Raw genomic sequence first — 56,758 nt, forward strand, 5'->3', positions numbered from 1 at the left:
GGGACGAACAGCAAGATTGCGTGCGCAACCTGATTGTCGGCGAACACACCACCCTGCACATTCTCGCAGACGGCATGGGCGGGCACCGCAACGGCAGTTTGGCTGCCGAAACCGCCGCCAAAGCGTTTTCCGACCATGTGGAAGCGCACGGCGCGTCCGCGCAGCCCGAAGCCCTGCTCAAACAGGCTTTGTACGCCGCCAACAACGCCATTGCACGCATCATCACCGTCCGTCCGGAAACGGAAGGCATGGGGACGACTTTGCTGGCGCTGCTGCTCAACCGCCAAAGCGGGGCGTACAGCTTTGTCAGCGTGGGCGACAGCCCTTTGTATGTGTTTGACGATGCAAGCGGATTGCGCCGTATCAATGCCAACCATGCGTTTGCCGCCGATTTGGAAAAGCTGGTGCGGGCGGGGCAAATCAGCCGCGAAGAAGCCGAGCAACATCCTTCGCGCCATGCCATTACCAGCGCGGTGATGGGGCGCGACATTCCGCGCATCGATTTGCAGTCGGGCATGCTGCTGCCCGATGCCCTGCTGCTGATGGCGAGCGACGGGCTGCAAACGCTGAACGATGCGCCCGAAGGCGAAATGGCGGCGTTGTTGGAGCGTTATGCTGCGGATTTGGACGATTGCGGCACGAAGCTGTTGGCGGCGGTGCGCGATAAGGACAAGCCCGGTCAGGACAATGCCAGCCTGATTCTGATTCGCCGTCCGCCGGCGGTGCGCACGGTTGCCAATCCGATTACCCGCAACAACAAAAAACGCGGCAGCACGGCGGCACGGGCGCAGCGTGCGGCGGCGGCACAGCCGGAAAAAAACGCGGTGTCTTGGGTGCCGGTGCTGGCGGGCATGGCTTTGGCGGCGGTGGTGGTGGCGGGGGTGTTGTTGTTTCTGTTTGCGGCGGAGAAGGGTGGGTCGGCGCAACCGAACGCGGCACCTCCCGCCGCCGCTTCCGCCGTATCCGCACCCCTGCCCGCATCTGCGCCGCCGCCTGCCCCGACTGCGTCTGCACCCGCTTCCGCCGCCGCCGTGCCGCTTGCGGGCAGTGAGGCGTCCGCCCCTGCCGCAGCTTCCGCCGTTTCCGCTTCGCAAACCGATTAGAAAACAACGTTATGAGTATCGACTACCGCCATGATGCCCTGCCGTCCGGGCATCTGCTTCACAACAACACCTACCACATCGAGCGCGTGCTGGGGGCGGGCGCGTTCGGCATTACCTATTTGGCGCGTCATGTGCTGCTGGGTTCGCATCATGTGATTAAGGAGTATTTTCCCGACACCGCCACCCGCGTGGACGGCATGGTAACGGCGCGGAGCAATCAGGAAGAAGCCCTGTTCCAATCGGGCTTGCAAAGCTTTTACAAAGAAGCGCAGTGGCTGCACCAATTGAGCCACCCGAACGTGGTCAAAGTCAGCGACATGTTTGAAAACCACGGCACGGCGTATTTTGTGATGCCGTATCTGGGCGACACCACGCTGCTGGATTGGATTAATGCCCACACCGTTCCCGACCGCGCCGATTTGGAACGGATTTTCATTCCCCTGCTGGAGGGCTTGAAATACATTCACGAGCAGGGCCTGCTGCACCGCGACATCAAGCCTGCCAATATTTTGTTGGCAAACGGGCATGTGCCGACTTTGATTGACTTCGGCTCGGCGCGGATTACCGTCAGCCGCAACAGCCGTCCGCTCGAGCAGATTCTCACGCCCGGTTTTGCGCCCATCGAGCAATACAGCAATCGCGGGCCCTACACCCCCGCTTTGGACGTGTACGGCTTGGCGGCGTGCCTGCATCAGGCAATCACGGGCGAGCTGCCGCCGGAAGCGCCCGACCGCGTGCAAAAACACGACCCCTACGAAGCGTTGGTGCGGCGCAATCCTTATGCGCGGCGTTATCCGCAGTATTGGCTCGCCCCCATCGACAAGGGCTTGAACGTGCATGCGTCCGACCGTTTTCAAAACGCGTTTGACATGCAAAACGCCCTGATGGGCAAGGCGGGGCAGGCGCAGGGCGGGTCGTGGCGGGAGCGGGTGAAAAAGTGGTTTTCTCCGGCAGCAGCACCGGCGGGCGGGGCGGACGGTCAAAACCTGCAGAAAGCACGTCCGCAGCCGCAACGCACCACGCCCAAGCCGTCCAAGCCGAAAAAATCGGGCGGCGGCTGTGCGGCATCGCTGTTGCGTTTGCTGCTGATTGGCGGGGCGGCGGGCATCGGCACCTACGGCTATTTTGCCGGCAAAAAAGGGCAAACGGACGGGCAGGGCGCGGCGGCGGTGCGCGAAGACGGCAAACCCTATCGCGGCGAATTGAGCCTGACGGTGGCGGGCAAAAAAGCCACCTTTAGCGGGCGCATCGAAAACGGCAAAGCAAACGATGCGGACGGCAAGCTGGTGTTTGCGGACGGCACGGTGTGCGAAGGCAGCATCGTCAACAACAAACGCGAAGGCACGGTGTCGTGTACCTATCCCAAAGGCAGCCGCTACACCGGCACATGGAAAAACGACCAAAAACACGGCGAAGGCGAATACATCATGGGCGCGAACTCCGCCGCCCAATCGTATCGCGGCGGCTATGTGCGCGGCAAATTGCAAGGCGAAGGCGTGATTGTGTACAAAAACGGCGCCTCCTACGAAGGCGCGTTTGCCAACGACCGCATCATGGGCAAAGGCACGATGACGGGCATGAAAGACGCTCCCGCGTGCAAGGGCGAGTTCAACCAGTTGAAAAACACCGCCGTGTGCAGCTACCGCGAAAACGGGCTGACCTTCCGCTACGAAGGCGGGTTTAAAAACGCGCTGTGGGAAGGCAAAGGCAGGCTGATTCGCTTGGACGGCGGCGAAGAAGTCGGGCGCAGCGAAGGCATATTCAAGCAGGGCGAGCTGGTGGAAGAAACCCGCCGTCCCGCCCCGCCCGTTGAGGGCGAGAAAATCGAAAACGATGAAGAATCTGCCAATTAACCAACAAACCAATCGATGAGAAAGGGTGTAGCGGTGAAAATCAAAACACGATATGTATGGCTGTTGTGGCTGTTGGCGGCGCTGCCCGTGCGCGCAGACGACTATCCCGACGTGCGGGCGGCGCAGCAGTCGGTGTACCGCGTGTGGCTGGGGCTGCCCCTGCCCAAGGAGTTTGCGCTGCAAAGCGGCACGTCCTACCGCCCCGCTTTGGACAACAAAGGCTTTGCGGTTGCGCCGTTTGACGGCCTGCACCTGCAAAGCAAATCTTCGGGCAAGCTGCGCGAAGCGGGCGGAAGCGGGCTGGTGTTCCAATACGGGGCGCAGCCTTATTTGCTGCTGACAACGGGCTCTGCCTATGTGGTGTCCAAGCAGGGGCATTTGCTGACGGCGGCTGCGGTGGCGGCAGATGTGGGCGGCACCGAAGTGTTTTACACCGACAAAGCGGGCATGCGCTACAACGGCGGCGACGGCAAAGTGCGGGCATTTGTGGTCACGGCGGTGTCGCCGAAGCTGGCATTGCTGCCTGCCGACACGGTGCTGGCAGACGGCAGGCGCGGCTTGGCGGTGCTGGCGGTAAAAGACCCGCGCATGCTCAAAGGCAAGCCGGTGGCACTGGCAGACGCGCAGTTTGCCGAACGCGGCACGCCCGTGTTTGCGGTGGGCATGGAGGGCGTGTCCGACCAATTGGCGGCGAAGCGGGGCGCGTTTGACGAAGCGGGCTATCTGAACGCCGTCAGCGTGCAGGGCATGCTCGAACGCCATGTGAAAAGCGGCGCGGCAGACGCATGGGAACACGGCGCACAAGTGCAGGGCAGCATGCGCGGCGGGCCCTTGCTCAACCGTTGCGGACAGGCGGTGGCAACGGTGCAAATCGGCAAAAACCAAACCGCCGTTGCCAACAGCGAAGCGGCTGCTTTGCTGCGCAAACAGCAAATACCGTTTACACAGATTACGGGGCGTTGCGGCGGGGCGGAAGCGGTGGCCGCCAACTGGCTGGACGCCATCATCCGTTTTGTGAAAACGGCGGCGGAAAAACCCTACACCTTCATTCCCCTGCTGATGATTGGCACATTGGTGCTGCTTGCCTGCGTGATTGCCTTCAAACTGCTGCTGTGGGTGTTGCGCCGCAAACGCGCCGTCAAGCAAAACCGCCGTGCCGCGCCGGAAGCGCCGTCTGCCGCGCCGCGCCCGCAGCCCGCGCCCGCCCCGAAAACCGAAATGCGCCATACCCGCCAAGCTGCCAACGCGCCGCACGGCACGCCCGCCGTATTGCACGCCCTTGCCGGTGCGGTGGCGCAACTGACCGTTTATCCGCAGCAACGGCTGCGTGTCGGGCGCGGCAGCGACTGCGACGTGGTGATTGCCCACCCGACCGTGTCCGCCCACCATTTGACCCTGTATTTTGACGGACACGGCGTGTATGTCGAAGACGCGGGCAGCACCAACGGCACATTTGTCAACGGGCATCCCGTGCGCGGGCAAACCCTGTTGCAGGACGGCGACGTGCTGCAACTGACGGCAGATGCCGGCATTGCCGCATTCCGCTTCGGCGCGGCGCGGACACAAGTTGCCCCTGTGGCGCGTTTGCAGGCGCAAACGGCGGATTGGCCCGACATCGCGCTGATGGCGGGGCAGCAATACCGCATCGGACGCGCCGCCGACAACGACGTCTGCTTCACGCACCCCGAAATTTCGGGCTACCATGCCCTTGTGCGGGTGGGTGCGGACGGCAGCGTGCATATTGACGACTGCCAATCCACCAACGGCACGCTGATTGACGGCAGTGCGGTGCAATCCGCCGCACTGGACATCGGTCAGACCGTGTGTTTCGGCACGTCCCAAGCCACCTACCGCCTTGTCCGCCACTAGGGCGTGTCATCAATTGACTGAAAAAACGCCGCGCCGTCATGCCCGCGCAGGCGGGAATCTAACAATAAGTTCAAGCAAACCTTGATAAAACATGGCTTGCCAAGTATTGCACAGTGGATACCCGCATGCGCGGGCATGACGGCATTTGTTATATTGCACTGATTTTCAGTAGAAAAATTTAAATGATGACACGCCTTGGGGCGCATTATCGATAAAACACCCGAACAAACAAGGAGAAAGCACAACATGCCTTTGCAACTTTGCCAAGCCGGCAAACACTATTACGACCACACGCTCGGGCAATGCCCCTATTGCGAAGCCGACGCCCGCGCCCGCACCGTTGCCGCCCCGCGCACCACGCGCCTGAACGAAAACCCCGTTCCGCGCCCCGCCGCGTCCGCACCGAAAACCACCACCGTCCGCACCGCCGTTGCCGCGCCCAAAACCGAGCTGCTCGGCGCGGCGGCGGGCGCGATGCTGCCCGTAACCGGCTGGCTGGTGCTGCTCACGAGCAAGGAGCGGGGGCGCGATTTCCGCCTGATTCAGGGCGAAAACCGCATCGGGCGCAACCGCGACATGGAGGTGTGCTTGGATTTCGGCGCAAACAGCGACCCGCACGTCAGCCGCGACACCCACGCCGCCGTGGTGTACGACCACCATGCGCGGGAGTTTTTTGTCGAGCGCGGACACTCCCGCAACCTGCCCCTGCTCAACGGCGCCACCGTGCGCGGCGAACCCGTGCTTCAGCCGTATGACGTGCTGCGGGTCGGGCAAACCGACCTGCTGTTTCTGCCCCTGTGCGGCAAAACCTTTGCTTGGCAGGATTGATTTTTGTTTGAACGGGAAAAAATAATGGAACACTTGCGTTTGTCGCAAACCGGATTGTGGATTGTCAAAATCGGCTCGAGCTTGGTTACGGCGGGGGGAAGCGGCATCGACCGTGCCGCATTGGACGGCTGGGCGGCGCAAATCGCCGCACTCAAACGCCGCAAAGTAAACGTGGTGCTGGTGTCGAGCGGCGCGATTGCCGAAGGCTTGTCGCGTTTGGGCTGGACGGAACGCCCCACCGCGCTCAACCAATTGCAGGCGGCGGCGGCGGTCGGGCAAATGGGCTTGGCACAGGCCTACGAACAAGCCTTCGCCCCGCACGGCATCACCACCGCGCAAATCCTGCTCACCCACGACGACCTGCGCCACCGCACCCGCTATCTGAACGCCCGCAGTACCCTGAACACCCTGCTGGCACACGGCATCGTCCCGATTATCAACGAAAACGACACCGTAACCACCGATGAAATCAAACTCGGCGACAACGACACGCTCGGCGCACTGGTTGCCAACCTGCTCGATGCCGACCTGCTGGCGATTCTCACCGACCAGCGCGGACTCTACGACAGCGACCCCCGCCGCAACCCCGATGCCCGCTTCATTCCGCGCATCGCCGCCGACCACCCCGATTTGGAAAACATGGCGGGCGGTGCGGGAACGGGGGTCGGCACGGGCGGCATGTACACCAAAGTTCTTGCCGCCAAACGCGCCGCCCAAAGCGGTGCCGCCACCGTAGTCGCATCGGGGCGGGAAACGGACGTGCTGCTGCGCCTGCACCGCGATGAAGCGGTCGGCACCCTGTTTGGCGGCAGCGTTTCCCGCGTCAATGCCCGCAAACAATGGCTGGCGGGGCAACTGCGCGTGTGCGGACACGTTACCGTTGATGCGGGCGCGGCAAGCGCCCTGTGCGAACAGCACCGCAGCCTGCTGCCCGTAGGCTGCACCGAAGTGCGCGGACAATTCCTGCGCGGCGACCTGATTGCCGTTTGCGATGACACGGGGCGCGAAATCGCGCGCGGCTTGAGCAACTACAGCAGCAGCGACACCGAAAAAATCCTGCGTACCGCCCCCCGCGACATCGCCGCCAAACTCGGCTACGCCCACGAAGACGAACTCATCCACCGCAACAACCTCGTCCTCTCCCCCGCCCGAAAGGAACACCCGTGAACACCCGTCTCGATTCGCTCCAACCCTATCCCTTCGCCCGCCTGCGCCAAGCCATGCAAGGCATAGCCCCGCCGCAAGGTTTGTCCGTGATTCCCCTGCACATCGGCGAACCGAAACACCCCGCCCCGCGCGTGGTTACCGATGCGCTCGTATCCGCGCTGGACGGCGTGTCGCAATATCCACTCACGCAAGGGTTGCCCGAACTGCGCCAAGCCTGCGCCGACTGGCTCGCCCGCCGTTACAACGGCTTGACGCTCGACCCCGAAACGCAAATCCTGCCCGTACTCGGCAGCCGCGAAGCCTTGTTTTCTTTCGCGCAAACGGTGTTGGACGGCGCGGAACGCCCCGTAGTCGTCTGTCCGAACCCGTTTTACCAAATCTATGAAGGCGCAACCTTGCTGGCGGGCGGCGAAACCGTGTTCGCCAACAGCACCGCGCCGCGTTTTCTGCCCGATTGGAACAGCGTGCCGGAAGCGGCGTGGCGGCGTTGCCGTTTGCTGTTCGTCTGCTCGCCCGACAATCCTTCAGGCAGCGTGTTCGGCTTGGACGACTGGCGCGAACTGTTTGCCCTGCAAGACCAATACGGTTTCGTGATTGCGGCAGACGAATGTTATTCGGAAATTTATTTTGACGGCCGCGCACCGACAGGCTGCCTGCAAGCGGCGGCGCAACTGGGACGCGGCACCGACAACATCGTAATGTTTACCAGCCTGTCCAAGCGTTCCAACGTGCCGGGGCTGCGTTCCGGTTTTGCGGCGGGCGATGCGCGTTTGCTGGAAAAGTTTTTGCTTTACCGCACTTATCACGGCAGCGCGATGGGTTTTCCCGTGCAGCACGCCAGCATTGCCGCGTGGCGCGATGAGGCGCACGTTGCCGAAAACCGTCGTCTGTATGCGGAAAAATTCGCCCGCGTGCTGCCCGTGTTGCAACAGCGTTTTGAAGCGCGGCTGCCTGAAGCCTCGTTTTATTTGTGGCTGCCCGTGCCGGACGGCGACGATTTGGCGTTCGCGCAAACGCTGTATCGCCAAGCCGCCGTGCAGGTGCTGCCCGGACGCTTTTTCGCCCGCGACACCGCGCAGGGCAATCCGGGACGCGGTTTCGTCCGCATCGCGCTGGTGGACGAAGTGCCGCGCTGCGTGGAAGCGGCGGAACGCATCGCAAACGTGTTTGCCGCCGCCCGATGACGCAAGAAGCTGGACAAGCCCCGAATATCGGTTTATCCTGCGCCGTCTGCCGAAATTGTGCTTGGCAAAAACCTTTTTGAACCCAATTGTTTGGATACCATGAGCGAATACCTGTTTACTTCCGAATCCGTTTCCGAAGGCCACCCCGACAAAGTGGCCGACCAAATTTCCGATGCCGTGCTGGACGCGATTTTCGCGCAAGACCCGCAAGCCCGCGTCGCCGCCGAAACGCTGGTCGCCACCGATTTGTGCGTGTTGGCGGGCGAAATCACCACCACCGCCCAAGTCAATTACGAACAAATCGCCCGCGACACCGTGCGCCGCATCGGTTACAACGACCCCGCGCTCGGTTTTGCCGCCGACACTTTCAAACTGGTGCTGAATTATGGTCAGCAGTCGCCCGACATCGCGCAAGGCGTGAACGAGGGCGAAGGTTTGGATTTGGAACAAGGCGCGGGCGACCAAGGTTTGATGTTCGGCTACGCCTGTGATGAAACCCCCGCGCTGATGCCCTTTCCGATTTATTACAGCCACCGCCTGATGCAGCGTCAGAGCGAAGTGCGCAAAAGCGGGCTGCTGCCGTGGCTGCGCCCCGATGCCAAAGCGCAACTCACCTGCGTGTACGACAGCGAAACCGGCAAAGTGAAACGCATTGATACCGTTGTGCTTTCCACCCAGCACGATGAAAGCATCGCCCACGAAGATTTGTGCGCGGCGGTGAAAGAACACATTATTTTCCCCGTTTTGCCGAAAGAAATGCTGACGGACGAAACCAAGTATCTGATTAACCCGACCGGAAATTTCGTTATCGGCGGGCCGCAGGGCGATTGCGGTTTGACCGGCCGCAAAATCATTGTGGACACTTACGGCGGCGCAGCTCCGCACGGCGGCGGCGCGTTTTCCGGCAAAGACCCGAGTAAAGTCGACCGTTCCGCCGCCTACGCCTGCCGTTATGTGGCGAAAAACATTGTCGCGGCGGGCTTGGCGAGCCAATGCCAAATCCAGATTTCCTACGCCATCGGCATCGCCGAGCCGACCTCCATCGCCATCGACACCTTCGGCACGGGCAAGCTCAACGAAGCGGAACTGATTGCGCTGGTGCGCGAACATTTTGATTTGCGTCCGAAAGGCATTGTGCAGATGCTGGATTTGTTGCGCCCGATTTATTCCAAGTCTGCCGCTTACGGGCATTTCGGGCGTGAAGAGCCTGAATTTACTTGGGAAAAAACCGATAAGGCTGATGCCCTGAAAGCGGCGGCGAAGCTGTAAAGCCTTATTTGCACATGCTTAATAAACAACGCATTGAATGCTTGCCGATGCGTTGTTTATTGTTTTTCTGGCAAGTGGTTAATCGGGCTTGGGCAAAAACAACACCGAAAGCACGGCGGCGGAAACCATGCCGCACACCGCAAACACCACGGCAAAAAATCCCGCCCACCCCCAATCATCACGATTCCAAAAGCCTGACGAATTCAGTGCCGAAAGAAAAACCATCAGCAAAACCGGATACGCCCCGCCGCACACCCCGCCCGCACACACGGTTTTCAGGCAGCCTGCGAGATTGCGCCGCCAGTTGCGCCGTTTCGCCCACAACGCCGTTGCCAATGCCGCCGGAACAGCCAATACTGAAAAATAAAAACCGCCAAGCAAATCAATCAAAACCGTAAACAAATTGTCAAAAGAAAGATTGGACAACGTGCTCCGCAAGGTCAGCAACCACATCGGCACCGCCCCGCCCAAACAGGCAAACGCCCACAAAGTTTTGGTATAACTGGCGGGATTGTCGCGCAATTCGTTTTCCATGTTTCGCTCCTGTCAAATAAACGCGATTATCGCACGGCTTATTGTTTCTCCGCACACAAACCGTTAATATCACGCATTTTCCCCAGTGAATCCGATGTACCACGCCTATTCCGCCCAGCTCGCCGACAAAACCGCCCGTTTGCAACACCTGCTCGCCCCGTTTGCCGCGCCCGCGCCCGAAGTGTTTGCTTCGCCGCCGCAGCATTACCGCATGCGTGCCGAGTTCCGCATTTGGCATGACGGCGATGAGATTTGTTACGCCATGTTTGAACGCGGGCAAAAAGCCAACCGCCATTCTTTAATCCGTCTGACCGAATTTCCCGCCGCCTGCGACAGCATCAACGCGATGATGCCGCGCCTGCTTGCCGCCGTCCGCGCCGATGAAGTGTTGCGCGAAAGGCTGTACCAATGCGAGTTTTTGGCGACTTTAAGCGGCGAAATGCTGATTACCCTGATTTACCACAAAAAATTGGACGATGCTTGGCAGGCAGCCGTGCAGCGTTTGCAAGACGGATTGGGCGTGTGGCTGATTGGGCGCAGTCGCGGGCAGAAAATCGTTTTGACGCAGGATTTTGTTACCGAAAGCCTGAACGTGTGCGGCGAAACGCTGCGCTACCGCCAGATTGAGGGCGGGTTCAGCCAGCCCAATGCTTTGATGTGTCAGGAAATGTTGTCGTGGTCGTGTGCTTGTGCCGAAAATGTCGGCGGCGATTTGCTGGAGCTGTATTGCGGCAACGGCAATTTTACCGTACCGCTTTCGCGCCGTTTCCGCCGCGTGTTGGCAACCGAGTTGTCCAAAACTTCGGTACGCGCCGCGCAATGGAATTTGTCCGCCAACGGTGCGGACAATGTGGACATTGCGCGTTTGTCGGCGGAGGAGTTGGCACAAGCGTTTTCAGGCAGCCGCGCGTTCCGCCGTTTGGCAGAGCAGAATATTGATTTGCACGATTTTGATTTTTCTACGGTATTGGTGGACCCGCCGCGTGCGGGCGTGGACGCGGATACGCTGCGGCTGTTGCGCGGTTTCCGCCATATTCTGTATATTTCCTGCAATCCGCACACGCTGGCGGACAATTTGGCGCAGTTGGGCGGCAGCCACCGCGTGCTGCGTTGCGCTTTGTTTGACCAGTTTCCGTTTACCGAACATATTGAATGCGGGGTGTTTTTGCAAAGCACTGCTTCCGCATAAGGAATACCGATGAGCGAAACCGCTTTACACACGCCCGCCGAAGCGCGTTATTTTGCCCTGTGCGACAGCCGTCCCGATGAAAAATTTGAGCTGTACAACGGCGAAATTTACGCGATGGGCAACACATCGTTTAATCATGATTTGCTGAAAAGCCAATTCGGACGAAAAATCGGCAACCATTTTGACGACAACCACATTCGTTGCCGGGAAATCATTGAGGGCAAACTGCATATCGGCAAAAATTACTTTATTCCCGATATTATGGTGGTGTATAAAAAACCTAAAGAAACAGCGTTTTCCGAGCCTGTGGTGATTGTGGAAATTTTGTCGGATTCCACCCGCGCCAAAGATTTCGGTTTTAAATTCCGCGAATATAGTTAAAATGCTTTATTTTCCATGCGGCGTTGGCTCGCCGCCGTGTATGAAAAATAAATCATTTCAGTTTGAAACCCGCCGTTTACGGCGGTAAAAGTAGTTTTTATTCGGGCGGAGGCACCTCGTCCGAATCAGGGCAACGCATAGGGCTGTGCTTTATGTTCAGCCCTGTGAGTTGAAACGTAATATTTTTGGAGAAACAATCATGTCTTCCGTTTCCAAACAGCGCAGCGCCTTGCTGGGCGCGGCGTTTTTGATGGCGACTTCCGCCATCGGGCCCGGTTTTCTCACCCAAACCGCCACTTTTACCGAAAAGCTGTTGGCGAGTTTCGGTTTTGTGATTTTGCTGTCCATTTTGCTGGACATCGGCGCACAGTTGAATATTTGGCGGATTGTGGCGGTGTCGGGCAAACGCGCCCAAGATATTGCCAACGAGGTGTTTCCGGGCGCGGGTTATTTTTTGGCGGCGCTGATTGTGATGGGCGGTTTGGCGTTCAATATCGGCAATGTCGGCGGGGCGGGCTTGGGCATCAATGTGCTGACGGGGCTGCCTGAAGCGGTGGGGGTGGTGTTGTCGGGCGCGGTGGCGTTGGCGGTGTTTTTGTTCCGCGAGGCGGGGCGGGTGATGGACCGTTTCGCGCAGGTGATGGGCTTTGTGATGATTGCGCTGACGCTGTATGTGATGTTCCGCGCCGACCCGCCCGTTGCGGCGGCGGCAGCCGGTACGTTTGCGCCGGACAAATTGGACGCGGTGGCGATTGTTACGCTGGTGGGCGGTACGGTGGGCGGTTACATCACCTTTGCGGGCGCACACCGTTTGTTGGACGCGGGGGTAACGGGACAAGCCGCGCTGCCTGAAGTGAACAAAAGTTCGGTATCGGCGATTTTGATTGCTTCGGTGATGCGGGTGGTACTGTTTTTGGCGGTGCTGGGGGTGGTGTCGCAGGGCGTGGCGCTTGACCCGAAAAATCCCGCGTCCACGCCGTTTGCGCATGTGGCGGGCAATGTGGGGCTGATGATTTTCGGGGTGGTGATTTGGGCGGCATCGATTACTTCGGTAATTGGCGCGGCCTACACTTCGGTGTCGTTTATTTCGGGCTTCCACCCTGCCTTGGAACGGCACAAAAACCGCGTGATTATCGCCTTTATCGTGATTTCCACGCTGGTGATGGCCACGGCGGGCAAACCGGCAAAAGTGCTGGTGTTGGTGGGAACGTTGAACGGCTTGATTTTGCCGGTGTCGCTGGGCTTGATTTTATGTGCGGCGCACAAGCGCAAAATTGTCGGCGATTACAAACACCCGCTTTGGCTGACGGTGGCGGGCGCGGTGGTGGTGGTGGCGATGGGCGTGTTGAGCGCGCAAACGCTGCTGAAGTATTTGGGCGGGTGAGGGCGTGATGCCCGACTTGTTCGCCAATCCGCCCGCCGCCCCGCTTGCCGAACGCCTGCGCCCGCACACTTTGGACGAAGTGGTCGGGCAAACGCATCTGCTCGGCACGGGCAAACCTTTGCGGGTGGCGCTGGCAAGCGGTGTGCCGCATTCCATGATTTTATGGGGCGCACCGGGCATCGGCAAAACCACGCTGGCGCGGATTGTGGCTCAGGGTTTCCATGCCCGTTTCGTGCCGCTTTCGGCGGTGTTTTCCGGTGTGAAAGACATTCGCGAAGCGGTGGCGCAGGCGCAGTCCGACCACGCGGCGGGGCGGCGCACGGTGTTGTTTGTTGATGAAATCCACCGTTTTAACAAGGCACAGCAGGACGCGTTTTTGCCGTATGTGGAAAACGGCGTGTTGGTGTTTGTCGGCGCGACCACGGAAAATCCGTCTTTTGAAGTAAATGCCGCGCTGCTCAGCCGCACGCAGGTTTACCGTTTGCAGCCGCTTGCGCCGGACGAGTTGCGCCGTTTGTGCGACAAGGCCTGCGCCTTGCCCGAATATGCGGACATCGTGTTGGAAGAGGGCGTGCGCGAAGGCTTAATCCGCATGGCGGACGGCGATGCGCGGCGTTTGTTCAACGGTTTGGAACGGCTGTTTTCAAGCAGCCCGAAACGCATCGGCGCGGACGAAGCCGCCGCTTTGCTGGGCGATGCGCCCTTGCGTTTTGACAAGGGCGGCGATGCTTTTTACGACCAGATTTCCGCCCTGCACAAATCGGTGCGCGGTTCGCACCCGAATGCCGCGCTGTATTGGTTTTGCCGAATGTTGGAAGCGGGCGCCGACCCGCGCTATTTGGGGCGGCGGCTGGTGCGGATTGCGTGGGAAGACATCGGTTTGGCCGACCCGCGCGCCGCCGCCCTTGCCAACGATGCGCTTGCCGCGTATGAACGGCTGGGTTCGCCCGAAGGCGAGTTGGCATTGGCGCAGGCGGTTTTGTATTTGGCGGCGGCGGCAAAATCCGATGCGGGCTACAGCGCGTTCAAACAAATACGCGAGTTTGCGCGGCAACACGGTTCCGCGCCCGTGCCGCCGCATTTGTGCAACGCGCCCACCGCGCTGATGAAAGCGCAGGGCTGCGGACAAGGCTACCGCCACGCCCACGATGAGCCGCACGCCTACGCCGCCGGTGAAAACTATATGCCCGCCGGCATCGCCGAACCGGATTGCTACCGCCCCACCGAGCGCGGCTTGGAAGCGAAAATTGCGGAAAAACTGGCGTGGCTGAAAAGTTTGGACGAAGCGGCTTTGGCAAAGAAAACATTTGAATAATCGTCCGTCTGCGTTACAATCCGCACCGCAAACCACCCTTATCCCGACAAAACATGTTCATGACCCGATTGTCGCAACGGCTCGACCGTTTTTTTCAGAAGCCTGTGGTGTATTTTGCGCTTCTGACCGCCTTTGCCGCCGCCACCCCGTTGGCGTTTGCCCCCTATTACCGCTTCTGGCTGATGCCCCTGCTGTTTGGCGGGCTGATTGCGCTCACCGAGCTCAAACCGCAGCGCCGCGTCTCCTCCGCCTACTGGTTCGGACTGATTGCCTACACCTGCCAATTTTGGTGGATACACACCGCCCTGCACGATGTGTCCGGATTGCCCAATCTGTACGCCGTTCCGCTTACCTTTCTGCTGCCTGCCTTTTTGGCACTGTTTCCCGCCATCGCCTTTTGGCTCTACGGCAAACACAGGCTGCCGCGCTCCTTGGCGGTGGGGTTTTTGCTGCCGATGCTGTGGACGCTGACCGAGTTTGCCCGCGAGCGCGTGTTTACCGGCTTCGGCTGGGGCGCCTTGGGCTACAGCCAAATCGCCGACTACAGCCCCTTGGCGGCGCTTGCCCCGATTGGCGGGATTCATCTGGTTACCCTGTTTACCGCGCTGATGTCGGCGTGGCTGGTGCTGATGTGCCGCAACCGCTCATGGACGCAAAGAGTGGCGTTCGCCCTGCTGTTTTGCATCGTGCTGCACCAAACCCACACCCGCCGCGACACGCTCTACACCCGCCAACACGCCTTGCCCGTCAGCGTGGCGCTGGCGCAGGGCAATATTCCCCAAACGCTCAAATTCGATGAAGAAAACCTGCTGCCCACCTACCAGCGTTATTTTGACCAAGTGGCGAAAACCAAAGCGCAAATCGTGGTGTTGCCCGAAACCGCCTTTCCGCAGTTTCTGCAAAGCGTGCCGGTGGATTTGGTTGCCCGTTTTGCCGACAAAGCCCGCGAAAACGGCAGTGCCTTGGCGGTGGGCATTCCCGCCTTTACCGAAGACGGCAAGGGCTATTTGAACACGATGGTGAATTTGTCGGACTACCACCCCGACCAGCCCGCGCAGGTGCAGGTTTATGCCAAAAACCATTTGGTGCCGTTTGGCGAATTCAAGCCCGTGCCGCAGCTTACCGAGCCGCTTTACCGCATGATGAACATGCCCTTGGCGGATTTCAAACGCGGCGGTTTGGGGCAGGAGCCGTTTGACATGGCGGGGCAGAAGGTGGCGTTCAACATTTGCTACGAAGACGGTTTCGGCGATGAGCTGATTGATTCGGCACGCAAATCCACCCTGCTTGCCAATGCCAGCAATATGGCGTGGTACGGGCAGTCCGATGCGATGTGGCAGCAGTTGCAGCAATCGCAGGCGCGGGCGTTGGAATTGGGGCGTTACATGATTCGCGCCACCAATACGGGGGCAACGGCGATTGTCGCGCCGAGCGGCAAGGTGGTGAAGTTTGCCAAGCCGAACACGGCAACGGTGTTGGAAGGCGAAGCGCACGGCATGACGGGCGAAACGCCGTATATGCGTTTGGGCAGCTCGTGGCCTTTGTTTTATGTGCTGCTGGTGCTGACGGGTTTGCTGATGTGCTACCGTTATCCGCCGCGCAAAGCGCTTGTGCGCGAAGCCGTGCCGCCGGAGACTTTGCCGCAGGCGGAGGATTTGGACGTGCCGCCGTCTTTGTCCGGCGTGCCTGCCGCGCCCGAGCCGCCGCCGCCCGCACCGTCTGCCCCGTCCGCACCGCCGCCGCAACGGCATGACGGACACGGTGAAAGCGGCAGCCGTCCGCCGCGCCGCCGCAAACGCACCCGTAGCGGACACGGCAAACGCAAAAAAGGCGGACGCAAAAAATGATTTACCCGTGGCATGAAGCGGCGTGGCGGGCATTGTCCGCCCAAGCGCCGCCATCCGCGCTGCTGTTTTACGGCAAACGCGCCACCGGCAAGCGCACCTTTGCCCGCGCCTACGCCCGTTTGTTGCTGTGCGAGCAAGCGCACAACGGACACGCGTGCGGCGTGTGTGCGTCCTGCCGCTTGTCGGAACACGGCAGCCACCCCGATTTTTACCTGCTCGAACCCGATGAAGGGAGCGACAACGGCACGGGGCGCAAGTTGGCGCACATCAAAATCGATGCGGTACGCGCCTTGCTCGAGCCGCTCAACCAGTCGTCCATGCGCGGCGGGCGGCGCGTGGTGCTGATTGACCCCGCCGAAAGCCTGAATCCGCAAGCCGCCAATGCCCTGTTGAAAATACTGGAAGAGCCGCCGCCTGCGGTGGTGTTCCTGCTGGTGTCGGGGCAACGGGGGCTGCTGCTGCCCACCGTCCGCAGCCGTTGCCGCCCCATGCCGCTGCCCGCGCCCACGCCCGAACAGGCATTGGCATATCTGCACGCGCAGGGGCGCGGCGACGGCGCGGCGGAGCAGTTAGCGTTTCACGGCGGTGCGCCCCTGTTTGCCGCCGAACCCGAGCAGGAAGCCCTGCGCGAGAGCCTGCTGGTGGTGCTGGCAGAGCCGCGTCTGCTGGCGGTATTGAATTTTGCCGCCGAGTTCGACAGGCACAAATACCCGCTCGCCCTGCTGCTGGATTGGCTGTACAAATGGCTTGCCGACATGGCGCTGGCACAATACGGCGCCGCCCCACAATACTATCCTGCCCGCGCCGCCGACAGCGCCCGCGCCGCCGCCCAAACCAATCCTGCCACACTTTTCCGTTTCCAAGCCGATTTAAACCGCCTTGCGCCTTACGGACACCACAGCCTGAATGTTAAAATGCAGGCGGAAGCCTTATTGTGCCACTATCTTTTATTGCGGCAAAAGCGGGGATAATGCCCGCGCCGCCCAACACAAGGACGAAAAAATGAGTTCAGCCAAACCCGCCGCCCCCGCACCCAACGGCGGACAAGCACCCGGCCGCATGGTCAGCCTGCGACTGGAAAGCAAACCCGTGATTTACGCCAGCTACATGTCGTTTACCGAATACGGCGGCGTGTTTCTGCCCACCGCCGACAGCTACACGATGGGCGAAGAAGTATTGCTGGTATTGGAGCTGGTAACGCCCGCCAAAACCGAAAAACTGTTTGTCAAAACCCATGTGTGCTGGATAAACAGCAACCCCAGCGCGGGCGGACGCCCCAAAGGCATCGGCTTGGCGTTCGGCAGCGATGAAAACAGCGTGAAAGCCAAAGGCATTTTTGAAGCCCTGTTGAGCGGCGTGCTGAACAGCGAACACGCCACCTACACCATGTAAGCCATGTACCTGATTGACTCGCATTGCCATTTGAATTTTGACGGCTTGGCGCAACGCCTGCCCGAAGTGTTTGACAAGATGGCGGAAAACCAAGTGCGCCAAGCCCTTGCCATCAGCGTCAGCCGCGACAGCTTTGCCGAAGTGCTGGCGATTGCCGAGGCGCACGAACACGTTTACGCCACGGTCGGCATTCACCCCGACCGCGAAGACGCCGCCGAATTTTCTTTTGACGAATTGTGCGCCCACGCGCAGCACCCGAAAGTCGCCGCCATTGGTGAAACGGGTTTGGATTACCATTGGTGCAGTGGCGATTTGGCGTGGCAGCACCGCCGTTTCATCACCCACATCGAAGCGGCGAAGGCAAGCGGGCTGCCTTTGGTGATTCACACGCGCAAATCGGCGGACGACACCCTCGCGCTGATGCGCGAACACGGCGCGGAACGGGCGGTGATGCACTGCTTCGCCGAAGACGTGCGCGTGGCGAAAATCGCTTTGGATTTGGGCTATTACCTATCGTTTTCCGGCATCGTTACCTTTAAAAATGCGGCAGACGTGCAGGAAGCGGCGCGTTATTGCCCTGCCGACCGTCTGCTGGTGGAAACCGATGCGCCGTTTCTCGCGCCCGTACCGTATCGCGGCAAGCCGAACGAACCTGCCTATGTGCGCCACACCGCCGAGTTTGTCGCCACGCTGCGCGGCGAAAGTTTGGCAACGGTGATGCAAAACACTTGCGACAATTTTTATCGCTTGTTCGACAAAGTGTCGCCGTCTGCGCTGCTTGCCGTGTGATGTGCAAAAACCCTTGCAAAGTGCTTGCTTTGCAAGGGTTTGGTTTTCGGTATGGTTGATTAAAATCGCCACGATACGGCGTTGCCAACGCCCTTATGTACCACCCCGTACACGGCGGGCGTTTCCGCCTTGTCTCGTTTTTATTTTTATCAACTATATATCAAGGCGTGTCAGGCAAATTGTGCTGCCGCTTCCAGCGCAATCCGAATCATGTCGTTAAACGTGCGTTGGCGTTCTTCCGCGCTGGTGTATTCTTCGCGCACGATGTGGTCGGACACGGTGCAGATGCACGCCGCTTTCGCGCCGAATTCCGCCGCCACGCCGAACAGCCCCGCCGCTTCCATTTCCACGCCCAAAATCCCGTAGCGGCGCAGGGTGTCGGTCAAGCCCGCATCGGGGTGGTAAAACAGGTCGGTGGAAAACAGATTGCCCACTTTGGCGGCGGTGTTGTGCGCCTGTGCGGCGGCGGCAAGGGCTTGTGTCAGCCCGAAATCGGCGGTGGCGGCGAAGTCGTAGCCGCGAAAGCGGCTGCGGTTGACTTGGCTGTCGGTGCTTGCGCTCAAACCAATCACGACATCGCGCACATGCACATCGTCCAGCACCGCGCCGCACGAGCCGACCCGAATCAGGTTTTGCACGCCGTATTCGGTAATCAGCTCTTTGGCGTAGATGGAGCAGGAGGGAATGCCCATGCCGTGTCCCATCACCGACAGGCGTTTGCCGCGATAGGTGCCGGTGTAGCCGTACATATTGCGTACGGCGGTGATTTGTTCTGCATGGTCCAAAAAGGTTTCGGCGATGTATCGGGCGCGGAGCGGGTCGCCCGGCATCAGCACGGTGGGGGCAAATGCGCCTTGCGGCGCGGCAATGTGCGGGGTGGGCATCAGGCGCGTTCCTTGGTTTGGTCCAATTCAAATTCTTTGTGCAGCACGCGGGTGGCCAGTTCCATGTATTTTTCGTCAATCAGCACGGAAATTTTGATTTCGGAGGTGGAAATCATTTGGATATTGATGTTGTCTGCCGCCAAGGCGCGGAACATTTTGGAGGCGACACCCACGTGCGAGCGCATGCCCAAGCCGACAATCGATACTTTGCACACATTGTCGTCGCCGCTGATTTCGTCCGCGCCGATGGTGTTTTTCAAGTTGCCGAGCAAATCCAAGGTGGGCTGGTAGTCGCCGCGCGGCACGGTGAAGGAAAAATCGGTGGTGCCTTCGTTGCCGACGTTTTGGATAATCATGTCCACGTCGATGTTGGCATCGGCAACCGCGCCCAAAATCTGGTAGGCGATGCCGGGTTTGTCGGGAACGCCGCGCACGTTGATGCGGGCTTGGTTTTTGTCAAAAGCGATGCCGGATACGATGGCCTGTTCCATGTTTTCGTCTTCCTCAAAGGTAATCAATGTGCCTTCGCCGCCTTCTTGCAGGCTGCTGAGTACGCGCAGGCGCACTTTGTATTTGCCGGCAAATTCCACCGAACGGATTTGCAGGACTTTGCTGCCCAAGCTCGCCAGCTCGAGCATTTCGTCAAAGGTGATGGTGTCCATGCGCCGCGCTTCGGGTACGACGCGCGGGTCGGTGGTGTACACGCCGTCCACGTCGGTGTAGATTTGGCACTCGTCTGCTTTGAGCGCCGCCGCCAGTGCCACCGCCGAGGTGTCGGAGCCGCCGCGCCCGAGCGTGCTGATGTCGCCGTGGCTGCTGATGCCCTGAAAACCCGCCACAATCACCACGCGCCCGTCTTGCAAATCGGCGCGCATTTTGGCGTCGTCGATGCTTTCAATCCGCGCTTTGGTGTGGGCGCAATCGGTTTTCACCGCCACTTGCCAGCCCGTGTAGCTTTTTGCCGCCACGCCGATGTTTTGCAATGCCATCGCCAGCAGTCCGATGGTAACCTGTTCGCCCGTTGCCAGCACCACGTCCATTTCGCGGGGGTCGGGATAGGCTTGGATTTCGTGCGCCAGTGCCACCAAGCGGTTGGTTTCGCCGCTCATTGCCGACACCACCACCACCACGTCATGCCCTTGTGCGCGGGTTTTGGCGATGCGCTTGGCAACGTTTTTGATGCGTTCGACCGAGCCGACCGAAGTACCGCCGTATTTTTGTACAATCAATGCCATTTTGTTATCTCAAAAATTTCCGAATGCCGCAAAAAGGCGCGGCAGACGCGAGTATAGCAGATTATTTTTCCTGCCCGAAACGCGCCCACACGCGCAGTTTGTGAAAATCGCTGCGGCTCATCGCATCGGGCGGGACGAATTGCCAAAATACCCGTCCGCTTCCGGTGCGCCATTTCAAAAAGCAGCCGAAACGGTGTATCAGGCTGCCTGCTTGCAGGGTGGCGGGGTAGGGCTTGCGCCGTCCTGCGGCAAACAGCCACACCCGTCCGTAGGCATCGACCCGCATTTTGCCGATGCGTTGCGGGTCGTCCCGCCACGCCCATGCCAATGTGCCCGCCAACAACAGCAACAGCACCAACCGCGCCGCGCCGTACAAATGGACGGTGCAGGCGTATGCCGTTACCGCCGCCAACAGCGCGCACACGATGCGCCGCGACCGTGCGGGTGCAAACGCCAGCTCGAAACCGCGCACGGCTTATTCCGCATTATCACCGGCAAGCGGCGAAACGTGCCACTGCGCCGCTTCCAAATCCACCAGCGAATCATGCACTTCAGCATCGAAAAACGTCCAAAACGCCGGCAAATCCCTGTTTTTCGGCCACAAGGCGCGTTCCACCGACCACGATGCCAATTCCGCTTCAAAAATCTGTTCGTATTTTTCGTCAAAATAGGCAAGGGCTTGTTCGGGTTCGTCAAACTGGGGGACGAGAAACACGCTGCAATTGGCGCGAAGCTGTGCCAAAGTCAAATCGGGCAGGTCGTCATCGCAGCTTTTGAGCCAATCCAAAAACGCTTGGGTGGGTTTGAGCACCACAACGGTGCGGTCAATCAGATACATGGTGGTTTCCTTGATGATGGCGCGGACGGCGGTACAGCCCCCACAAAAACACGGCAGCACCCGCCCACACCAGCGTGTAGCCCGCCAATTGGGACGGCGTGAGCCGTTCGCCGAACAGGGTCAGCCCGACCAGCAGTTGCAAAGTCGGGGCGATGTATTGCAGCACGCCCAGCAGCGACAGCGAAATGCGCCGCGCGCCCGCCGCAAACAGCAGCAGGGGAACGGTGGTTGCCACGCCCGAGCCGAGCAAAACAAGGCTTTGCAGGGGCGTGAGCTGCGAAAAGCCGTAGAAGCTGCCGGTGCGGGCGCACCAAAGCAGATACAGCAGGGCAAACGGTGCCAGCAGCAGGGTTTCCAGAATCAGTCCGGGCAGGGCGTCCATCGGGGCGCGTTTGCGCATCAGCCCGTACACCCCGAAGCTGGCGGTGAGCAGCAGGGCAACCCAAGGGACGTGTCCGGCGGGGAGGGCAAGCCACGCGATGCCCGCCGCCGCCAGCAGCAGCGCGAGTGCCTGAACGCGGTTCAAAGCTTCTTTCAGCACCACCCGCCCCAAAAACACGCTGAACAAAGGATTAATGAAATAACCCAAGCTCGCTTCCAACACGCGGTTGTGGACAATCGACCACAAATACACCAGCCAGTTGATGCCGATGAGCAGCGCCGACACGGCAAAAGGCAGCAGGATTTTCGGCTGCACCAGCGCGGCAAGCACCGTGCGGCTTTGCTTGAGCGCGATGCCCAGCACCACCGCAAACACGGCCGACCACAACACCCGTTGTGCCAAAATCTGCTCGGCGGGCATGGCAGACTGGTTGAGCGGATACCAGTAAATCGGAAACAAGCCCCAAAAAACATAACACAAAAGCGCGTAATGCAAACCCTGTTTGTGCCGTGCTGCCGCGTCCATTGCCAATTCCGTTCCGCAAAAAGCGGCGATTATACCACCCGCGAAATTGTCGGCAAAATGGGCTATAATCCGTTTTTCCTTATCTGCCCGCCTTGTTGCCGAGTCTGCTATGCGCCTGTTCCAACGCATTTTCGCCACCTTTTGCATGGTCATCATTTGCGCCATTTTCGTTGCCAGCTTTTCGTTTTGGGTGGTGCAGAACCGTTTGGCGGAAAGCCAGTTCAAGCAAACCCGCAACATGGAAATCAGCCTGCTGGGCAATGCCCAAACCGCGCTGCAGGGGCACGGCGAACAGGCAGTGCGCGAATTGTTGGAGCGTTGGCGCCACAACCCCGCCGCGCAAAATGTGATTGTGATTACCGGAGACGACAAGCGCGACATTCTCAACCGCCGCATTCAGCCCGATGAAATCGAGCGTGCCTACGGCTTTGCCATCAAAAACCCCAATTCCAACCTTGCCGCCATCATTTACGACCCTTTCGGCGAGGAATATCTGTTTTTCGTGCGCCATTTCGACCGCATGCAAATCGAGCGCATGCCCAGCCCCCTGCTGATTCCGGGCTTGGGGCTGGCGCCGATTTGGCACGAGTTCATCATTTTGGCTTCCACCTTAATCATCGGGCTGCTGCTGGCGTACATTCTCGCCAACAACATCACCAAGCCGATTCGCATTTTGGAGCAGGGCATGAACCGCTTTGCGGCGGGCGATTTGGACACCCGCGTGTCGCGCCAACTGCACGAGCGCAAGGACGAATTGGCGAATTTGGGCGTGCAGTTCGACAAAATGGCCGACCAATTGCAAAAGCTGGTGGAAAAAGAACGCCATTTGCTGCACCACGTTTCGCATGAAATGCGTTCGCCTTTGGCGCGGATTCAGGCGATTTTGGGGCTGATTCAGGCGCAGCCGCACAAGCAGGAGCATTATCTGGGCAAGCTGGAAACCGAATTGACGCGCATGGACACGCTGGTGGGCGAGCTGCTGACTTTGTCGCGCTTGGAAACGGCGAATATTCCGATGGAAAAGGAAGATTTGCCGATTGTGGCGTTTATCGCGCAGATTGTTGAAGACAGCCAAAGCGTTGCCGAAAGCCAAAACCACACCATTTCGTTGAACATCAAAGGCTTGAACGAGCAGGCACGTTTTAAGGGCAACGAAAGCTATTTGTACCGCGCTTTCGATAATGTGATTCGCAATGCGATGAAATACAGTCCCGACGGCAGCACCATCACCGTGAATGTGTATGAAGACCGCCGCAATCTGCACGTTGAGGTGTGCGACAACGGGCCGGGCATCAAGCCGGAGCAGTTGCCGCACATTTTCACGGCGTTTTACCGCGCCGACAGCAGTGCCAACAAGCAGGGGACGGGGCTGGGGCTGGCGTTGGCAAAGCACATCATCGAGCAGCATTGCGGCAAAATTCATGCGGAAAACGTGTCCCCCAACGGTTTGAAGGTGCATTTCGTGCTGCCGAAAACCTGTAAAACCAAAGCCGAATGATTGGAGTATGTTGTCATGTTGTTTCTGCTTTCGCCCGCCAAAAACCTGAATGAAACCCGCGATATGGTGCCAAGCGCACCCACGCAGCCGCCGTTGTTGGACGAGGTGCGTCTGTTGGTAGAGGCTTTGCGCGGTCTTGCGCCGCACGAAATCGCCGCGCTGATGCGGGTGTCGGACAAAATCGCGCTGCTCAATGCGCAGCGTTTCGCGCAGTGGCACACGCCGTTTACGCCCGACAATGCCAAAGCGGCGCTGTATTTGTTTAACGGCGATGTGTATGAGGGCATTGATGCCTATGCCCTTGATGCGGCGCAAACGGCTTATGTCGGCAGCCGTGTGCGGATTTTGTCGGGGCTGTACGGGATTGTGCGCCCGTTTGACCTGATTCAGCCCTACCGTTTGGAAATGGGTACGCCGTTTGCCAATGTGCGCGGGGCGAATTTGTATCGTTTTTGGGGCGGGCGCATCACCGATTGGCTGAACGGGGAGTTGGCGCGGCACGGCGACAAAACGGTGGTGAATTTGGCTTCGGCGGAGTATTTTAAGGCGGTGCAGCCCGACAGGCTGGATGCGCGTTTGATTACGCCGGTGTTCAAGGAACGCAAGGGCGGTGATTACAAAGTCGTCAGTTTTTATGCCAAACGCGCGCGCGGTTTGATGGTGCGTTATGCGGCGCAGGTCGGGGCAGACGATGCGGCGCAGTTGAAACACTTTGATTGGGAAGGCTATGCGTTTAACGAAGCGGCGTCTTCGGAAGGGGAGTGGGTGTTTTTGCGCGATGCGCCGCCCGTCCGTGCCTGAGTGCCGTTGGACAATCGTTCGGACAATGTTAAAATATTTCAATCTTTTTTGGAGCAATGATTTTTATGCAAACTGTCAATATCGGGATTTTGGGTTTGGGCACGGTCGGCGGCGGCACGGCGCAGGTGTTGCGCGACAATGCCGCCGAAATCGCCCGCCGTTTGGGGCGCAATGTGAGTGTGTTTATGGTGTCCACCCGCAATGTCGGCAAGGCGTTCAAGGTTTGCCCCGACGCCCTGTTTACCACCGACCCGTTTGAGGTGGTGGCGCACCCCGATGTGGACATCGTGGTGGAGCTGTTCGGCGGCAGCGAAACGGCGAAAGATTTGGTGTTGCAGGCAATTGAAAACGGCAAGCATGTGGTTACCGCCAATAAAAAACTGCTTGCCGAACACGGCAACGAGATTTTCGCGCTGGCGGCGAAAAAAAACGTGATGGTGCATTTTGAAGCGGCGGTGGCGGGCGGCATTCCGATTATCAAAGCCTTGCGCGAGGGCATGTCTGCCAACCGCATCAAATCGGTGGCGGGCATCATCAACGGCACCAGCAATTTTATTTTGACGCAGATGCGCGAGCAGGGGCAGAGCTTTGCCGATGCGCTGAAGCTGGCGCAGTCTTTGGGCTATGCCGAAGCCGACCCCACGTTCGACATCGAAGGGCATGATGCGGGACACAAAATCACGATTATGTCGGCGCTGGCGTTCGGCACGCCGGTGAATTTCGGCGCGTGCTATCTGGAAGGCATCAGCCGCTTGGAAAGCCGCGACATCAAATATGCCGAAGAGTTGGGCTACCGCATCAAGCTGTTGGGCATCACCCGCCAAACCGAAGCGGGCATCGAGCTGCGCGTCCACCCCACGCTGATTCCCGAATGCCGCCTGCTGGCGAGCGTGGAAGGGGTGATGAACGCGGTGCGCGTGGACGCCGATATGGTCGGCGAAACGCTGTATTACGGCGCGGGGGCGGGCGCCTTGCCCACTGCCAGCGCGGTGGTGGCGGACATCATCGACATCAGCCGCATGATTGGCGCGGACACCGCCAACCGCGTGCCGTATTTGGCGTTCCGTGCCGACAATGTGCGCGAACAGCCGCTTTTGCCGATGGACGACATTGTCAGCAGCTACTATTTGCGCGTGCGTGCCGCCGACCGGGCGGGCGTGTTGGGCGGCATCGCCAATTTGCTGGCAGAGCAGGGCATTTCCATCGAAGCCTTGATTCAAAAAGCCGTTTTGGACGACAATCAGGCGGAAATCGTGATTTTGACCCACAGCACGGTCGAGCGCAACATCAAAGCCGCCATCAACGCCATCAACGCCCACGAATGCGTGTCTGCGCCGGTGGTGATGATTCGCATGGAATCGCTCGCGCAAACCCGTTAAACCCAATGGGGCATTATTGACGCAAAGTAAGGAATTTTGATGAATACTTGGCAACACGTATTGGGTGCGGAAAAATCGCAGCCCTATTTCCAGCAAATCCTGCAACGCGTCCGTGCCGAGCGCGAAGCGGGGCAAGCGGTTTACCCGCCTGCCGCCGATGTGTTCAACGCCTTCCGCCAAACCGAATTTGCCGATGTCAAAGTGGTGATTTTGGGGCAAGACCCCTACCACAATCCCAATCAGGCGCACGGTTTGGCGTTTTCGGTGCGCGAAGGCATGGTGGTTCCGCCGTCTTTGCTGAATATTTACAAGGAGTTGTCTGACGACATTGAAGGCTTCGTCCCGCCCCGCCACGGCTGTTTGGACGCGTGGGCGCGGCAGGGCGTGTTGCTGCTGAACACGGTGCTGACGGTGCGGGCGCATCAGGCGCATTCCCATGCGGACTACGGCTGGGAAACCTTTACCGACCGCGTGATTGCCCAATTGAACGCGCATCGCGAGCATTTGGTGTTTTTGTTGTGGGGACGGCACGCCCAGCGCAGGGCGGAGCTGGTTGATACGGCGCGGCATTTGGTGCTGAAAGCGGCGCACCCTTCGCCTTTGTCGGTGTATCGCGGTTTTTTCGGCTGCCGTCATTTTTCGCAGACCAATGCGTATTTGCGCGCACACGGCATTGGCGAAATCGATTGGCGTTTGTAAGCGCGGCGTGCGGGCAGGCTGCCGTTGCGCTGCGGCGGCGGTTTTTGCCGTTTGTTTCGGAAAACAAAAACCCCGTTTCCAATCCAATTCGGAAACGGGGCATAAAACTGGCACGCCCACGGGGAATCGAACCCCGGTTACCGCCGTGAAAGGGCGATGTCCTAACCGCTAGACGATGGGCGCAGATGGGTTTTGCTGGCGCACCCGGAGCGATTCGAACGCCCGACCCTCTGGTTCGTAGCCAGATACTCTATCCAACTGAGCTACGGGTGCAGCAAAGGTTGTTATTTTATCGGGGTGGCGGCAATCGGTCAAGACACGCGGGCGCAAAAAGTTTATAATTTCCGCTAAATCATTATCTGCAAGCGGAAATTATTATGGAAGAGCGTTTTGCCGCATTGGCGGGGCGGTTGGCGGGTGCGGGCGTGCCGGTGGCGGTGCTGGATGTGGAGGCAACGGGCGGGGATTTTTTGCGCGACCGTGTGATTGAGGTGGCGTATTTGCGTTTTGAAAACGGCAGGATACGGCAGGCGGCGCATTTGGTGCAGCCCGAATGCGCGGTGCCGCCTTTTATTGCGAAGCTGACGGGCATTGATGATGATTTGCTGGCAGATGCGCCGGTGTTTGCGGATTTGGCGCAGGCTTTGGCGGCGGATTTGCGCGGTTGTTTGTTGGTGGCGCACAACAGCCGTTTTGATTATACCTTGTTGAAGCAGTCGTTCGGGCAGGCGGGGGTGGCGTTTGCCACGGGGGCGCTGTGTACGGTGCAGTTGTCGAAGGTGCTGTTTCCGAATGAGAAAAAGCACAATTTGGACGCTTTGGCGGCGCGTTTGGGGGTGGCGGTGCCGCTTTCGCGCCATCGGGCGATGACGGATGTGCTGGTGTTGGCGGAGTGTTTGCAGCAGTTGGCGGCGGTGCGCCCGCATTGGTGGGAAACGGCGCAGACTTTGTTGAATCCGCCGATGCTGCCGCAGGGTTTGCCGGCAGATTTGCGGGCGCAGGTGGCGGATTTGCCGGACGGCTGGGCGGCGGTGTGGTGGCGCGGCGGCGGGGCGGATTCGGTGCGGGTGTGCCGTCATGCTTATGCGGAAACGGTGGCGGCTTTGGCGTACGGGGGCGTGTGTCCCGAGTCGGTGGCGGCGTTTCCGGCTTCGGGGCATGTGCATGCTTTGGCGGAAAAGGGGCGTTTGTTGTACGAACACGGTGTGGCGGCGGCGCCGTCTGCGGCACGGCGGTGGGCGGTGGTGTTTGAAACGGACGGGCAGGGCGTGTGCCGCGCCCGCACGGTGTTGCGGACAAACGGTTTGTTCGCGCACCCGCCTTGCGGTTCGTTTGCCAATCGGGAAGCGGCGGCAAAGGCGTTGCACAATTGGGCGCGGCACCAGCGTTTGTGTCCCGCGCTGTTGGGCATTGACGGGACGGCGGCACGCACGGCGGAGTCAGTGGGGCAGGAGGCGGTGGCGCAGCACAACCGTGCGGTTTGGGCGGCGGTGCCGCATTTTGCCGCCGAGCCAGTGTGGGAAATCGGCGAAACCGATGCGTTTTCCGGCTTCCCGTATGTTTCCGTGTGTTGGCGCGGGGCGGTGCAGGTGGCGGACAATGTGTGGTATGCCGATGCGGAAGTTGCCGAAGCGGTGCGCGATGCCTTGAAAAACCGCCGTCATCAGGTGCGCGAGCGCGTGCGTTTGTCGGGGGCTTGGCACGAAGCCTTGGCGGCGCTGCCCAAGCGTTAGGGTGCGTCATCATTTACTGATTTACTGATGCGGCGGTATTTTCAGCCCAAATCCGCACCTGCCGCGTTGAAAATCCTGACAAGGCGCACGACCTTGCGCGGATTTTCGCCTTGCACCTGCGCATTTTTGCTTGAAAAACCGCTTCGTAAAGCAATTGATGACACGCCATCAATTAACTGAAAAAACACAGTGCCGTCATTCCCGCGCCGGCGGGAATCCACTGCCTGTTGAAAGTTGTTTTGGCTTTCCGTCTGCGCGGAAATGACGGTGCAGGGGTTCATGGGTCAATTGAATAACACGCCCTGCGCTGTGGTTTCGGGGGCGGGCAAAACTTGTTAGAATCGGCGCTTTTGCACCCTTGTGGTCAAACCACCGTATCACCTGACAAAGGAAGCCCCATGAAAGCCAGCCGATTTTTCATTTCCACCCTCAAAGAAGCCCCCGCCGAAGCCGCGCTGCCCAGCCACAAACTGATGCTCCGCGCCGGTTTGGTGAAAGCCCTCGCATCGGGCTTGTACACTTGGATGCCGATGGGCTTGCGCGTGTTGCGCAAAGTGGAACACATCGTCCGCGAAGAAATGAACCGCGCCGGTGCGGTGGAATTGCTGATGCCGTTTGTGCAACCTGCCGAATTGTGGCAGGAAAGCGGGCGTTGGGATTTTTACGGCAAAGAACTGCTGCGCCTGCACGACCGCCATGAGCGCGAATTTTGCCTCAGCCCCACCTGCGAAGAAACCATCACCGACATCGTCCGCAAAGAAATCAATTCCTACAAACAGTTACCGATTAACTTCTACCACATCAACACCAAATTCCGCGATGAAGTGCGCCCCCGTTTCGGCGTGATGCGGGCGCGGGAATTTGTGATGAAAGATGCCTACTCTTTCCACGCCGACTACGAATCGCTGGTGCGGGACGGCTATCAGCCGATGTACGATGCCTACTGCCGCATTTTTGACCGTTTGGGCTTGGACTACCGCCCCGTTGCCGCCGACACGGGTAGCATCGGCGGCACGGGTTCGCACGAATTTCAGGTGATTGCCGAAAGCGGCGAAGACGTGATTGCCTACAGCGATGCGTCCGATTACGCCGCGAATGTGGAATTGGCGCAAACCCTGCCGCTTTCAGGCAGCCGCGCCGCACCCGCCGCCGCTTTGGAAAAAGTGTCCACGCCCGATGTGAAAACCATTGTCCAACTGGTTGAATTTTTGAATGTTCCCATTGCAACCACGATGAAATCCATTGTGGTGGAAGGCGAAAACGGCGAATTGGTGCTGCTGCTGCTGCGCGGCGACCACGAGTTCAACGACATCAAGGCGGAAAAACTGGCGGGCGTAAAATCGCCCTTGACGATGGCCGCGCCCGAAGCGGTACGCGCGGCATTCGGTGCGGACGGCGGTTCGCTGGGGCCGGTGGGTTTTGCGGGCAAGGTGTACGCCGATTACGCGCTGGAAAAGGGCGCGGACTGGGTCATCGGTGCCAACGAAAACCATTGCCACTACACGGGTTTCAATTTCGGGCGCGATGCCGCCGAGCCGGAATTTGTGGATTTGCGCAACGTGGTGGCGGGCGACCCCAGCCCGTGCGGTGCGGGCAGCCTGAAATTGGCGCGCGGCATTGAAGTGGGACACGTTTTCCAACTGCGCGACAAATATTCCGCCGCCCTGAACGCGGTGTTTTTGGACAACAACGGCAAGTCGCAAATCATGGAAATGGGCTGCTACGGCATCGGCATCACCCGCATTGTCGCCGCCGCCATTGAGCAAAATCACGATGAGCGCGGCATTGTGTGGACGGAAACCATGGCACCGTTTACCGCCGTCATCGTGCCGATGAACTACAAAAAATCCGAAGCCGTGCGCCAAGCAGCCGATGAGTTGTACGCGCAATTGACGGCGGCGGGTGTGGATGTGCTGCTGGACGACCGCGACGAACGCGCGGGCGTGTTGCTGAACGACAGCGAACTGCTGGGGATTCCGCACCGCATTGTGATTGGCGACCGTGGTTTGAAAGAAGGCGTGGTGGAATACACCGTCCGCAAAACGGGCGAAACCTGCAGCGTAAAATTGGACGAAGTGGCGGCACTGTTTGCCGCATCGCCCGCATAATTGCCCATTGGAACACGCCCTTGTTTCTTCATCGGGACAAGGGCGTTTTGCTGGGGCGTGTCATCAATTCATCAATTATCCGCAAAACCTTTGCGCCGTCATTCCCGCGAATGAGGGAATCCATCGCCCGATTTTTGGCAAGCGATCGATATTTTGTCAAGGTTTGCTGTGCTTTGGCTTGGATTTCCGCCTGCACGGGAATGATGGCGCGGTGTTTTTTCAGTGAGTTGATGGCACGCCCTAATGGCAGCACCGTACGCTTGACGCTATAATCCCCGCTTTTTCCCATGACCGAATCCCTGCACCTGCCCGCCGCCCGCGTCCGCGCCGCCGCCCTTGCCCTGCCCGGCTCCAAAAGCATCAGCAACCGTACCCTGCTCTTGGCAGCGCTGTCTGAAAATTCCTGCGAAATCCGTTCCCTGCTCAAATCGGACGACACCGACCGAATGTTGGACGCGCTGCACGCACTCGGCATCAAAACCGAAACCGCCGCTTCAGGCAGCCTGCGCGTACACGGCTGCGGCGGACGTTTTCCCGCGCAAAAAGCCGATTTGTTTCTCGGCAATGCCGGCACCGCGTTCCGACCCCTGACCGCCGCGCTCGCGCTGCTGGGCGGCGATTACCGTCTGCACGGCGTGCCGCGCATGCACCAACGACCCATCGGCGATTTGACCGATGCCCTGCGCGTGGCGGGAGCGAACATTGATTTTCTTGGTGAAAATGGTTTTCCGCCGCTTCACATCGGCGCGTTTGCCGACACCGGCGCGGACATCATTCCCGTGCGCGGCAATGTGTCCAGCCAATTTCTGACCGCGCTGCTGATGGCTTTGCCGCTTACCCGCCGCGCCCGCACCATTGAGGTGCAGGGCGAACTGATTTCGCGCCCGTATATTGATATTACCCTGAATTTATTGCAACAATTCGGCGTAATGGTGGCGCATGACGATTACCGCCGTTTCCGCATTCCCGCCGATGCCCGCTACACCGCGCCCGCCGTCATCAATGTGGAAGGGGACGCATCGGGCGCATCGTATTTTTTGGCGGCGGGGCTGCTCGGCGGCGCGGCGGTGCGCGTGTGCGGCGTGGGCAAGCAATCCATTCAAGGCGACACCGCCTTTGCCCGCGAATTGGAAAAAATCGGCGCAAACGTGGTTTGGGGCGATGATTTTATTGAAGTTTCCCGCGATGCGGCGCAGCCCGTGCGCCCGTTTGACTTGGACGCGAACCACATTCCCGATGCGGCGATGACTTTGGCGGTGGTGGCGTTGGCAACGGGCGGAACGTGCGCCATTCGCAACATCGCTTCGTGGCGCGTGAAAGAAACCGACCGCATCGCGGCAATGGCAACGGAATTACGCAAACTCGGCGCGGCGGTGGAAGAATTGCCCGATGCCATTATCATCACGCCGCCGCCGCGCCTGAATGCGGGCGTGGCGATTGACACTTATGACGACCACCGCATGGCGATGTGTTTTTCGCTGGTGTCGCTGCTGGGCGTGCCGGTGGTGATTAACGACCCTGATTGCGTTGCCAAAACGTTTCCCGATTATTTTGAACGTTTTGCGGCATTGACGGACTAATTTTCAGGCTGCCTGAAACATGAACATCGCCTTAACGCCACCGCTTGCCGCTCTGATTGCGGATACGGATTTTCCCGATGATGATGTGATTATCGGCAGCACTTTAGGCAGTTGGCGCGATGCGGCGGCGTTGGTGTTTGATATGATTTAGAAAAATGGCTATGATGTGTCATCAATTGACTGAAAAAAACACGGCATCATCATTCCCGCGCAGGCGGGAATCCATATCGAAGCACGACAAACCTTGATAAAACATCGCTTGCCAAACCAAACATTGTGCAGTGGATTTCCGCCTGCGCGGGAATGACGGCGTATTTTTATTGCACTGATTTAATTGGAAAATTTAAATAATGACACGCCCTAGGACGGCGTTTTTGGTTTGAGCGACCCCAAATAAATCGCCGTCATCGTCAGCACCGCCCCCGTCCATTGCAGCGCGTTAATCGGTTTGCCGAGCAAAAACGCGTCAATCAGCAGCGCGGCAACCGGTTCGGACAGCAGCAGCAAACCCGTCAGCGACAGCGACAACATCGGAATGGAATAGGCAATCAGCCCCCACGCCAAACATTGCATCACCGCGCCGTACACCACAATCCAGCCCAGTTGCGCGAAAGTGGTTGGCAGAAAATTATTCCCGTTAAACAAAAACATCGGCAGCAGCAATACCAGTGTGCCGCCCAAGCTGATGTGCAGCATCAGGGGAAAAATCGGCGTGTGCGCGGCGTGGTGGGTTTTGCGGACGAACACCATCGACAAAGCCAGCATCAGCCCCGACACAATCCCCGACACAAAGCCCCACAACGCCCGCCCGTTGTGTCCGAACTCGGGTGTAGAAATCATCGCCACGCCCAGTGTTGCCAGCAGCAGGCTGCCGCTTTGCAGGCGGCTCAAACGCTCGCGGAAACACAACACGCCGATGGTGGTCAGCCAAAAAATCTGTAAGCTGTTCAATAAGGTGGAAATGCCCGGCCCGACCGCGTAAATGCTTTCGTGCCACAGTGCCAAGTCCAAACCCAAAAACGCGCCTGCCGCCAAAGCGTTGCGCCGTGCCGCGCCGCCTGCGGGAAAGATTTGCCCGAACCAACGCGCCAAGCCCCAAAAAATCACCCCCGCCACCGCCAAACGCCAAAACGCCATCGCATACGCGCCCACGGGAACGTGCGCGACAATCACGCTGCCTAAGCCGAAAATGATGCAGCCGATAATCAGACCAAAAGGAGCGGAGCGGGGGGAAATCAGGGGCGACATGGCATCACGGGGGGGGAGGGTGGGGCAGGGCGTTATTGTAAATGATTTGCGGGCGGGCGCACAAACGGCACACCCCCGTACCGTGCGGACGGTGCGGGGGTGTCAAAGCATGATGGTTGGGGGTGTCATCAATTCCGCGCACACGGGAAGCCAAAACAGATTGAACAAGGCGTTGATGAAACATCGCTTGCCAAGCATCTGTGCGGGCATGACGGCGGTTTTGGTATTGTGCTGATTGTCAGATGACGCCCCCAACTGTGATTTATGGGTTTGTGCCGAACAGATTTGCGCCGAAATACAGGCACACAATCGCCGCCAGTGCCAAAGCGATGCCCGCCGCATTGGTTTTGCTCACGCGCTCGCGGAACAGCCATGCGCCCGTGAGCGTGCCAAGCACAATCACGCCCATGTTCATGCCCGCAAACACCAAAGTCGGGCTTTCCTTAAACGCCTGATGCGCTTTGACATAAAACAGAATATTGACAAAGTTCAGCACGCCCAGCAGCAAGCCGCCGACCATGCTTTTTTGGTGCCATGCCGTTTTGCGGGCAAACAGGTAGGCAAACATCAGCGTGCCCGCCAGCACGAATGCCACCAGCAGGCTGCCGGCAAACACGCCGCCCATTTTCGACAATTGTTTGAACAAAATATCAATCACGCCGTAGCCCGCCCAAACGCCCAAAAGCAGCAGTGCGGTTTGGCGGTCGGCGGGGGCTTTGCTTCCGTCCTGCGGCGCGGGTTTGTACACCAAGCACAGCAGGGCGGCGAATGCCAGCAGCACGCCGAGCAGACGGTTGGCGGTGAGCGCTTCGCCAAACACGGTGAACGCTGCCACCACCGGCAAAAACAGCGACAAACGCTGCGCCGCGTCCGATTTGACGATGCCCGTGTGCTGGACGGCGCGTCCCATCACCACAAACACGCTCGGCAGCAACACCCCCAGCAGCACAAACAGCCACGCATTGGGCAGCACCGCTTGGAAGCTGTCGGCACTCGGTTGTAAGAAAATCAGCGTCATCAAAGTGGTAACGATGTAATTGAACGCCACCATCTGTTCGATGCGCATGTCGTGCTTGCGCGCCGTTTTCAGCAATACCGAAACGGCAACGCTGGCAAAGATACTAATCAGCAGATAAATCATCTTGGGTTTCCTTGTACAAGGTCAAAACAAAAACCGCCAACCCCCAATGGATTGGACGGCGCGGCAGACAATCTGCCGCAGCAGCCTTATAACAAATCCCGAGCCAAAACTCAATGCCCGCACGGTAAAAAGCACGGGGATTTTGTGGTATAGTCGCGTTTTGCCACGATTGGTTACGGTATCCGCCATGTCTGTTTACACCCGCGTTGATGACGCGCAAATGCACCGTTTGCTTGCCGATTACGACATCGGCGCGTTTGTGTCGCTGCAAGGCATCGCCCAAGGCATCACCAACAGCAATTATTTTCTCCACACCACGCAGGGCAGCTATGTTTTAACGGTGTTTGAAGCGCTCACGCAGGTGCAATTGCCGTTTTTTTTGCGCCTGAAGCAGCATTTGAGCCGCAACGGGGTGGCGTGTCCTGCGCCCGTGCCGCAAAAAAACGGGCGTTTGGACGCGCAGGTGGCGGGCAAGCCTGCCTGTATCGTCAGCCGTTTGCAGGGCGGCGACACGTCTTATCCTACGGCGGGGCAATGTTTCCACACGGGGGCGATGCTGGCGAAAATGCATTTGGCGGGTGCATCGTTTCCCGAAAAAATGGACAATCCGCGCCACAGCGCGTGGTGGACGCACAGTGCGGAACGGCTGATGCCCCTGCTGGACAAAGACGATGCCGCCCTGCTTGCCGATGAAACCGCATTTTTGGCGGCACACCCCGACCACGCCCTGCCGCAAGGCATCATTCACGCCGATTTGTTCAAAGACAACGTGCTGTTGGACGGCGAGCGGGTGGCGGGATTGATTGATTTTTACTATGCCTGCTGCGGCAGTTTCGTGTATGACTTGGCGGTGGCGCTCAACGATTGGGCGCGTTGTGCCGACAATGTGCCGAATACGGCATTGTATGATGCTTTTGTGCGCGGCTACGAAAGCGTGCGCCCGCTTACGCCCGCCGAACGCGCTTATCTGCCCGTTGCCCACCGCGCCGGCTGCGTGCGTTTTTGGGTGTCGCGGCTGCTGGATTTCCACTTTCCCGCCGAAGGCGAGATGACGTTTATCAAAGACCCGAACGTGTTTCGCGATTTGCTGCTGGTGTACCGCCAAGGGCGCGTGCCGTCCGTTTAGGGCGTATCATCAATTGACCCGAAAACCACCGCGCCGTTATTCCTGCGCATTTTCAAACACTTCAATGACCGCGCCCGCATACGCCACCGTTTCGCCCGCACGGATTTTGGCGGTTTTGCGGGTTTCCGTGTTGCCGTTGCGCCGCACTTCGCCCGCCGCAATCACCGCTTTGGCGCGTCCGCCGCTTTCTGCCAAGCCCGCCAGTTTCAACAAATCGCACAGGGCAATGTGTTCCTGCCCCGCCAAATCCACCCGTATCGCCGTCATGTTCCGACTCCTGTTTGCTACAAAAGCGCCGATTATAACCGAGATGCCTTGACGCGCAGGCAAAAAAACACCCCTTGCTTGGGGAAACAAGGGGCACAAAAGGAACACAAACCACTACCAAAATTACTACACACGGTGTTTGTCGGACAGACAATCGGTCTGTGTGTAGCTGGTATTGAGAATCATACCCGTTTTTGAATGTCATGGCAAATGATAATTATTACTGATTTTAAAAACGGGGGTATCTTGATGATTGTCATGGATATTTAGTTTTCGTGCCGCGTTTGGTGTCCGCACGGGGGCGGCAAGGGCGTGAAAATCCCCGCACAACAGGCGCATCGCTGTATAATATAAAGCTTTTTCCGCTTGCGCCGCCATGCGTACCCCTGCCGTCAATTCCAAAATCATCGCCACTTTGCCCGTGTTGTTGAGCACGGGCGGGGTGGCTCTGTTTATTTATTCCGACCCGCGTTTTACCCATTGGTTTTCGCCTTTGATTTTGGGGATTATTTCGGGCGGTTTGGTGGATTTGGACAATGCCCTGAGCGGTAAGCTGAAAAATATTTTGTTTACGGTGTCGGCGTTTGCGGTGGCGTCGTTGTCAGTGCAACTGACTTTCCACCACCCCGTGTATTTTGCCGCCACGCTGACGGGCTTGGGTTTTTTGTTTACGCTGATTGGGGTGGCGGGGCTGCGTTACCGCACCATTGCTTTCGGCACTTTGGCGGTGGCGGCGTACACGGCGTTGGTGCATGACGGGCGGGCGGGCATGTGGTACCTCAATCCCCTGCTGCTGACGGGGGGCGCGGTGCTGTACAGTGGCGCGACCGTGCTGACCCATTTGTTGTTTCCGCACCGCCCCGTGCAGGAAAACATGGCGGGCGCGTATGATGCTTTGGCGGGCTTTTTGGCGGCGAAAGCGGATTTTTTCGACCCCGATGAAGCCGATTATCTCGAGCCGCAACAAATCAAATTGGCAATGGGCAACGCCCAAGTAACCGAAGCCTTTAATCATTGCCGCCAATCGCTGTTTTACCGCATGCGCGGTCAGCACCGCCACCCGCGCACCACCAAAATGCTGCGCTGCTACTTCATCGCCCAAGACATTCACGAGCGCATCAGCTCCAGCCACGTCCACTACCGCGCTTTTGCCGAACAAATGCGCCATACCGATTTGATTTACCGCATCAGCCGTCTGCTGCATTTGCAGGCGCAGGCGTGCCGTGATTTTGCTGCCGTGTTGCGCGACCACAATGCCGAATACCGCTACCCGCCCAAATTGGCACGCGCCACGCAGGGCGTGGAACAATCCTTGCGCCGCTATGCCGAACACCCTGCCGAAAGCGGCATCGCGCCCTACCGCGTGCAGCGACTGCTCGACAACATCACCCACGTGAGTTTGCAACTGGGGCATTTGGCGCGGCAGGACACGGACGGCTTGGGCGAGGGCGACCGCATCCGCATCACCTCCCCCGAAAGCGGCGGCATCAAAGGCGCGTGGCGCATGCTCAAGGGGCAGATTACCCCGCAATCGCCCGCCTTCCGCCACTCGGTACGCATGGCGGTTACCGTGCTGCTCTCGTGCGTGCTGCTGCAATTTGCCCCGACCATCAACGCCTACCTGCTGCCCGAAAATGTGGAAGACCACTTGAATTTGGGCTTTTGGATTTTGCTGACGGGCATTTTCGTGTGCCAGCCCAACTATTCCGCCACCAAAAAACGGCTGGTGCAGCGTATTGTCGGCACGGTGGCGGGCGTGGCGGCGGGGTCGCTGCTGCCCCTGCTCAATCCCGCGCTCGAAGTGAAATTGGGCATTGTGGTGCTGACGACCATGCTGTTTTTCTATTTCCGCACCAACAAACACAGCTTTTCCACGTTTTTCATCACCATTCAGGCGATTATCGGCTTTTCGGTGATGGGCTACGATGTTACCGTATTTTTGATTCCGCGCATTGCCGACACGGTGGTGGGGGCATTGATTGCGGGTTTGGCGGTGTATTGGATTTGGCCCGATTGGAAATATCTGCAATTGGAACAAACCGGCGCGCAGGCCGTACAGGCAAACGCGGGCTATTTGAAGGCGATTTTAAACGAATTGCAGCAATACGGGATTCGCGACGACGTTGCCTACCGCCACGCCAGACGGGTGAGCCACGACCGTGCCGCCGCCCTTTCCACCACGCTTTCGGATATGTCGGGCGAAGCGAAAAAATACGGCAACCGTTTGCAGGACGGATTTTTGCTTTTAAAAATCAACTATTCGCTGATTGGCTACATTTCCGCCTTGGGCGCGTACCGCAACAAGATGCACGGCAGCCGCAGCGAAGCGGAAGAAGCGTTTTTGTTGCATTTTTTCCCCGTTGCCGAACAAGTGGTCGGGATTATGGAAAACATCGGCGCGTGGGACGGGCAGCATTTTGCCCAAGCCTACCGCCGCGTGCAAAACGACTTGGCGGATTTGCGCCGCGAGTGCGGCGGGGACGAATGCATCGGCGACGATTGGCAAAGCCAAGTATTGTGGCAGCAACTGCTGATGATTGCCGATGTGCTGGAGCCTTATTACCACGCCCTGCACCGCGAACAGGGCGCACAAGACGATGCCCCGTCCGCCACGCCGGCGCAAAGCGCGGCATAAAGCAGCAAAGCGTATTTTGATTTTGCGGCAAAACGGTTAAAATAGCCGCCAAATGCGTATTTTTTAGAAAGACAAGCGTTATGGCAGCAAAACCCAAAGGCTTGGGGCGCGGTTTGGACAGCCTGATTTCCTTTACCAGCCTCGATGACGACAGTGGCGACCGTTTGAGCACCGTTCCCATCGGCAGGGTGCGTCCCGGACGTTACCAGCCGCGCGTGCAGATGGACAACGACGCTTTGCAGGAATTGGCGGAGTCGATTCGGGCGCAAGGCGTGATTCAGCCTGTGGTGGTGCGCGAATTGGGCGGGCGCGAATACGAACTGATTGCGGGCGAGCGGCGTTGGCGTGCCGCACAAATGGCGGGCTTGGACGAAATTCCCGTCGTCATCAAAAACACGGACGACAAAACCGCCATGGCGATGGGTTTGATTGAAAACATCCAGCGCGAAAACCTCAACCCCATCGAAGAAGCGCAGGGCTTCAAACGCCTGATTGACGAGTTCGAGCTGACCCACGAAACCGTTGCCGAAGTGGTCGGGCGCAGCCGCAGCGCGATTTCCAACAGCTTGCGGCTGCTCAAGCTGCCCGAACCGGTGCAGGAAATGCTGTTCGACCGCCAATTGGAAATGGGACATGCCCGTGCGATTGTCAATCTTTCCGTAGAAGAACAGCTTGATTTGGCAAACAAAGCGGTGCGGCACGGCTGGTCGGTGCGCGAAATGGAGCGGCGCAGCCGCCAAGTGGAAACCTATGTGCCGCCGCCGCCGCGCCGTCTCGACCCCGATGTCGGACGGCTTGCCGACAGCCTGACCGAGCATTTGGGCGTGCCCGCACAAATCCAAACCCGCGACCGCAAAAAAGGCAAAATCGTGCTGCATTTTGATTCCGCCGATGCCTTTGACGGACTGATGGCGCGTTTGGGCGTGGCATACGAAGAAGACGCATGAAGCTGATTGCGTTCAATAAACCCTGCGGCGTGATTTGCCAGTTTTCCGCGCACGACACCCACCGCAGCCTGAAAGACTTTATTCCCGTTCCCCGCGTGTATCCTGCCGGACGGCTGGACACCGACAGCGAGGGTTTGCTGCTGCTCACCGACAACGGCGCATTGCAAGCCCGCATCGCCCAACCCCGCCACCAAACCGTCAAAACCTATTGGGCGCAATTGGAAGGCACACCTTGCCCCGACAAGCTGAAATTGCTGCAACAAAAAATGGATTTGGGCGATTTTGTTGCCAAGCCCGCACAAATCCGCCTGTTGGACAACGGCGAAACCGCCAAGCTGTGGGCGCGGGTGCCGCCCGTGCGTTTCCGCAAAAACGTGCCCGATTTTTGGTTGGAAATCCGCATCGGCGAGGGCAAAAACCGCCAAGTGCGCCGCATGACCGCCAAAGCGGGTTATCCCTGCCTGCGCTTGGTGCGGGTGGCGGTGGGGCGCATCAATCTTTTTGATTTGCAACTGGGTTTGGGCGAATGGCGGCGGATAAACCGATTGCCGTAAACACTGTTTTGCCCGCTCGGGCAGCCTGAATCCCTTTTTATCTCATTTTCAAAAACCTTTTGTTATTTCCATGAAACTCCATCAAATCCTTTCTGCCGAAGCCGAAGCCGCCTTTGCCGCCGCCGGCATTTCCGGCAGCCCCGTTGCCCTCCAGCCCGCCAAAAATCCCGATTTCGGCGATTACCAAATCAACGGCGTGATGGGCGCTGCCAAAGCCGCCAAACAAAACCCGCGCGAACTGGCGCAAAAAGTCGCCGGTGCGCTGGCGGACAGCAAAGTTTTCGCCGCCGCAGAAGTGGCAGGGCCCGGCTTTATCAACCTGCGCCTGAAGCCTGAATTTCTTGCCGAAAATATGAAAAATATTTTTCAACAACAACAGCTTGGCATCACCCGCGCCGATGCGCCGCAAACGGTGGTGATTGATTATTCCTCTCCCAATCTCGCCAAAGAAATGCATGTCGGTCATCTGCGTTCCGGCATTATCGGCGACAGCATCGCCCGCATTTTGGGCTTTTTGGGGCATCGCGTGATTCGTCAGAACCATGTGGGCGACTGGGGCACGCAATTCGGCATGCTGATTGCCTATCTGATTGAACAAAAACAGCAAAACAGCAATTTTGAACTGGCGGATTTGGAACAGTTTTACCGCAATGCCAAAGTGCGTTTTGACGAAGACCCCGCCTTTGCCGACACCGCCCGCGCCTATGTGGTGAAATTGCAAAGCGGCGATGAGCAAGTGCTTGAATGGTGGCAACAATTTGTGGATTTGTCGTTGCAGCACGCCGAAAACGTCTATCAAACGCTCGGCTTGCTGCTGGAGCGCGATGATGTGTGCGGCGAATCTTTTTACAACAAAGACTTGCAAAACACGGTGGACGAATTGGCGGCGATGGGCTTGGCGGTGGACGATGAGGGCGCGAAAGTGGTGTTTCTGCCCGAATTCAAAAACAAAGACGGCGAAGCGGCGGCGTTTATCGTGCAAAAACAAGGCGGCGGCTTTCTCTACGCCAGCACCGATTTGGCGTGTATGCGCTACCGCGTGAACGAATTGCAAGCCGACCGCCTGATGTATGTGGTGGATCACCGTCAAGCCCTGCATTTCCAACAGCTTTTTGCCGTATCGCGCAAGGCGGGCTGGCTGCCTGAAAACGTGTCCGCCGAATTTGTCGGCTTCGGCACGATGATGGGCAAGGACGGCAAACCGTTTAAAACGCGCTCCGGCGACACGGTGAAACTGGTTGATTTGCTTGATGAAGCGGTGGAACGCGCCACTGCTTTGGTGCGCGGCAAAAATCCCGCTTTGGACGACACCGCCGCCGCCGAAATCGGGCGCACGGTGGGCATCGGCGCGGTGAAATACGCGGATTTGAGCAAAAACCGCAGCAGCGATTATGTGTTTGATTGGGAACAGATGTTGTCGTTTGAGGGCAATACCGCGCCTTATCTGCAATACGCCTACACGCGGGTGCAAAGCGTGTTCAAAAAGGCGGGCGCGTGGACGATGCCCGAAGCGCTGTTATTGAATGATTCGTTGGAACAACGGCTTGCGGTGGAACTGCTGCGTTTTGAAGATGTGTTGAACGCGGCGGCGGAACAGGCGGCACCGCATTATTTGGCGGGCTATCTGTATCAGTTGGCGGCTTTGTTCAGCCGTTTTTACGAAGCCTGCCCGATTTTGAAAGCGGAAGGTGTGGTGCGCGACAGCCGTTTGGCGTTGGCGAAACTGACGGGCGAGACCTTGCGGCAGGGCTTGGCGTTGTTGGGCATCGATACGCTGGACGTGATGTAGCAAAAACAAAAAAGTGGCATCGTGATGATGCCACTTGTTTTGTCGGGGCGGGACTTATTCGCCCAAAGTGGCGGCGGGAACGCGCACCCGTCCTTCCATAATCACGCGGGCGCTGCGGCTCATCACGGCTTTGGCGGCAAACCATTTGCCGTTTTGCCGTTCGGCAGCCGCGCCCACGCGCAGGGTGCCGGAGGGGTGTCCGAAGCGCACGGCTTCACGCGCCCCGCCGCCGGCAACCAGATTGACCAGCGTGCCGGGAACGGCGGCGGCAGTCGCAATCGCCACCGAAGCCGTCCCCATCATGGCGTGGTGCAGCTTGCCCATGCTCATGGCGCGAACCAGCAAATCGGTGTCGGCGGCGGACACGGTTTTGCCGCTTGAGGCGGTGTAGCTTTGCGGCGGCGCGACCCATGCGATTTTCGGGGTGTGGGCGCGGGTGGCGGCTTCCGACAAGTCTTTGATTAAGCCCATTTTCAATGCGCCGTGTGCGCGGATGGTTTCCAGTTTGTCCAATTCGGCGGGCTTGGCGTTGATGTCGTCTTGCAACTCGGTGCCGGTGTAGCCCAAATCCGCCGCGTTCACGAAAATGGTGGGAATGCCGGAATTGATTAAAGTGGCTTGCAAACTGCCCAGTTCGGGAATGTCGAGCGTGTCCACCAAATTGCCGGTGGGAAACATATCGCCTTCGCCGTCTGCGGGGTCGAGAAACTCAATCACCACTTCGGCGGCGGGAAAGGTTACGCCGTCCAGCTCGAAACCGCCGCATTCTTGCACTTCGCCGTTTGCCACCGGCACGTGGGCGATGATGGTTTTGCCGATATTCGCCTGCCAAATCCGTACCGTGCAGATGCCGTTGTCGGGGATTTTTTCGGGGGAAACCAAGCCTTGTGAAATGGCAAACGCGCCGACGGCGGCGGTGAGGTTGCCGCAGTTGCCGCTCCAGTCCACAAAGGGTTGGTCAATCGACACCTGCCCGAACAGGTAATCGACATCGTGGTCGGGGCTGGACGATTTGTCCAAAATCACCGCTTTGCTGGTGGACGAGCTGGCGTTGCCCAAGCCGTCAATCTGTTTGCCGTAGGGGTCGGGGCTGCCCAGTACGCGCAGCAGGATTCGGTCGCGCACCTTGCCGGGCTGTTGTGCCGCTTCGGGCAAATCCGTGCGTTTGAAAAACACGCCTTTGGACGTGCCGCCGCGATAGTAAACGGCGGGAATGCTGATTTGTGTCATGTTGCGATGCTCCTGATTTATTTCCAATAACGCCACCAAGGCATGTCGTCTGCCACCCATGCTTTTTGCAGGTAGCTGCTGTTGGGGTAATTGGTTTGCAACACGCGCCGCGCATCGTCCGCCAATTGCGTTTTGCCCATTTTTTCGTAGGTAAACACCATAATCGCCAAGGCTTCTTCGGGGTAGGAGGTGTTTTGGAATTGTTGGACGATGCGCTGGGCGCGGTTGTTGGCGGCAAGGTGGGCGCCGCGTTTGGCGTAGTAGCGGGCGATGGCGATTTCGTGTCCGCCCAGTGCTTCCACCAGCCGTGTCATGCGTTTGCGCGCTTCAGGGGCGTATTTGCTGTTGGGAAAGCGTTTGACCAGTGTTTCAAAGGTTTTGTAGGTGTCGCGGTTGGCTTGCGGGTCGCGGTCGGACCAGTCTTGGGCGGAAAGTTTGTTGAGAAAGGAGGTGTCTTCGTCAAATTGTACCAAGCCGCGCAGGTACAGGGCGTAGTCGGTGTGGATGCTGGCGGGGAAGTGTTTTTCAAAACGCTCCAGTGATGCCAGTGCTTTGACGGGCTCTTCGTTTTTGTAGTGGGCGTAGGCTTCTTCCATCAGGGCTTGTTCGACATAGCGTCCTTCGGGCTGGCGCGAACGCAGGATTTCGTAGAGTGTGGCGGCGCGGCTGTAGTTGCCTGCGTCCAGTTCTTTCCGTGCTTCGGAATACAGTTGCTCGGTTTGCCAGTTTTGGGTTTGGCGGGCGTCTTTGCTGATTTTGCTCTGGTCGGTGCCGGCGCACGCGCTCAAAAGCAGTGCGGCAAGCAGGAGTGCCGACAGGGGTTGTTTCATTTTGATTCCTTTGATTCGGTGATTGATTCCGATTGCGGCACGCTGCCGCAGGGTAAAGCCGTATTCTGCCATTTTTCGGGCGGTTTGGGAATTGCCGCGCCGTGTGCTGGCACGGGGGCGGCGGCAGCGATACAATGTGTGTTTGGTTTTGCCGTGCCGGTGTGTTGGTGCACGGGACGGTGTTTGAAGGAATGTTGATGAAGTTTGTGTGTACCCGTGTCGGCAAGCGCCGCCGCCGTGTGTGTTTGTTGGTGTTGGTGTTGGCGGTGGTGCTGCCGGCGGCAGGGCTGGCGGCGTACTGCCTGTTCCGTGCCGATCCGCCGCCGCCCGAACCGCCCGTTGTGCCTGCGCCCCGTCCCGCACCTGCGCCGCCCGAGCCGCCTGTGGCGGCGGAAATTTTGGACGGGCGCGTGCTGCCGGCGCAAAGCCCGCATCTGACGCGCTTGCCCGATGAATTTGCCAACAAACCCACTTTTGTCCACCGCGATGCGGTTGAAGATTTGTTGGCACTGATTCGCGCCGCCAAAGCGGACGGCATCACGCTGACAGTGGTGTCGGGGTTTCGTTCGTATTGGCACCAGCAAAGCATTTGGAACAAAAAATGGCAAAACGTGGGCGATGCGCCCGATGATGCGGCGCGGCTGGCGCTGGTGTTGCGTTTTTCCGCCGTGCCTGCGCTCAGCCGCCACCATTGGGGGACGGACGTGGATTTCAACAGTGTGGACGATGCCTACTGGCAGGGCGCGGAAGGGCGGGCGGTTTCGGCATGGCTGCGTGCCAACGCCCGCCGCTACGGCTTTTGCCAAGTGTATGATGGACGGGCGCAGGGGCGGCGTGCTGGCGGACACGAAGACGAAGCGTGGCACTGGTCGCACCTGCCCAGCGCCGCGCCCCTGCACCGCCAGCGTTCGGCGCGTTTGGATGAAGCCCGTTATCCCGACTTGCACGGCAGCGACATTTTGCAAGGGCAGGGCGCGATGCTGCGCCCGTTTGTCGATTCGCTCGCGCCCGAATGCACATCGGCAAAACCGATTTCCACGCAAAATCAGTCGTCTTCCGCCGTATCACCGCCGTCATAAAGACCAAAACGGCGATTGCCGCTATAATCTTTGCCGTTTTGATATTTGAACCACACACCGAAGGAACCCGAATATGGACATTCAAGAACAAATCCGCCAATTGGTCAATGAACACCGCGTGGTGCTGTTTATGAAAGGCAGCAAACAATTTCCCCAATGCGGCTTTTCCGCCCGTGCCGTGCAGCTTTTGCAAGCGGCGGGCTGCCAAGACTTCGTTACCGTAAACGTTTTGGAAAACGAAGCGGTACGTCAGGGCATCAAAGAATTTGCCGACTGGCCCACCATTCCGCAGCTTTACGTTGATGGCGAATTTCAAGGCGGCTGCGACATCATGACCGAAATGTTTGAAGCGGGCGAATTGCAAACCCTGCTCGGCGGCGCGGCGTAATGGCACAGCCGTCCGTACTGGAAACGCTTGCCGTTCCCGATGGTGGCGGGCGCACTTTGGGCAGCGAAAAAGCCGTTGTTTCGTTTTCGGAGCAAGACGGACGGTGCCGTGTGGTGTTGCGTTTTGCCTATCCCGTTGCCCACCTGCGCGACACCTTGACCGCGCAGGTGCGTGCCGCACTCGGGCGCGATGATGCCGAAGTGGTGTTGGAAAGCCGCATCGCCGCCCACGAAGTACAGGCGGGGCTGCGTACCGTTCACGGCGTGAAAAACATCATCGCCGTGGCATCGGGCAAGGGCGGCGTGGGCAAATCCACCACCACCGCCAACCTTGCCCAAGCCCTGAGCGCGATGGGCGCACGGGTCGGCGTGCTGGACGCGGATTTGTACGGGCCCAGCCAGCCGACCATGCTCGGCGTGGCAGCGCAGTCGCCGCAGCAGCACAAGCAACGCTTTCTCCCCGTCCGCAACGCGCAAGGCATTCAGGTGATGTCCATCGGCTTTCTGATTGACGAAGCGCAAGCGGTGGTGTGGCGCGGCCCGATGGTGTCGCAAGCCCTGCAACAGCTCTTGTTTCAGAGCGAATGGGACGATGTGGACTACCTGCTGGTGGATTTGCCGCCCGGCACGGGCGACATCCAACTGACCCTGTCGCAAAAAATCCCCGTTACCGGCGCGGTGGTCGTTACCACCCCGCAGGACATCGCCCTGATTGATGCGCGAAAAGCGGTGGACATGTTTCAAAAAGTCAATATTCCCGTGTTTGGCGTATTGGAAAACATGTCGGTACACGTCTGCCCGCAGTGCGGACACCGCCAAGCCCTGTTCGGCAGCGACGGCGGCAAACATCTGGCGGCGCAATTGGGCGTGCCCTTGTTGGGACAACTGCCCTTGAGCCTGCCCGTGCGCGAAGCGATGGACACGGGCGCGGCTGCCGCCCTGCACGCCGACTGCCCCGACATCGCCGCCATCTACACCCGCGCCGCTTTCGCCACCGCGCTGGCAGTGGCAGACAAACGCCGCGATTTCAGTTCGCGTTTCCCCAAAATCGTTGTAGAATAAACATTTGAGTTGAAACAGAAAGGTGCGTCATGCGTTGGCAAGGCAGAGAAGGCAGCGACAATGTGGAAGACCGGCGCGGTGCGGGCGGCGGCGGAGGGGGCGGGCGCGGCGGCGGTTTGCTCGGCATCATCGTGCTGCTGGTGGGCGCATATTACGGCGTGGACTTGAGCGGCATTGTTGGCGGCGTGCCGCAAATCGGCGGTTCCGCCCCCGTTGCCCGCGAGCAGCCCGCACAACGTTCTGCGCAGGAGCAGGAGCTGACACAAATCAGCAAAGTGGTTTTGCGCGAAACCGAAAAAGTGTGGAGCGACTACTTCCACCGGCACGGAGCGCATTACCGCATGCCCAAAATGGTGCTGTACGATGACCGCACCCACACCGCTTGCGGCACGGGCAACGCATCGGCAGGCCCGTTTTACTGCCCCGCCGACCAAAAGCTCTATATCGACCTGTCGTTTTACAACACCATGAAGCACGAATTGGGCGCGGAAGGCGATGCCGCTTTTGCCTATGTGCTGGCGCACGAAGTCGGACACCATGTGCAAACCGTATTGGGTACGATTGAAAAAGTCCACCGCGCCCAGCAGCGCGTGGGCAAACGCGAAGCCAACGCACTGTCGGTCAGGCTCGAACTTCAGGCAGACTGCTATGCGGGCTTGTGGGCGCACTACGCCCAAAAAGACGGCTTGTTTGAAGCGGGCGACATCGAAGAAGCCTACAACGCCGCCGAAGCGGTGGGCGACGACCGTCTGCAACAACGCGCACAGGGCTACACCGTACCGCACACCTACACGCACGGCACATCTGCCCAGCGCAAACAATGGTTTCAGCGCGGATTGCACACGGGCGACATTGAGCAGTGCGACACGTTCAAATAGCCGCCGCGCAGCCCCGAGCTTAGCTTAAAACCTTTGCGCCGTCATTCCCTAACTAGGGCGTGTCATCAATTGACCGAGAAAACACAGCGCCGTCATTCCCGCGCAAACGGGAATCCAAGTCAAAGCACAACAAACCTTGATAAAACATGGCTTGCCAAACATCGTGCAGTGGCTTCCCGCCTGCGCGGGAATGACGGCAGTTTTTATACGCCCCGATGCCGTGTTTCACAGACAACAAAATGCGCCGTCATATGATTGACGGCGCATTTGTCTGTTTTCAGGCATCAGGGCGAATCAACGTTCCAAATGCAAAAACTGCATATGCCGTTCATACTGGTTCAGAATGTCAATGATAATCTGCTCTTTGGTGTAGCCGACCAAATCGTAGTCCTGACTGCCTTCGCTCAAAAACACTTCGGCACGGTAATAGGTTTCGCGGTCGCTGCCTGTGGAAAGGTTGCCCGACTGCCCCAAGGCAAACACGGGTTTCACCGCTTCCACCAGCTTCACCTGATACAGAAAATCCACTTCGCCGTTATGCCGCACCGACAGCGTTACGCCGTGCGGATTTTGCTGTTCGGTAACATCGGTGTCCAAGCCCTTGCTTTGCAGCTCGTGCGCCACTTCCAGCATGGCGGGCTGGAGTTGGGCGACCAGAAAACGCTGTGCGGTTTGCGCGTTGGGAAAATCAATCAGGCGGTGCAGGCGGTTGCGCCAGTTGCGCCCGTCATCGAGTACCATGGCTTTGTCCACTTGGTTGGCTTTGCGTTTGTTGCCTTCCTGACGCAGACACGTCCACAGCGATGCCATATACATCAGCAAAACCAGCGAAAACGGCAGTCCCGCCACCACCGAAACCGATTGCAGCGAAGCAAATCCGCCCGCCAGCAGCAAGCCCAGCGTAATCAAGCCGGTTGCCGCCGCCCAAAACAGCCGCAGCCACACGGGGGCATCGCTGCCGCTTTCCAAGTTGCGCGAGCTTAAGTTGGCAAGAACGAGTGCGCCCGAGTCGGCGGAAGTTACGAAGAAAATCAAGCCAATCAGCACCGACAAGCCCGACCAGAACGCCGCCCAAGGATAATGCTCAAACAGGGCGAACATGCCCATCGCAGGATTTTCCAGCGCGGTTTTGCCGAGTGCCGCCGCGCCGTGGTTGGCAACCAAATCAATGCCGCTATTGCCGAAAATGGAAAACCACGCAAAGATAAAGCCCAATGGGATAAACATCACGCCGAACACAAATTCGCGCAAGGTGCGTCCGCGCGAGATGCGGGCGATAAACAGTCCGACAAACGGCGCCCACGCCACCCACCACGCCCAGAAAAACACCGTCCAAAACGATTTCCATTCCGCGCCCGCATCGCCCTGATAGGCATAGACTTGAAAGGTTTTGCCGAGAACGTTTTGGAAGTAGTCGCCGATGTTTTCGGTGAAGGCGTTGAGCAGGAACAGGGTCGGACCCATCACCAGCAGGGCGAGCAGCAGAAAGGTTGCGCCGAGCATATTGATTTCAGACAGCCTGCGCACGCCTTTTTCCACGCCCGACATCGCCGACAAGCCCGCCGCGATGGTTACGCCCAAAATAATGGCTGCCTGAACGCCTTTGCTGCTGTCCATGCCGAAAACGTGGCTCAAGCCCGCATTCGCCTGCAACACGCCGATGCCCAAGCTGGTGGCGATGCCCAGCAGGGTACAGACCACGCCGAAAGTGTCCACCGTGTCGCCGAGCCAGCCGTCCGTGCGTTTTTTGCCGAACAGGGGAATCAGCGCGCTGCGCAGGGAAAGCGGCAGGTTTTTGCGGTAGGCGAAATACGCCAACGCCATGCCAATCAGGGCGTAAATGCCCCAACCGTGCAAGCCCCAGTGTAAAAAGGTTTGCACAAAGGCGGCACGCGCCGCTTCGGGCGTGCTGCCTGCGCCGGTGTTGGGGGAAAGGTAGTGCGTGAGCGGTTCGGACACGCCGAAAAACAGCAAGTCAATGCCGATGCCCGCCGAAAACAGCATCGCCGCCCATGCCAAAAACGGGAAATCGGGTTTGTCTTGGTCTTTGCCGAGCTTGATGTCGCCGTAGCGGGAAATGCCGACAAACAGCGCGAACACGGTGTAGGCGGCCACCACCAGCATATAGTACCAGCCGAAATGGTCGGACACCCAGCGCAGCGAGCTGCCGAGTACGGCTTCGCTGGCGGCGGGGAAGACGATGGTAAACAAAATCAGCAGCACCGAAATCAGCGATGCGGCGGCGAATACGGTGCGGTTTACCGAAAACGGGGAATTTGATGTGTGCGGGGGACTGTTCATAACGGTTGTCCTTGGGTTGTTTCAGATGGGTGTTTATTGCGCGGGCAGGTCTTTTTCGCGGCGCGTGCAGACGGTTTTTGCCATTTCTTCTTTGAGATTGTCTTCCGCAAGCTGGGTTTGGTGCATGGTGTCGCGGGTGAGCTCGTCAATCCGCAAGTAAAACTTTTCATCGGGCTTGCGGTCGCTCAAGATGTGTGCGGTCATTTTGTCGTGCAAGCGCATGGTTTCATCTTTGGCAATCGCTTTGCGGGTGGCGGCGGGGTGTTTGCGCTGTAATTTGCCGTCCGTCAGTTTTAAGGTCAGCAGATTGTCTTGTAACTGCCAAGTGCCGCGAGAGGGCAGGCTGTAATGAAATTCGTGGCCGTTAAATTTGAAAATCATCTTGCCCTGCGTTTTGACCGTGCCGTTGGCGGAAAAATGAATGTGGTCGCGGGTTTCGGCGTTGATGTCGTCATAACGGGTCAGGCAATGCCATTTTCCTTGCAAATCGGCGGCTTGGTCTGCCCATACCGGCGCGGAAACGGCAAGCAGGGCGGCGAATAACAGTTTGGTAACGGTGTTCATTTTTTGCTCCGAGATAAGAATAAGAAAGAATAAGAAAAGTGTTGCCGTCATGCACTTGGCGCATGACGGCACGGGTTTACGCGCTGCGTTGCGGCGTGCCGCGCACGGGCGCACCGTTGGCAACGTAATAATCCGCTTCCGAGGGCGGCAGGGGCGTGCGTCCGCGAATTTGGTCGGCGATTTTTTCAGCCAGCATGATGGTGGTGGCGTTCAGATTGCCGGTAATGATGTTCGGCATAATGGACGCATCCACCACGCGCAGCGCGTCAATGCCGTGTACGCGCCCTTGTCCGTCCACAACGGCATCGTTGCCTTCGCCCATCGCGCAGGTGCAGGACGGGTGGTAGGCGGTTTCGGCGTGTTGGCGGACGTATTCGTCCAGCTCGGCATCGCTTTGCAGGTGTTCGGGCGGGGTGATGGCTTTGCCGCGATAGGGGTCGAGCGCGGGCTGGCCGATGATTTCGCGGGTAATCCGAATGGCGGCGCGGAACTCTTCCCAATCCTGTTCGTGGCTCATGTAGTTGAACAAAATGCTGGGGTGGTCGGCGGGATTGCGCGATTTGAGTTTGACGCGCCCGCGACTGGGCGAACGCATGGAGCCGACATGGGCTTGAAAGCTGTGGGCTTTGCTGGCGTTGCGCCCGTCATAACGCACGGCAATCGGCAAAAAGTGATATTGGATATTCGGCCATTCAAATTTTTCGTGGGAACGGATAAAGCCGCCGCCTTCAAAATGGTTGGTCGCGCCCAAGCCCGTGCCGTTAAACAGCCATTCCGCGCCAATCAGGGGTTTGTTCCACCAATTGTTTGCGGGAGCGATGGAAACGGGTTGCGTGCATTCGTACTGCATATACAGTTCCAAATGGTCTTGCAGATTGTTGCCCACGCCTTGCAAATCCAAGATTTCGGGAACGCCCGCTTCGCGCAGCCATTCGCCCGGCCCGATGCCGCTTCGTTGCAGAATCTGCGGGGAAGCAATCGCACCCGCGCACACGATGATTTCACGGTGGGCTTCAACGGTGTGGCTTTGTCCGCGCCGGCTGAAACGCACGGCACGGGCGCGTTTGCCGTCAAACAAGATGACATCGGTGAGTGCGCCGGTGAGAATGTGCAGGCGTTCGCGGTGTTTTGCCGTGTCCAGATAGGCGCGGGCGGTGGAACTGCGCCGTCCGTGCGGGGTAACAAATCTGTCCATCGGCCCGAAGCCTTCCTGCTGATAGCCGTTCAGGTCGTCCGTGCGCGGGTAGCCTGCCTGAACGCCCGCTTCAATCATGGCTGCAAACAGGGGGTTGGCATTGGGCTTGGCGGTGGTAACGTGGACGGGGCCGTTGCCGCCGTGATAGGCGTTTTCGCCGGCATCGCGGTGTTCGGCTTTTTTGAAGTAGGGCAGGCAATGGCGGTAGCTCCAGTTTTCCAAGCCTTTGATTTGCGCCCAGTGGTCAAAGTCCAAGGCGTTGCCGCGAATGTAGCACATGCCGTTAATCAGGGACGAGCCGCCCAAGCCTTTGCCGCGTCCGCAATCCATGCGGCGGTGGTTCATAAAAGGTTCGGGGTCGGTTTGGTAGCCCCAGTTGTAGGTTTTGCCTTGCAGGGGCATGGCGAGTGCGGCGGGCATTTGGGTGCGGAAGTCCAAACGGTAGTCGGGCAAGCCCGCTTCCAGCAGCAGCACGGAGACGTTTTCGTCTTCGGTCAGACGCGCCGCCAGCACGTTGCCCGCGCTGCCCGCACCGATGATGATGTAGTCGTAGGCGTTTTTAATCATATTGTTTAATCCTTTCGGTAGAGAAATTGGCGGATACGGTGGCGGTAATGGTAAGCCAAGCCCGCGAACGGTAGCAGAATAAATGCCATGCCCAGTCCGCCGAACACAATCATCAGTCCGACCATGCCGAATCCGCCCCAAATACAGCATTCCAAAATCAATTGCGGTGCAATGTGTCCCGATGCTTGCAGCAGGTCATCGCGTTCTTGGGCGTTGAGCGGGCGGTAACGGCTGGTGCAAACGCGCCAAACGAGCCAGCCTACAGCCGACAAGGCACAGGCAGCCACGCACAGGATAATTTGCGTTTCCGTACCCCAGAAACAGGCGGCGAACAGCAGTCCCACCAGCGCCCACACCGCCAAAGAAGTCCATAAAGTATGGTTTTGTTTCATTCAGCCAGCCTTAAAACACGGACTGAAAGCCACCCAATTCCACCAGCACCGATTTGGTTTGCGTGTAGTGCATCAGCGTTTGCACGCCGTTTTCGCGGCCGATGCCGGATTGTTTGTAGCCGCCCACCGGCATTTGCGCGGGCGATTCGCCCCAAGCGTTGAGCCAGCAGATGCCTGCCTGAAGCCGCGCAATCAGGCGGTGTGCGCGTGTCAAATCGGGCGTAACCACGCCCGCCGCCAAGCCGTATTCGCCGGTGTTGGCGCGGGAAACGGCTTCGTCTTCATCGTCATAAGTCAGAATGCACATCACCGGCCCGAAAATTTCGTCCCGACAAATCAACATCTCATCGCAGCAATCAGTAAACACGGTCGGCGCGACAAACGCCCCCGCCGCCAACGCACCATCGCTCAAGCGCGTGCCGCCCGCCAGCAAAGTTGCGCCTTCGTCCTTGCCTTTCTCAATATAATCCAACACTTTTTCCATATGCGGAAAACTGGCTAACGGCCCGAAATTGGTTTGCGGGTCAAGCGGGTCGCCGATGCGGATTCGCGCCACCCGTTCCAACACTTTGCTTTCAAACGCGCTTTTCAGGCAGCTTGGCACAAACACGCGCGTGCCGTTGGTGCAAACCTGCCCCGAACTGTAAAAATTCGCCATCACCGCGATGTCCGCCGCCAAATCCATATCGGCATCGGCGCAAATGATTAACGGCGATTTGCCGCCCAGTTCCATCGTGGTTTCTTTCAGCGAAGACGCGGCTGCCTGCGCCATCACTTTTTTGCCCGTTGCCACGCCGCCCGTGAACGACACTTTAGCGATGTTTGCGTGCGTACTCAATGCCTCGCCCACGCGCCAATCGCCCTGAACCACGTTGAACACGCCGTCCGGTACGCCCGCTTCGGTAAAAATTTCCGCCAATTTCAACGCGCCGGTCGGCGTGATTTCGCTGGGCTTGAAAATCATCGCGTTGCCCGCCGCCAACGCGGGCGCGGCTTTCCACATCGCAATCTGAATCGGATAATTCCACGCGCCGATGCCCGCCACAACGCCGAGCGGTTCTTGGCGGGTGTAGGCAAACGCGGTTTCGCGCAGGGGAATTTGCCGCCCTTCAATCGCTTGCGCCAAACCTGCATAATATTCAATCACATCTGCGCCGGTAACGATGTCCACATACAGCGTTTCCGAAAGCGGTTTGCCGGTGTCCAGCGTTTCCAGTTTTGCCAATTCGTCATTGCGTTCGCGCAAGATGGCTACCGCTTTCAACAAAATACGGGCGCGTTCCACCGCCGTCATCGCCGCCCAGATTTTTTGACCGTGTTCGGCAGACGACACGGCGGCTTGGATTTCCGCATCATCGCTTTGCTGGACGAGCGACAGCGTTTCGCCGTTGGCGGGATTGGTGTTGGCAAAGGTTTCCGCACCGGCGCGGACGGGAGCGTATGCGCCGTTGATGTAGGCGGTGAGCAGAGTAGGGGACATCATTATTTTCCTGATAAACACAACAATCCGGCAGAATTAACACGGATTGCCCGAGCCAGTCAAGTTTTCTCCCGCCACACAACTTCGTTATAATGACGTTTGCACAACACAGAAGCAAAAAGGAATTGCAATGAAACTGCAAGAAACCTGCACCGCAAGCCAACTGATTTTTGATGGAAAATTCGTTACCATTCATCAAGATGACGTACAACTGCCCAACGGCGCACACACCAAACGCGTCTGGATACGCCACCCCGGCGCGGCGTGCGTGCTGGCAATTACCCCCGAACAACAAGTGATTTTGGTACGCCAATGGCGCTACGCCGCAGGAACGGCATTATTGGAAGTGCCTGCGGGAAAACTGGACGCAAACGAAGACCCGAGCGTATGCGCCCTGCGCGAATTGGCAGAAGAAACGCCTTATTGTGCCGAGCGCGTGGAAAAATTGGCACAATTCTACACCGCACCCGGATTCTGCAACGAAATCATGCACGTTTACCGCGCCATCAACATCAGCAAAAACAGCCAATTATCGCCCGACCAAGACGAGATTGTGCAAACCGTTTTGCTGAATGCCGATGAAGCCCGCGCTGCCATCGCCAACGGCGAAATCCAAGATGCCAAAACACTGATTGCACTTAATTTTTGGCTGAATCCAACACGCACATGAACGCCCGCTACATCGGGCGTTTCGCCCCCAGCCCGACAGGCAAGCTGCACATCGGTTCGCTGCTTGCCGCTTTGGCATCTTATGCCGATGCCAAAGCACACGGCGGAAAATGGCTGCTGCGTATTGAAGACCTTGACCCGCCGAGAGAAGTAGCGGGCGCGGCAGACGACATTATTCGAACGCTGGCAGTATTCGGATTTGAATGGGACGGCGAAATCACCTACCAGAGCCAACGCCATGAAATCTACCAATCGGCACTGGAACAATTAAAAAAACAAAACCTTGCTTATCCCTGTTTTTGCAGCCGCAAACAATGGCAGCAAGCAGCCCGACAAGGCGCGGACGGTTTTGTTTACAATGGGCATTGCGCCCGTAATCCCCTTGCGCCCGCCACAGGCAAAACACCTGCATGGCGTTTGCGTGTTCCCAATCAAGAGATTGTTTCTCAAGACAGAATAGTCGGAACGTATGCCCAAAACTTGGCACGCGACATCGGTGATTTTGTGCTTTTGCGGGCAGACGGTTTTTGGGCATACCAATTGGCGGTGGTGGCAGACGATGCGGCGCAGGGTATCACCCACATCGTGCGCGGACAAGATTTGTTGGTTTCAACCCCGCGCCAAATTTGGCTGCAACAGTGCCTGAATGTTCCGCAGGTGCAATACGCGCATTTGCCCTTATTAACCAACCAACTGGGGCAAAAATGGTCGAAACAGACGCTCGCGCCCGCATTGGATTTGCGCCAAAGTGAAGCCTTGTTGCGACAAGTATCGGAATATTTGGGTGTTCCCCCTGCGCCGTCCGTAAACCGTCCGCAAGATTTGTTGGTATGGACAATCCAAAATTGGCACATCGGCAACGTGCCGCCACATTCGCGCATACACGGTTAAAAAAAATCCTGTGGAATGTTTGTTGTTCCACAGGATGTTGAATTGTTTATTTGGAAGGCGTGTATGCCTGTTCCAATTTTTCCCGCATCGGGGTCAAATCAATGCTGACCAAGTCGGCAGCGCGAATCAGGCTGTCCACTTCCACGCCGCGTTTGGCTTGGTTCAATGCCCACATCAGTGCGGAGCGTGTCCCCGAACGGCAGTAAGCCAAAATCGGGGCAGGGGATTTGGCAACGGTTTCCTGAAATTCCTGCAATTGTTCGGCGGTGATGCTGTCGGCGGTAACGGGCAGGTATACCACGTTTTCCACGCCGGATTCGTGCAGCCACTGTTTGACGGTTTCAAAATCGGGCTGACCGGCTTCTTCGCCATCAGGGCGGTTGCAAATCACGGTTTTCACATCATAAAACTTGGCGGCATTTTTTGCACTGCGTTCGTTCAATTGACGCGACACATACAGATAATCGGCAATTTTGTCCATAATCATGATTCCTTACTTCACGAAAGAACGCGATTTTATCAAAAAACAACAGGGTAGGGCAGTATCATTAAGAAAAACTATACTTCTGCCAAACGGCGCAATACTTCATCGCGCCCGATTAATGCCAACACCGCATCAACAGATGGCGTTTTCGCCGTGCCGCACACTGCCAAACGCAAAGGCATGCCCAATTTGCCCATTTTGATGCCTTCGTCTGCACAAAACGGCGCAAACAGCGCGTGAATATTTTCCGCCGTCCACCCGTCCAACGCTGCCAAACGCTCGGCGAAACGGCGCATTCTGGCAGGCGCGTCCGCGTCCCAATGCTTGGCGACATCTGTTTCATTCGGCACAGATTTTTGATAAAAATACGCACACTCCGCCGCCAGCGCGTTCAAATCTTGGGCGCGGTCTTTCACCAACGCCACCACCGCCGCCAAATCGGGACTGCCTGAAAGCGCAAACGGCAAACGCGCTTTGACCAATTCCGCCAAATCCCCATTCGGCATCGCCTTAATGTGTTCGCCGTTAATCCACAGCAGCTTTTTGCCGTCCATACGGCTGGCGGACGGCGAAACGTCTTTCAAATCAAACCATTTCACAAACTGTTTCATGGTAAAAAATTCATCGTCGCCGTGCGCCCAGCCCAGCCGCGCCAAATAATTCAACATCGCTTCCGGCAGCACGCCCAAAGCGTCAAACTCGGTAATCGCCACCGTATCGCCGCTACGCTTGGAAATCTTTTTGCCCGCCTCGTTTAAAATCATCGGCAAATGCGCGTATTGTGGAGACTCAACGCCCAATGCTTTGAAAATATTAATTTGTTTCGGCGTATTGTTCACATGGTCGTCGCCACGAATCACGTGGGTGATGCCCATATCGTAATCGTCTGCCACCACACAGAAATTATAAGTCGGCGAACCGTCCGCCCGCGCGATAATCAAATCGTCCAAAGCCGCATTCGGAATGCGGATTTCGCCTTTTACCAAGTCCTGCCAAACAGTTACGCCGTCCATCGGGTTTTTGAAACGGATAACGGGCTGCACACCGACAGGCGGTTCGGGCAATTTTTTACCTGTTTCAGGACGCCAACGGCGGTCGTAAGTTGCCGTGCCTTCGCGCTCGGCTTTTTCGCGCATTTCCGCCAACTCTTCCACACTGCAATAGCAAGGGTAGGCGTGTCCCGTTTCCAATAATTTCTGAATCAAATCCTTGTAGCGGGAAAGATTTTTGCTTTGGTAAACAATATTGTCGGCATTATCGGGGCTTAATCCCACCC

The 56,758-nt window shown here is 58.3% G+C and carries 54 protein-coding genes and 2 tRNA genes (2 of these 56 running past the window's edge); 34 read left to right on the forward strand and 22 right to left on the reverse strand.

The window, feature by feature from the left end; all coding sequences use genetic code 11:
* The 7 genes from G392_RS11810 to metK all read left to right on the forward strand — a co-directional run.
* On the forward strand, positions 1-1,103 hold the 3' portion of the coding sequence (locus tag G392_RS11810) for a PP2C family protein-serine/threonine phosphatase (protein ID WP_051255511.1). Its footprint begins 43 nt before the window's first position; only the last 1,103 of its 1,146 coding nucleotides appear in the window; its start codon lies beyond the left edge, outside the window; the stop codon is at positions 1,101-1,103.
* Positions 1,104-1,114: 11 nt separating this feature from the next.
* Positions 1,115-2,956, forward strand: a complete 1,842-nt coding sequence (locus G392_RS12950; RefSeq protein WP_051255512.1) for a protein kinase domain-containing protein — start codon at positions 1,115-1,117, stop codon at positions 2,954-2,956.
* A 15-nt stretch (positions 2,957-2,971) separates the two neighbouring features.
* Positions 2,972-4,825 carry an FHA domain-containing protein gene (locus G392_RS0101765; RefSeq protein WP_084165888.1) on the forward strand — a complete coding sequence of 618 codons (1,854 nt, stop codon included), beginning with the start codon at positions 2,972-2,974 and terminating at the stop codon, positions 4,823-4,825.
* Positions 4,826-5,071: 246 nt separating this feature from the next.
* On the forward strand, positions 5,072-5,653 hold the full coding sequence (locus G392_RS0101770; protein WP_027008836.1) for an FHA domain-containing protein: 582 nt from the start codon (positions 5,072-5,074) through the stop codon (positions 5,651-5,653).
* Positions 5,654-5,677: 24 nt separating this feature from the next.
* A complete protein-coding gene (proB, locus tag G392_RS0101775; RefSeq protein ID WP_027008837.1) occupies positions 5,678-6,820 on the forward strand; it encodes a glutamate 5-kinase in 1,143 nt (380 codons plus the stop codon).
* On the forward strand, positions 6,817-8,004 hold the full coding sequence (dapC, locus tag G392_RS0101780; protein ID WP_027008838.1) for a succinyldiaminopimelate transaminase: 1,188 nt from the start codon (positions 6,817-6,819) through the stop codon (positions 8,002-8,004). The genes proB and dapC overlap by 4 nt, the downstream gene beginning before the upstream one ends.
* A gap of 99 nt (positions 8,005-8,103) precedes the next feature.
* Entirely contained in the window at positions 8,104-9,273 is a 1,170-nt protein-coding gene (gene metK, locus G392_RS0101785; RefSeq protein ID WP_027008839.1) for a methionine adenosyltransferase, read from the forward strand.
* Positions 9,274-9,351: 78 nt separating this feature from the next.
* Here metK and G392_RS0101790 read toward each other — a convergent pair whose 3' ends face one another.
* The gene (locus G392_RS0101790) at positions 9,352-9,807 is read right to left on the reverse strand and encodes a hypothetical protein (RefSeq protein ID WP_027008840.1); all 456 of its coding nucleotides are present in this window, start codon (positions 9,805-9,807) and stop codon (positions 9,352-9,354) included.
* A 94-nt stretch (positions 9,808-9,901) separates the two neighbouring features.
* Between G392_RS0101790 and trmA the strand changes: the two genes are divergently transcribed.
* The 8 genes from trmA to G392_RS0101830 all read left to right on the forward strand — a co-directional run bounded on the left by trmA (position 9,902) and on the right by G392_RS0101830 (position 18,104).
* A complete protein-coding gene (gene trmA, locus G392_RS0101795; RefSeq protein WP_027008841.1) occupies positions 9,902-10,996 on the forward strand; it encodes a tRNA (uridine(54)-C5)-methyltransferase TrmA in 1,095 nt (364 codons plus the stop codon).
* A gap of 9 nt (positions 10,997-11,005) precedes the next feature.
* Positions 11,006-11,377, forward strand: coding sequence for a Uma2 family endonuclease (locus G392_RS0101800; RefSeq protein WP_027008842.1), 372 nt, complete (start codon positions 11,006-11,008; stop codon positions 11,375-11,377).
* Between the two features lie 199 nt (positions 11,378-11,576).
* A complete protein-coding gene (locus G392_RS0101805; RefSeq protein ID WP_027008843.1) occupies positions 11,577-12,761 on the forward strand; it encodes an NRAMP family divalent metal transporter in 1,185 nt (394 codons plus the stop codon).
* 7 nt (positions 12,762-12,768) lie between these two features.
* Entirely contained in the window at positions 12,769-14,076 is a 1,308-nt protein-coding gene (locus G392_RS0101810; protein WP_027008844.1) for a replication-associated recombination protein A, read from the forward strand.
* 53 nt (positions 14,077-14,129) lie between these two features.
* On the forward strand, positions 14,130-15,923 hold the full coding sequence (gene lnt, locus G392_RS11820) for an apolipoprotein N-acyltransferase (protein ID WP_211224334.1): 1,794 nt from the start codon (positions 14,130-14,132) through the stop codon (positions 15,921-15,923).
* Entirely contained in the window at positions 15,920-16,894 is a 975-nt protein-coding gene (holB, locus tag G392_RS0101820; RefSeq protein ID WP_027008845.1) for a DNA polymerase III subunit delta', read from the forward strand. The genes lnt and holB overlap by 4 nt, the downstream gene beginning before the upstream one ends.
* A 31-nt stretch (positions 16,895-16,925) precedes the next feature.
* On the forward strand, positions 16,926-17,315 hold the full coding sequence (locus G392_RS0101825) for a PilZ domain-containing protein (protein ID WP_027008846.1): 390 nt from the start codon (positions 16,926-16,928) through the stop codon (positions 17,313-17,315).
* Positions 17,316-17,318: 3 nt separating this feature from the next.
* A complete protein-coding gene (locus G392_RS0101830; protein ID WP_027008847.1) occupies positions 17,319-18,104 on the forward strand; it encodes a TatD family hydrolase in 786 nt (261 codons plus the stop codon).
* Between the two features lie 170 nt (positions 18,105-18,274).
* On the opposite strand, the gene deoD is transcribed toward G392_RS0101830, so the two are convergent.
* The 5 genes from deoD to rarD form a co-directional block, all read right to left on the reverse strand.
* Positions 18,275-18,988, reverse strand: a complete 714-nt coding sequence (gene deoD / locus G392_RS0101835) for a purine-nucleoside phosphorylase (protein ID WP_027008848.1) — start codon at positions 18,986-18,988, stop codon at positions 18,275-18,277.
* A complete protein-coding gene (locus G392_RS0101840) occupies positions 18,988-20,223 on the reverse strand; it encodes an aspartate kinase (protein WP_027008849.1) in 1,236 nt (411 codons plus the stop codon). Before G392_RS0101840 ends, deoD begins: the two co-directional genes overlap by 1 nt.
* 61 nt (positions 20,224-20,284) lie before the next feature.
* Positions 20,285-20,695 carry a protein YgfX gene (locus G392_RS11825; protein WP_034334138.1) on the reverse strand — a complete coding sequence of 137 codons (411 nt, stop codon included), beginning with the start codon at positions 20,693-20,695 and terminating at the stop codon, positions 20,285-20,287.
* A 3-nt stretch (positions 20,696-20,698) separates the two neighbouring features.
* Positions 20,699-21,061 (reverse strand): hypothetical protein, encoded by a 363-nt coding sequence (locus tag G392_RS0101850; protein ID WP_027008850.1) that lies wholly within the window; start codon positions 21,059-21,061, stop codon positions 20,699-20,701.
* On the reverse strand, positions 21,048-21,968 hold the full coding sequence (gene rarD / locus G392_RS11830) for an EamA family transporter RarD (protein WP_034334139.1): 921 nt from the start codon (positions 21,966-21,968) through the stop codon (positions 21,048-21,050). The genes G392_RS0101850 and rarD overlap by 14 nt, the downstream gene beginning before the upstream one ends.
* 109 nt (positions 21,969-22,077) lie before the next feature.
* Between rarD and G392_RS0101860 the strand changes: the two genes are divergently transcribed.
* From G392_RS0101860 to ung, 4 genes are all read left to right on the forward strand, one after another.
* Complete coding sequence (locus G392_RS0101860; RefSeq protein ID WP_027008851.1) at positions 22,078-23,466, forward strand: sensor histidine kinase; 1,389 nt, start codon at positions 22,078-22,080, stop codon at positions 23,464-23,466.
* 15 nt (positions 23,467-23,481) lie between these two features.
* Complete coding sequence (yaaA, locus tag G392_RS0101865) at positions 23,482-24,267, forward strand: peroxide stress protein YaaA (RefSeq protein WP_027008852.1); 786 nt, start codon at positions 23,482-23,484, stop codon at positions 24,265-24,267.
* A 65-nt stretch (positions 24,268-24,332) separates the two neighbouring features.
* Positions 24,333-25,646: a homoserine dehydrogenase gene (locus G392_RS0101870; protein WP_027008853.1), complete on the forward strand. Its 1,314-nt coding sequence runs from the start codon at positions 24,333-24,335 to the stop codon at positions 25,644-25,646.
* A 39-nt stretch (positions 25,647-25,685) separates the two neighbouring features.
* Positions 25,686-26,345, forward strand: coding sequence for a uracil-DNA glycosylase (gene ung / locus G392_RS0101875; RefSeq protein WP_027008854.1), 660 nt, complete (start codon positions 25,686-25,688; stop codon positions 26,343-26,345).
* Positions 26,346-26,453: 108 nt separating this feature from the next.
* Here the strand turns inward: ung and G392_RS0101880 are convergent.
* Positions 26,454-26,528 (reverse strand) — tRNA-Glu (locus G392_RS0101880).
* Between the two features lie 13 nt (positions 26,529-26,541).
* Positions 26,542-26,618: transfer RNA gene (locus G392_RS0101885), tRNA-Arg, on the reverse strand.
* A 104-nt stretch (positions 26,619-26,722) separates the two neighbouring features.
* On the opposite strand from G392_RS0101885, the gene G392_RS11835 reads away from it, so the two are divergent.
* A complete protein-coding gene (locus G392_RS11835; protein ID WP_051255513.1) occupies positions 26,723-28,078 on the forward strand; it encodes a 3'-5' exonuclease in 1,356 nt (451 codons plus the stop codon).
* A gap of 41 nt (positions 28,079-28,119) precedes the next feature.
* On the opposite strand, the gene G392_RS0101895 is transcribed toward G392_RS11835, so the two are convergent.
* Entirely contained in the window at positions 28,120-28,359 is a 240-nt protein-coding gene (locus tag G392_RS0101895) for a hypothetical protein (RefSeq protein WP_027008855.1), read from the reverse strand.
* A gap of 117 nt (positions 28,360-28,476) precedes the next feature.
* On the opposite strand from G392_RS0101895, the gene G392_RS0101900 reads away from it, so the two are divergent.
* The 3 genes from G392_RS0101900 (at position 28,477) to G392_RS14285 (ending at position 31,917) form a co-directional block, all read left to right on the forward strand.
* The gene (locus G392_RS0101900) at positions 28,477-30,186 is read left to right on the forward strand and encodes a proline--tRNA ligase (RefSeq protein ID WP_027008856.1); all 1,710 of its coding nucleotides are present in this window, start codon (positions 28,477-28,479) and stop codon (positions 30,184-30,186) included.
* Positions 30,187-30,473: 287 nt separating this feature from the next.
* Positions 30,474-31,766, forward strand: coding sequence for a 3-phosphoshikimate 1-carboxyvinyltransferase (gene aroA, locus G392_RS0101910; RefSeq protein ID WP_027008858.1), 1,293 nt, complete (start codon positions 30,474-30,476; stop codon positions 31,764-31,766).
* Positions 31,767-31,785: 19 nt separating this feature from the next.
* Positions 31,786-31,917 (forward strand): hypothetical protein, encoded by a 132-nt coding sequence (locus G392_RS14285; protein WP_281168312.1) that lies wholly within the window; start codon positions 31,786-31,788, stop codon positions 31,915-31,917.
* A 209-nt stretch (positions 31,918-32,126) separates the two neighbouring features.
* Here the strand turns inward: G392_RS14285 and G392_RS0101925 are convergent, their stop codons facing one another.
* Both G392_RS0101925 and G392_RS0101930 read right to left on the reverse strand, forming a co-directional pair.
* Complete coding sequence (locus tag G392_RS0101925) at positions 32,127-33,014, reverse strand: DMT family transporter (RefSeq protein WP_027008859.1); 888 nt, start codon at positions 33,012-33,014, stop codon at positions 32,127-32,129.
* 262 nt (positions 33,015-33,276) lie between these two features.
* Positions 33,277-34,155, reverse strand: a complete 879-nt coding sequence (locus G392_RS0101930; RefSeq protein WP_027008860.1) for an EamA family transporter — start codon at positions 34,153-34,155, stop codon at positions 33,277-33,279.
* Between the two features lie 187 nt (positions 34,156-34,342).
* On the opposite strand from G392_RS0101930, the gene thrB reads away from it, so the two are divergent.
* Positions 34,343-35,281 (forward strand): homoserine kinase, encoded by a 939-nt coding sequence (thrB, locus tag G392_RS0101935; protein ID WP_027008861.1) that lies wholly within the window; start codon positions 34,343-34,345, stop codon positions 35,279-35,281.
* A 36-nt stretch (positions 35,282-35,317) separates the two neighbouring features.
* Here thrB and G392_RS0101940 read toward each other — a convergent pair whose 3' ends face one another.
* Both G392_RS0101940 and G392_RS13475 read right to left on the reverse strand, forming a co-directional pair.
* Complete coding sequence (locus G392_RS0101940; RefSeq protein ID WP_027008862.1) at positions 35,318-35,548, reverse strand: RNA-binding S4 domain-containing protein; 231 nt, start codon at positions 35,546-35,548, stop codon at positions 35,318-35,320.
* A 201-nt stretch (positions 35,549-35,749) separates the two neighbouring features.
* Positions 35,750-35,926 carry a hypothetical protein gene (locus G392_RS13475; protein ID WP_156900757.1) on the reverse strand — a complete coding sequence of 59 codons (177 nt, stop codon included), beginning with the start codon at positions 35,924-35,926 and terminating at the stop codon, positions 35,750-35,752.
* Here G392_RS13475 and yccS point away from each other — a divergent pair.
* From yccS to argS, 4 genes are all read left to right on the forward strand, one after another.
* Positions 35,925-38,183, forward strand: coding sequence for a YccS family putative transporter (yccS, locus tag G392_RS11840; protein ID WP_051255514.1), 2,259 nt, complete (start codon positions 35,925-35,927; stop codon positions 38,181-38,183). The two genes, G392_RS13475 and yccS, sit on opposite strands and share 2 nt — an antisense overlap.
* A gap of 80 nt (positions 38,184-38,263) precedes the next feature.
* Positions 38,264-39,130, forward strand: coding sequence for a ParB/RepB/Spo0J family partition protein (locus tag G392_RS0101955; protein WP_027008863.1), 867 nt, complete (start codon positions 38,264-38,266; stop codon positions 39,128-39,130).
* The gene (locus G392_RS0101960) at positions 39,127-39,684 is read left to right on the forward strand and encodes a pseudouridine synthase (RefSeq protein ID WP_027008864.1); all 558 of its coding nucleotides are present in this window, start codon (positions 39,127-39,129) and stop codon (positions 39,682-39,684) included. Before G392_RS0101955 ends, G392_RS0101960 begins: the two co-directional genes overlap by 4 nt.
* A 70-nt stretch (positions 39,685-39,754) precedes the next feature.
* Positions 39,755-41,473 (forward strand): arginine--tRNA ligase, encoded by a 1,719-nt coding sequence (gene argS, locus G392_RS0101965; protein WP_027008865.1) that lies wholly within the window; start codon positions 39,755-39,757, stop codon positions 41,471-41,473.
* A gap of 54 nt (positions 41,474-41,527) precedes the next feature.
* On the opposite strand, the gene prpF is transcribed toward argS, so the two are convergent.
* Both prpF and G392_RS0101975 read right to left on the reverse strand, forming a co-directional pair.
* On the reverse strand, positions 41,528-42,703 hold the full coding sequence (prpF, locus tag G392_RS0101970) for a 2-methylaconitate cis-trans isomerase PrpF (protein WP_027008866.1): 1,176 nt from the start codon (positions 42,701-42,703) through the stop codon (positions 41,528-41,530).
* Positions 42,704-42,720: 17 nt separating this feature from the next.
* Complete coding sequence (locus G392_RS0101975; RefSeq protein WP_027008867.1) at positions 42,721-43,533, reverse strand: outer membrane protein assembly factor BamD; 813 nt, start codon at positions 43,531-43,533, stop codon at positions 42,721-42,723.
* Positions 43,534-43,730: 197 nt separating this feature from the next.
* On the opposite strand from G392_RS0101975, the gene G392_RS12955 reads away from it, so the two are divergent.
* The 4 genes from G392_RS12955 (at position 43,731) to ypfJ (ending at position 46,939) form a co-directional block, all read left to right on the forward strand.
* On the forward strand, positions 43,731-44,612 hold the full coding sequence (locus tag G392_RS12955) for a M15 family metallopeptidase (protein WP_169718726.1): 882 nt from the start codon (positions 43,731-43,733) through the stop codon (positions 44,610-44,612).
* Between the two features lie 73 nt (positions 44,613-44,685).
* Complete coding sequence (gene grxD / locus G392_RS0101985; RefSeq protein ID WP_027008868.1) at positions 44,686-45,000, forward strand: Grx4 family monothiol glutaredoxin; 315 nt, start codon at positions 44,686-44,688, stop codon at positions 44,998-45,000.
* Entirely contained in the window at positions 45,000-46,061 is a 1,062-nt protein-coding gene (gene apbC / locus G392_RS0101990) for an iron-sulfur cluster carrier protein ApbC (RefSeq protein ID WP_034334142.1), read from the forward strand. The genes grxD and apbC overlap by 1 nt, the downstream gene beginning before the upstream one ends.
* Before the next feature lie 29 nt (positions 46,062-46,090).
* Complete coding sequence (ypfJ, locus tag G392_RS0101995; protein ID WP_027008870.1) at positions 46,091-46,939, forward strand: KPN_02809 family neutral zinc metallopeptidase; 849 nt, start codon at positions 46,091-46,093, stop codon at positions 46,937-46,939.
* A gap of 294 nt (positions 46,940-47,233) precedes the next feature.
* On the opposite strand, the gene betT is transcribed toward ypfJ, so the two are convergent.
* The 5 genes from betT to betB all read right to left on the reverse strand — a co-directional run bounded on the left by betT (position 47,234) and on the right by betB (position 53,441).
* Positions 47,234-49,240 carry a choline BCCT transporter BetT gene (betT, locus tag G392_RS0102005; RefSeq protein ID WP_027008871.1) on the reverse strand — a complete coding sequence of 669 codons (2,007 nt, stop codon included), beginning with the start codon at positions 49,238-49,240 and terminating at the stop codon, positions 47,234-47,236.
* A gap of 33 nt (positions 49,241-49,273) precedes the next feature.
* On the reverse strand, positions 49,274-49,804 hold the full coding sequence (locus tag G392_RS0102010; RefSeq protein ID WP_027008872.1) for a lipocalin-like domain-containing protein: 531 nt from the start codon (positions 49,802-49,804) through the stop codon (positions 49,274-49,276).
* 76 nt (positions 49,805-49,880) lie between these two features.
* Positions 49,881-51,566: a choline dehydrogenase gene (gene betA / locus G392_RS0102015; RefSeq protein ID WP_027008873.1), complete on the reverse strand. Its 1,686-nt coding sequence runs from the start codon at positions 51,564-51,566 to the stop codon at positions 49,881-49,883.
* Between the two features lie 5 nt (positions 51,567-51,571).
* The gene (locus tag G392_RS0102020) at positions 51,572-51,958 is read right to left on the reverse strand and encodes a hypothetical protein (protein ID WP_027008874.1); all 387 of its coding nucleotides are present in this window, start codon (positions 51,956-51,958) and stop codon (positions 51,572-51,574) included.
* Between the two features lie 10 nt (positions 51,959-51,968).
* Entirely contained in the window at positions 51,969-53,441 is a 1,473-nt protein-coding gene (betB, locus tag G392_RS0102025) for a betaine-aldehyde dehydrogenase (protein ID WP_027008875.1), read from the reverse strand.
* A 127-nt stretch (positions 53,442-53,568) separates the two neighbouring features.
* On the opposite strand from betB, the gene G392_RS0102030 reads away from it, so the two are divergent.
* Positions 53,569-54,108, forward strand: a complete 540-nt coding sequence (locus G392_RS0102030) for an NUDIX hydrolase (protein ID WP_027008876.1) — start codon at positions 53,569-53,571, stop codon at positions 54,106-54,108.
* Positions 54,105-54,998: a tRNA glutamyl-Q(34) synthetase GluQRS gene (gene gluQRS / locus G392_RS0102035; RefSeq protein ID WP_034334144.1), complete on the forward strand. Its 894-nt coding sequence runs from the start codon at positions 54,105-54,107 to the stop codon at positions 54,996-54,998. The genes G392_RS0102030 and gluQRS overlap by 4 nt, the downstream gene beginning before the upstream one ends.
* A 46-nt stretch (positions 54,999-55,044) precedes the next feature.
* Here gluQRS and G392_RS0102040 read toward each other — a convergent pair whose 3' ends face one another.
* Positions 55,045-55,485, reverse strand: coding sequence for a protein tyrosine phosphatase family protein (locus tag G392_RS0102040; RefSeq protein ID WP_027008878.1), 441 nt, complete (start codon positions 55,483-55,485; stop codon positions 55,045-55,047).
* A 71-nt stretch (positions 55,486-55,556) separates the two neighbouring features.
* On the reverse strand, positions 55,557-56,758 hold the 3' portion of the coding sequence (gene gltX / locus G392_RS0102045) for a glutamate--tRNA ligase (RefSeq protein ID WP_027008879.1). It continues 187 nt past the right edge of the window; only the last 1,202 of its 1,389 coding nucleotides appear in the window; the start codon falls outside the window, past its right edge; it ends in the stop codon at positions 55,557-55,559.

The organism is Conchiformibius kuhniae DSM 17694 (assembly GCF_000428785.1).
In the GTDB taxonomy this organism is placed as follows: Bacteria; Pseudomonadota; Gammaproteobacteria; order Burkholderiales; family Neisseriaceae; genus Conchiformibius; species Conchiformibius kuhniae.

Bases quoted from the DNA above. Each gene is read 5' to 3' on its own strand.
- G392_RS0102040 (WP_027008878.1), bottom strand. From the start codon at position 55,485: ATGATTATGGACAAAATTGCCGATTATCTGTATGTGTCGCGTCAATTG.
- G392_RS14285 (WP_281168312.1), top strand. From the start codon at position 31,786: ATGAACATCGCCTTAACGCCACCGCTTGCCGCTCTGATTGCGGATACG.
- G392_RS0101925 (WP_027008859.1), bottom strand. From the start codon at position 33,014: ATGTCGCCCCTGATTTCCCCCCGCTCCGCTCCTTTTGGTCTGATTATC.
- G392_RS0101830 (WP_027008847.1), top strand. From the start codon at position 17,319: ATGTACCTGATTGACTCGCATTGCCATTTGAATTTTGACGGCTTGGCG.
- G392_RS0101825 (WP_027008846.1), top strand. From the start codon at position 16,926: ATGAGTTCAGCCAAACCCGCCGCCCCCGCACCCAACGGCGGACAAGCA.
- G392_RS0101840 (WP_027008849.1), bottom strand. From the start codon at position 20,223: ATGGCATTGATTGTACAAAAATACGGCGGTACTTCGGTCGGCTCGGTC.
- G392_RS0102030 (WP_027008876.1), top strand. From the start codon at position 53,569: ATGAAACTGCAAGAAACCTGCACCGCAAGCCAACTGATTTTTGATGGA.
- G392_RS0101895 (WP_027008855.1), bottom strand. From the start codon at position 28,359: ATGAACCCCTGCACCGTCATTTCCGCGCAGACGGAAAGCCAAAACAAC.
- G392_RS0101850 (WP_027008850.1), bottom strand. From the start codon at position 21,061: ATGTATCTGATTGACCGCACCGTTGTGGTGCTCAAACCCACCCAAGCG.
- G392_RS11835 (WP_051255513.1), top strand. From the start codon at position 26,723: ATGGAAGAGCGTTTTGCCGCATTGGCGGGGCGGTTGGCGGGTGCGGGC.
- G392_RS0102020 (WP_027008874.1), bottom strand. From the start codon at position 51,958: ATGAAACAAAACCATACTTTATGGACTTCTTTGGCGGTGTGGGCGCTG.
- deoD (WP_027008848.1), bottom strand. From the start codon at position 18,988: ATGCCCACCCCGCACATTGCCGCGCCGCAAGGCGCATTTGCCCCCACC.
- G392_RS0101975 (WP_027008867.1), bottom strand. From the start codon at position 43,533: ATGAAACAACCCCTGTCGGCACTCCTGCTTGCCGCACTGCTTTTGAGC.
- betA (WP_027008873.1), bottom strand. From the start codon at position 51,566: ATGATTAAAAACGCCTACGACTACATCATCATCGGTGCGGGCAGCGCG.
- G392_RS0101765 (WP_084165888.1), top strand. From the start codon at position 2,972: ATGAGAAAGGGTGTAGCGGTGAAAATCAAAACACGATATGTATGGCTG.
- yccS (WP_051255514.1), top strand. From the start codon at position 35,925: ATGCGTACCCCTGCCGTCAATTCCAAAATCATCGCCACTTTGCCCGTG.
- metK (WP_027008839.1), top strand. From the start codon at position 8,104: ATGAGCGAATACCTGTTTACTTCCGAATCCGTTTCCGAAGGCCACCCC.
- ypfJ (WP_027008870.1), top strand. From the start codon at position 46,091: ATGCGTTGGCAAGGCAGAGAAGGCAGCGACAATGTGGAAGACCGGCGC.
- G392_RS0101930 (WP_027008860.1), bottom strand. From the start codon at position 34,155: ATGATTTATCTGCTGATTAGTATCTTTGCCAGCGTTGCCGTTTCGGTA.
- G392_RS0102010 (WP_027008872.1), bottom strand. From the start codon at position 49,804: ATGAACACCGTTACCAAACTGTTATTCGCCGCCCTGCTTGCCGTTTCC.
- G392_RS0101870 (WP_027008853.1), top strand. From the start codon at position 24,333: ATGCAAACTGTCAATATCGGGATTTTGGGTTTGGGCACGGTCGGCGGC.
- G392_RS0101790 (WP_027008840.1), bottom strand. From the start codon at position 9,807: ATGGAAAACGAATTGCGCGACAATCCCGCCAGTTATACCAAAACTTTG.
- G392_RS0101800 (WP_027008842.1), top strand. From the start codon at position 11,006: ATGAGCGAAACCGCTTTACACACGCCCGCCGAAGCGCGTTATTTTGCC.
- gluQRS (WP_034334144.1), top strand. From the start codon at position 54,105: ATGAACGCCCGCTACATCGGGCGTTTCGCCCCCAGCCCGACAGGCAAG.
- G392_RS0101955 (WP_027008863.1), top strand. From the start codon at position 38,264: ATGGCAGCAAAACCCAAAGGCTTGGGGCGCGGTTTGGACAGCCTGATT.
- apbC (WP_034334142.1), top strand. From the start codon at position 45,000: ATGGCACAGCCGTCCGTACTGGAAACGCTTGCCGTTCCCGATGGTGGC.
- G392_RS12955 (WP_169718726.1), top strand. From the start codon at position 43,731: ATGAAGTTTGTGTGTACCCGTGTCGGCAAGCGCCGCCGCCGTGTGTGT.
- G392_RS0101770 (WP_027008836.1), top strand. From the start codon at position 5,072: ATGCCTTTGCAACTTTGCCAAGCCGGCAAACACTATTACGACCACACG.
- G392_RS13475 (WP_156900757.1), bottom strand. From the start codon at position 35,926: ATGGCGGCGCAAGCGGAAAAAGCTTTATATTATACAGCGATGCGCCTG.
- yaaA (WP_027008852.1), top strand. From the start codon at position 23,482: ATGTTGTTTCTGCTTTCGCCCGCCAAAAACCTGAATGAAACCCGCGAT.
- ung (WP_027008854.1), top strand. From the start codon at position 25,686: ATGAATACTTGGCAACACGTATTGGGTGCGGAAAAATCGCAGCCCTAT.
- betB (WP_027008875.1), bottom strand. From the start codon at position 53,441: ATGATGTCCCCTACTCTGCTCACCGCCTACATCAACGGCGCATACGCT.
- G392_RS0101940 (WP_027008862.1), bottom strand. From the start codon at position 35,548: ATGACGGCGATACGGGTGGATTTGGCGGGGCAGGAACACATTGCCCTG.
- argS (WP_027008865.1), top strand. From the start codon at position 39,755: ATGAAACTCCATCAAATCCTTTCTGCCGAAGCCGAAGCCGCCTTTGCC.
- grxD (WP_027008868.1), top strand. From the start codon at position 44,686: ATGGACATTCAAGAACAAATCCGCCAATTGGTCAATGAACACCGCGTG.
- holB (WP_027008845.1), top strand. From the start codon at position 15,920: ATGATTTACCCGTGGCATGAAGCGGCGTGGCGGGCATTGTCCGCCCAA.
- aroA (WP_027008858.1), top strand. From the start codon at position 30,474: ATGACCGAATCCCTGCACCTGCCCGCCGCCCGCGTCCGCGCCGCCGCC.
- proB (WP_027008837.1), top strand. From the start codon at position 5,678: ATGGAACACTTGCGTTTGTCGCAAACCGGATTGTGGATTGTCAAAATC.
- G392_RS12950 (WP_051255512.1), top strand. From the start codon at position 1,115: ATGAGTATCGACTACCGCCATGATGCCCTGCCGTCCGGGCATCTGCTT.
- prpF (WP_027008866.1), bottom strand. From the start codon at position 42,703: ATGACACAAATCAGCATTCCCGCCGTTTACTATCGCGGCGGCACGTCC.
- thrB (WP_027008861.1), top strand. From the start codon at position 34,343: ATGTCTGTTTACACCCGCGTTGATGACGCGCAAATGCACCGTTTGCTT.
- G392_RS0101810 (WP_027008844.1), top strand. From the start codon at position 12,769: ATGCCCGACTTGTTCGCCAATCCGCCCGCCGCCCCGCTTGCCGAACGC.
- lnt (WP_211224334.1), top strand. From the start codon at position 14,130: ATGTTCATGACCCGATTGTCGCAACGGCTCGACCGTTTTTTTCAGAAG.
- G392_RS0101860 (WP_027008851.1), top strand. From the start codon at position 22,078: ATGCGCCTGTTCCAACGCATTTTCGCCACCTTTTGCATGGTCATCATT.
- G392_RS0101960 (WP_027008864.1), top strand. From the start codon at position 39,127: ATGAAGCTGATTGCGTTCAATAAACCCTGCGGCGTGATTTGCCAGTTT.
- rarD (WP_034334139.1), bottom strand. From the start codon at position 21,968: ATGGACGCGGCAGCACGGCACAAACAGGGTTTGCATTACGCGCTTTTG.
- G392_RS0101805 (WP_027008843.1), top strand. From the start codon at position 11,577: ATGTCTTCCGTTTCCAAACAGCGCAGCGCCTTGCTGGGCGCGGCGTTT.
- betT (WP_027008871.1), bottom strand. From the start codon at position 49,240: ATGAACAGTCCCCCGCACACATCAAATTCCCCGTTTTCGGTAAACCGC.
- G392_RS0101900 (WP_027008856.1), top strand. From the start codon at position 28,477: ATGAAAGCCAGCCGATTTTTCATTTCCACCCTCAAAGAAGCCCCCGCC.
- trmA (WP_027008841.1), top strand. From the start codon at position 9,902: ATGTACCACGCCTATTCCGCCCAGCTCGCCGACAAAACCGCCCGTTTG.